The sequence below is a fragment of the Micromonospora sp. NPDC048063 genome (genome assembly GCF_043202855.1).
Lineage (GTDB): Bacteria > Actinomycetota > Actinomycetes > Mycobacteriales > Micromonosporaceae > Micromonospora.
Window position 1 is genome coordinate 1 of sequence record NZ_JBIDBG010000029.1, and the last position, 41087, is coordinate 41087.

42 protein-coding genes, 3 tRNA genes, 2 pseudogenes and 1 riboswitch are annotated in these 41087 nt (G+C 73.9%); of the genes and pseudogenes, 31 read left to right on the plus strand and 16 right to left on the minus strand.

Annotation, left to right across the window (positions count from 1 at the left end):
- Positions 1 to 1131 precede the first annotated feature (1131 nt).
- Positions 1132 to 1485 (minus strand): hypothetical protein, encoded by a 354-nt coding sequence (locus tag ACGFZ2_RS33065; RefSeq protein WP_393460659.1) that lies wholly within the window; start codon positions 1483 to 1485, stop codon positions 1132 to 1134.
- 387 nt (positions 1486 to 1872) lie between these two features.
- Here ACGFZ2_RS33065 and ACGFZ2_RS33070 point away from each other — a divergent pair, with 387 nt between their 5' ends.
- Positions 1873 to 2283: a hypothetical protein gene (locus ACGFZ2_RS33070; protein ID WP_393460662.1), complete on the plus strand. Its 411-nt coding sequence runs from the start codon at positions 1873 to 1875 to the stop codon at positions 2281 to 2283.
- Positions 2284 to 2546: 263 nt separating this feature from the next.
- Here the strand turns inward: ACGFZ2_RS33070 and ACGFZ2_RS33075 are convergent.
- The 6 genes and pseudogenes from ACGFZ2_RS33075 to ACGFZ2_RS33100 all read right to left on the minus strand — a co-directional run.
- Positions 2547 to 2621, minus strand: a pseudogene (locus tag ACGFZ2_RS33075) (GntR family transcriptional regulator); the annotation flags it as partial.
- 406 nt (positions 2622 to 3027) lie between these two features.
- Positions 3028 to 4221, minus strand: a complete 1194-nt coding sequence (locus tag ACGFZ2_RS33080) for an NAD(P)/FAD-dependent oxidoreductase (protein ID WP_393460665.1) — start codon at positions 4219 to 4221, stop codon at positions 3028 to 3030.
- Positions 4222 to 4314: 93 nt separating this feature from the next.
- Positions 4315 to 5259: an RNA polymerase sigma factor SigJ gene (gene sigJ / locus ACGFZ2_RS33085; protein ID WP_393460668.1), complete on the minus strand. Its 945-nt coding sequence runs from the start codon at positions 5257 to 5259 to the stop codon at positions 4315 to 4317.
- A 164-nt stretch (positions 5260 to 5423) separates the two neighbouring features.
- Complete coding sequence (locus ACGFZ2_RS33090) at positions 5424 to 5924, minus strand: VOC family protein (RefSeq protein ID WP_393460671.1); 501 nt, start codon at positions 5922 to 5924, stop codon at positions 5424 to 5426.
- Positions 5925 to 6017: 93 nt separating this feature from the next.
- A complete protein-coding gene (locus ACGFZ2_RS33095) occupies positions 6018 to 6362 on the minus strand; it encodes a VOC family protein (protein ID WP_393460674.1) in 345 nt (114 codons plus the stop codon).
- 266 nt (positions 6363 to 6628) lie between these two features.
- Positions 6629 to 7567, minus strand: a complete 939-nt coding sequence (locus ACGFZ2_RS33100; protein ID WP_393460677.1) for an aminoglycoside phosphotransferase family protein — start codon at positions 7565 to 7567, stop codon at positions 6629 to 6631.
- Positions 7568 to 7907: 340 nt separating this feature from the next.
- Here ACGFZ2_RS33100 and ACGFZ2_RS33105 point away from each other — a divergent pair, with 340 nt between their 5' ends.
- Positions 7908 to 8450, plus strand: coding sequence for an RNA polymerase sigma factor (locus ACGFZ2_RS33105; RefSeq protein WP_393260573.1), 543 nt, complete (start codon positions 7908 to 7910; stop codon positions 8448 to 8450).
- The gene (locus tag ACGFZ2_RS33110) at positions 8443 to 8706 is read left to right on the plus strand and encodes a hypothetical protein (RefSeq protein WP_393460680.1); all 264 of its coding nucleotides are present in this window, start codon (positions 8443 to 8445) and stop codon (positions 8704 to 8706) included. Before ACGFZ2_RS33105 ends, ACGFZ2_RS33110 begins: the two co-directional genes overlap by 8 nt.
- Positions 8707 to 8798: 92 nt before the next feature.
- Here the strand turns inward: ACGFZ2_RS33110 and ACGFZ2_RS33115 are convergent, their stop codons facing one another.
- Positions 8799 to 9497 carry a permease-like cell division protein FtsX gene (locus tag ACGFZ2_RS33115; protein WP_393460683.1) on the minus strand — a complete coding sequence of 233 codons (699 nt, stop codon included), beginning with the start codon at positions 9495 to 9497 and terminating at the stop codon, positions 8799 to 8801.
- A 200-nt stretch (positions 9498 to 9697) separates the two neighbouring features.
- The gene (locus ACGFZ2_RS33120; RefSeq protein WP_393460686.1) at positions 9698 to 10237 is read right to left on the minus strand and encodes an HXXEE domain-containing protein; all 540 of its coding nucleotides are present in this window, start codon (positions 10235 to 10237) and stop codon (positions 9698 to 9700) included.
- A 47-nt stretch (positions 10238 to 10284) separates the two neighbouring features.
- Between ACGFZ2_RS33120 and ACGFZ2_RS33125 the strand changes: the two genes are divergently transcribed.
- The 4 genes from ACGFZ2_RS33125 (at position 10285) to ACGFZ2_RS33140 (ending at position 12986) form a co-directional block, all read left to right on the plus strand.
- Positions 10285 to 10875, plus strand: coding sequence for a TetR/AcrR family transcriptional regulator (locus tag ACGFZ2_RS33125; protein WP_393460689.1), 591 nt, complete (start codon positions 10285 to 10287; stop codon positions 10873 to 10875).
- A 74-nt stretch (positions 10876 to 10949) separates the two neighbouring features.
- Positions 10950 to 11474, plus strand: coding sequence for a hypothetical protein (locus tag ACGFZ2_RS33130; RefSeq protein WP_393460692.1), 525 nt, complete (start codon positions 10950 to 10952; stop codon positions 11472 to 11474).
- Between the two features lie 271 nt (positions 11475 to 11745).
- Positions 11746 to 12357 carry a hypothetical protein gene (locus tag ACGFZ2_RS33135; RefSeq protein ID WP_393460695.1) on the plus strand — a complete coding sequence of 204 codons (612 nt, stop codon included), beginning with the start codon at positions 11746 to 11748 and terminating at the stop codon, positions 12355 to 12357.
- Between the two features lie 122 nt (positions 12358 to 12479).
- On the plus strand, positions 12480 to 12986 hold the full coding sequence (locus ACGFZ2_RS33140) for a hypothetical protein (RefSeq protein WP_393460698.1): 507 nt from the start codon (positions 12480 to 12482) through the stop codon (positions 12984 to 12986).
- Here the strand turns inward: ACGFZ2_RS33140 and ACGFZ2_RS33145 are convergent.
- Positions 12930 to 13421, minus strand: coding sequence for a GNAT family N-acetyltransferase (locus tag ACGFZ2_RS33145; RefSeq protein WP_393460701.1), 492 nt, complete (start codon positions 13419 to 13421; stop codon positions 12930 to 12932). The two genes, ACGFZ2_RS33140 and ACGFZ2_RS33145, sit on opposite strands and share 57 nt — an antisense overlap.
- Before the next feature lie 76 nt (positions 13422 to 13497).
- Positions 13498 to 15903: a glycoside hydrolase family 65 protein gene (locus ACGFZ2_RS33150; RefSeq protein ID WP_393460704.1), complete on the minus strand. Its 2406-nt coding sequence runs from the start codon at positions 15901 to 15903 to the stop codon at positions 13498 to 13500.
- Positions 15904 to 16074: 171 nt separating this feature from the next.
- Between ACGFZ2_RS33150 and ACGFZ2_RS33155 the strand changes: the two genes are divergently transcribed.
- Complete coding sequence (locus tag ACGFZ2_RS33155) at positions 16075 to 16710, plus strand: phosphatase PAP2 family protein (protein WP_393460707.1); 636 nt, start codon at positions 16075 to 16077, stop codon at positions 16708 to 16710.
- A gap of 116 nt (positions 16711 to 16826) precedes the next feature.
- On the opposite strand, the gene ACGFZ2_RS33160 is transcribed toward ACGFZ2_RS33155, so the two are convergent.
- Positions 16827 to 17600 carry a prepilin peptidase gene (locus ACGFZ2_RS33160; RefSeq protein ID WP_393460745.1) on the minus strand — a complete coding sequence of 258 codons (774 nt, stop codon included), beginning with the start codon at positions 17598 to 17600 and terminating at the stop codon, positions 16827 to 16829.
- A gap of 596 nt (positions 17601 to 18196) precedes the next feature.
- On the opposite strand from ACGFZ2_RS33160, the gene ACGFZ2_RS33165 reads away from it, so the two are divergent.
- The 12 genes and pseudogenes from ACGFZ2_RS33165 to ACGFZ2_RS33220 all read left to right on the plus strand — a co-directional run.
- The gene (locus tag ACGFZ2_RS33165) at positions 18197 to 18763 is read left to right on the plus strand and encodes a hypothetical protein (protein ID WP_393260545.1); all 567 of its coding nucleotides are present in this window, start codon (positions 18197 to 18199) and stop codon (positions 18761 to 18763) included.
- A 98-nt stretch (positions 18764 to 18861) separates the two neighbouring features.
- Positions 18862 to 19764, plus strand: a complete 903-nt coding sequence (locus ACGFZ2_RS33170; protein WP_393260672.1) for a hypothetical protein — start codon at positions 18862 to 18864, stop codon at positions 19762 to 19764.
- On the plus strand, positions 19761 to 20420 hold the full coding sequence (locus ACGFZ2_RS33175; RefSeq protein ID WP_393260543.1) for an SAF domain-containing protein: 660 nt from the start codon (positions 19761 to 19763) through the stop codon (positions 20418 to 20420). Before ACGFZ2_RS33170 ends, ACGFZ2_RS33175 begins: the two co-directional genes overlap by 4 nt.
- 2 nt (positions 20421 to 20422) lie before the next feature.
- Positions 20423 to 21223, plus strand: a complete 801-nt coding sequence (locus ACGFZ2_RS33180) for a ParA family protein (protein ID WP_393460710.1) — start codon at positions 20423 to 20425, stop codon at positions 21221 to 21223.
- Complete coding sequence (locus tag ACGFZ2_RS33185) at positions 21213 to 22790, plus strand: CpaF family protein (RefSeq protein ID WP_393460713.1); 1578 nt, start codon at positions 21213 to 21215, stop codon at positions 22788 to 22790. Before ACGFZ2_RS33180 ends, ACGFZ2_RS33185 begins: the two co-directional genes overlap by 11 nt.
- Positions 22791 to 22796: 6 nt before the next feature.
- Positions 22797 to 23696: a type II secretion system F family protein gene (locus ACGFZ2_RS33190; protein WP_393460716.1), complete on the plus strand. Its 900-nt coding sequence runs from the start codon at positions 22797 to 22799 to the stop codon at positions 23694 to 23696.
- A 5-nt stretch (positions 23697 to 23701) separates the two neighbouring features.
- Entirely contained in the window at positions 23702 to 24574 is an 873-nt protein-coding gene (locus ACGFZ2_RS33195; protein ID WP_393260669.1) for a type II secretion system F family protein, read from the plus strand.
- 26 nt (positions 24575 to 24600) lie between these two features.
- Complete coding sequence (locus ACGFZ2_RS33200) at positions 24601 to 24804, plus strand: hypothetical protein (protein WP_350702076.1); 204 nt, start codon at positions 24601 to 24603, stop codon at positions 24802 to 24804.
- A gap of 69 nt (positions 24805 to 24873) precedes the next feature.
- Entirely contained in the window at positions 24874 to 25350 is a 477-nt protein-coding gene (locus tag ACGFZ2_RS33205; protein WP_393460748.1) for a TadE family protein, read from the plus strand.
- A complete protein-coding gene (locus ACGFZ2_RS33210) occupies positions 25335 to 25814 on the plus strand; it encodes a TadE/TadG family type IV pilus assembly protein (RefSeq protein WP_393260534.1) in 480 nt (159 codons plus the stop codon). The genes ACGFZ2_RS33205 and ACGFZ2_RS33210 overlap by 16 nt, the downstream gene beginning before the upstream one ends.
- Entirely contained in the window at positions 25811 to 26260 is a 450-nt protein-coding gene (locus ACGFZ2_RS33215) for a pilus assembly protein TadG-related protein (protein WP_393460719.1), read from the plus strand. Before ACGFZ2_RS33210 ends, ACGFZ2_RS33215 begins: the two co-directional genes overlap by 4 nt.
- Positions 26261 to 26274: 14 nt before the next feature.
- Positions 26275 to 27321 (plus strand): annotated as a pseudogene (locus ACGFZ2_RS33220) (LysM peptidoglycan-binding domain-containing protein); the annotation flags it as partial.
- Positions 27322 to 27765: 444 nt separating this feature from the next.
- Here the strand turns inward: ACGFZ2_RS33220 and ACGFZ2_RS33225 are convergent.
- Together ACGFZ2_RS33225 and bluB are read right to left on the minus strand one after the other, a co-directional pair.
- Complete coding sequence (locus tag ACGFZ2_RS33225) at positions 27766 to 28605, minus strand: Rieske 2Fe-2S domain-containing protein (RefSeq protein ID WP_393260531.1); 840 nt, start codon at positions 28603 to 28605, stop codon at positions 27766 to 27768.
- Positions 28606 to 28754: 149 nt separating this feature from the next.
- Positions 28755 to 29384, minus strand: coding sequence for a 5,6-dimethylbenzimidazole synthase (gene bluB / locus ACGFZ2_RS33230; RefSeq protein WP_393260528.1), 630 nt, complete (start codon positions 29382 to 29384; stop codon positions 28755 to 28757).
- Between the two features lie 36 nt (positions 29385 to 29420).
- A riboswitch (cobalamin riboswitch) is annotated at positions 29421 to 29621 on the minus strand.
- A 283-nt stretch (positions 29622 to 29904) separates the two neighbouring features.
- Between bluB and ACGFZ2_RS33235 the strand changes: the two genes are divergently transcribed.
- Positions 29905 to 30822: a DMT family transporter gene (locus ACGFZ2_RS33235; RefSeq protein WP_393460721.1), complete on the plus strand. Its 918-nt coding sequence runs from the start codon at positions 29905 to 29907 to the stop codon at positions 30820 to 30822.
- Between the two features lie 42 nt (positions 30823 to 30864).
- Positions 30865 to 31626: a crotonase/enoyl-CoA hydratase family protein gene (locus ACGFZ2_RS33240; protein ID WP_393460724.1), complete on the plus strand. Its 762-nt coding sequence runs from the start codon at positions 30865 to 30867 to the stop codon at positions 31624 to 31626.
- A 23-nt stretch (positions 31627 to 31649) separates the two neighbouring features.
- Here ACGFZ2_RS33240 and ACGFZ2_RS33245 read toward each other — a convergent pair whose 3' ends face one another.
- On the minus strand, positions 31650 to 33125 hold the full coding sequence (locus ACGFZ2_RS33245; RefSeq protein ID WP_393460727.1) for a dihydrolipoyl dehydrogenase family protein: 1476 nt from the start codon (positions 33123 to 33125) through the stop codon (positions 31650 to 31652).
- 91 nt (positions 33126 to 33216) lie between these two features.
- On the opposite strand from ACGFZ2_RS33245, the gene ACGFZ2_RS33250 reads away from it, so the two are divergent.
- Positions 33217 to 34281, plus strand: a complete 1065-nt coding sequence (locus ACGFZ2_RS33250; RefSeq protein ID WP_393460730.1) for a serine hydrolase domain-containing protein — start codon at positions 33217 to 33219, stop codon at positions 34279 to 34281.
- Positions 34282 to 34394: 113 nt separating this feature from the next.
- Here ACGFZ2_RS33250 and ACGFZ2_RS33255 read toward each other — a convergent pair whose 3' ends face one another.
- Positions 34395 to 35333 carry a phytoene/squalene synthase family protein gene (locus ACGFZ2_RS33255; RefSeq protein WP_393460733.1) on the minus strand — a complete coding sequence of 313 codons (939 nt, stop codon included), beginning with the start codon at positions 35331 to 35333 and terminating at the stop codon, positions 34395 to 34397.
- Positions 35334 to 35398: 65 nt separating this feature from the next.
- On the opposite strand from ACGFZ2_RS33255, the gene ACGFZ2_RS33260 reads away from it, so the two are divergent.
- From ACGFZ2_RS33260 to ACGFZ2_RS33295, 8 genes are all read left to right on the plus strand, one after another.
- Complete coding sequence (locus ACGFZ2_RS33260; protein WP_393260518.1) at positions 35399 to 36550, plus strand: polyprenyl synthetase family protein; 1152 nt, start codon at positions 35399 to 35401, stop codon at positions 36548 to 36550.
- Positions 36550 to 38058 (plus strand): phytoene desaturase family protein, encoded by a 1509-nt coding sequence (crtI, locus tag ACGFZ2_RS33265; protein WP_393460736.1) that lies wholly within the window; start codon positions 36550 to 36552, stop codon positions 38056 to 38058. Before ACGFZ2_RS33260 ends, crtI begins: the two co-directional genes overlap by 1 nt.
- Positions 38059 to 38092: 34 nt before the next feature.
- Positions 38093 to 38704, plus strand: a complete 612-nt coding sequence (gene idi, locus ACGFZ2_RS33270; RefSeq protein WP_393260514.1) for an isopentenyl-diphosphate Delta-isomerase — start codon at positions 38093 to 38095, stop codon at positions 38702 to 38704.
- On the plus strand, positions 38694 to 39647 hold the full coding sequence (locus ACGFZ2_RS33275) for a MerR family transcriptional regulator (RefSeq protein WP_393460739.1): 954 nt from the start codon (positions 38694 to 38696) through the stop codon (positions 39645 to 39647). Before idi ends, ACGFZ2_RS33275 begins: the two co-directional genes overlap by 11 nt.
- Positions 39648 to 39722: 75 nt before the next feature.
- The gene (locus ACGFZ2_RS33280; protein ID WP_393460742.1) at positions 39723 to 40523 is read left to right on the plus strand and encodes a polysaccharide deacetylase family protein; all 801 of its coding nucleotides are present in this window, start codon (positions 39723 to 39725) and stop codon (positions 40521 to 40523) included.
- Positions 40524 to 40677: 154 nt separating this feature from the next.
- Positions 40678 to 40750, plus strand: a tRNA-Glu gene (locus ACGFZ2_RS33285).
- A 32-nt stretch (positions 40751 to 40782) separates the two neighbouring features.
- Positions 40783 to 40859 (plus strand) — tRNA-Asp (locus tag ACGFZ2_RS33290).
- 101 nt (positions 40860 to 40960) lie between these two features.
- Positions 40961 to 41034 (plus strand) — tRNA-Phe (locus tag ACGFZ2_RS33295).
- The last annotated feature ends 53 nt before the right edge of the window (positions 41035 to 41087 follow it).

Here is a 41087-nt window from a genome sequence, read left to right on the forward strand (position 1 = left end):
CCGGCATCGCCAACCTCCACAACATCATCCTCGCCGGCTGACCGCCGACCCCGTCCCAGGCAACGCCTTCACCCGGTTACGAGACGTCCCTTAGGTGCCATTGAAGACGACCTGAATGAGTTGTGGTCCCGTCGCCGAGAGAACGATCTTGACGACGCTGCTTTTGAGGCAAGCCTCCAACGAATAGTTACGCGCATGGAAGCCTGGCCCCGATCCTGGTCGCGCGAGCCCGACTGAGCAATGTGATCGCCTGTTATTGGCCCAACGCCTGGCCGAGCCGCTTGAGCGCGTCGCGGATGACCGCCGACACCAACGTGTAGATCTCCATGGTGATGGCGAACTGCGCATGCCGGGGAGTCCGCATCGTTCGATGCAACCCGCCAAAACTTCCAACCGTTGGTGCTGCTTGCACGGCATGCAGGACATTAAAATAGACTACGCGGACTATCGCATCGCGGGTCAGAATAATGTGCCCACCTGGCTTCATTGGAATGAGTACCTAGGCGCTTATCTCAGGGTCAACGATCACGTGGGCGACTTCATGACAATTGAGGTATCCGAGGACGACCCGCACAGACTGATCATTGGTGCCGAGCCGTCGGGCCCCTTCGTGAATGCTCAGGATGAAGAGCACGGGCTCTCTGCTCAGTAGGCGGTAGAAGGCATTACGAATGTTCGTTGTGGGCGCGGCTTCGCTGGCAGGAACTGACTGCGGCGGACCGGTCGGTGGCCACGGAGGAGGCAGAATGTATGGGGTTCCACGGCGGCCTCCCGGATCGGCAGGGCGCATTGTGGTGGCCTCTGCCGGCAGCAACGCTGACAGTCAGCCGCGCTGAACAGGGACGGGCTGAGGAGGGGCCAGCGGTGCGCTGTTCTTTGACCTGACGACCGCTCCAGACGAGGACGGCTGCGCGACGCAGCTCTGTAAGCGAGACGTCGGGCAGCAAGAAGGCAGTAGAACCCTCGATCATCCTCGTTCCCGCTTGCCAGCGGACGAGCCGGGCAACTGCGTATCCGCGCAGCGCGGCATGCTCCGGCACCCGTCGATAGATTGCGTCCGCATCCTCCCGGCGGGGGTCATGAACGACGGGGTCGGAGGCGCCCGAGCCGACGAGATGCCCTTGCGGCGTGTCACCACTGCTCATCGAGGGCTGCGATCTGCTTGCGGAGGGTCCGGGCATCCTTCGGCGGCAGGACCGCAATGGCGACGTCCAGGATCCAGCGCAGCTCGGGCGGATCCGGACAGCACTCCATCACCCCACAGCCGGCGGTCGGGTCCCACAAGCGATGCCAGGGGTGGCGCACGAACCATGACCAGGTCCGCACTGCATCAGACACGGCGTGGTTCCAGAGGCGGGTGCGTTCGAGGTAGGCGATGGCTTTGAAGCCCTGGGCCGAAAGCCCGGGGATGACAGAGGTTGACCCGTCAAGCGGTCGCCGGTAGATGGAGTCGGCACGCAGTTGTGCGGGGCGCCTACGCGGCATTGCCCTTTCGTGGAGTCGACATGCCGATGATCGTTGCACACCCGCGTTCGGCTCACCTGTGCGACGACCTGCGTGCGTGGGGACCGGACCACGACGACTCCCACAGCGGCGGCCGGCCTGGGTCGCCGGTGGAACGGCTGTCGACAGCAACGCTGACAGCAACGCCGCGGGACGGCGGCACGTTGACAGGTGCCAGCACGGCCGAAGCTCCGAGCGTGTAGCCGTTGCCGGACGGGTGCGGACGCGACGCACAGAGCTTGTAAGCGAGGCGTCCAGCCCACGGTCAGCCGAACGGGCAGGCAGGTCAAGAGACCGCCCACTCAAGGGTTGACAACCCTGGTTGTCGCGCTGATTCTGGGTAAGAGGCCATTGACGAAGGAGCCCATGATGCGGGAACTGACGTCGAACGAGCGGCAGGAGCTACGGCGGGAACTGAGCGCTGTCGCCACCAATTGGGCGCAGCGGCTGAACACGTCTGACATGGATGCCCAGCGCGGAGCAGACGACGAGCGGAGCCACCTGGACGGGATGCGGGCCCACCTGGCGCGCATGGCGGCAGGGGAGCAGATGCGCCGGCTTCTCGCCGACCTCGTATCCGCCAGCGCAGAGGAAGCGGCGATGTGTGGGGCCGGCTATCCCGAGCTTGGGGCAGCGGTAGGCGCCAGCCGGCAAGCGGCGCGCAAGCGTTGGCCCAACCTGTCGATCTCGAAGGGGCGCGCCAACGAGTGGAAGCCACCGCCCGGGAGCATCGGCTGGGCCGGCAGCCATCTGGGGTACCCGGGACCACCCGGGACCTGAGCGGTAGGCGACTGACCCGTGCCGCAACTCGAGACGGGAAGTGATCCTCGGAAGGACTTTGCTCCTGCCCGCTCCGTGCCCGATGCACGCGCCCAGGGGTGGCTCCGACAGCAATGGTGGCAGACAGCAACGGGCCCGTATCGGGAGAGCCGGCGGGCCTATAGACGGACGACAGCCCGAGGTAAGCGACACAGCCGGGCGCTGCCACACGCCGTGCACAGAGCTTGTGAGCGAGGCGTCGCGCCTCTGGGGGTGGCCCTGGTTTACCGGGGAAGCGGGTTGGCGACGTAGACGCCCTTGCCCTGCCGGCCGCCGATCAGCCCTTCGGCCTTGAGCAGCGGCCCTGACCGGGCTTTCCCACGCCGCGATCAGGGCCGCTACAGCAGTAGGCCGTTCATCGGTCGGGCGCCTTGCCGAGCCGCTTGAGCGCGTCACGGGTGGCCACCCACGGGGCCACGTGTAGATCGCCATGGTGATGGCGAACTGCGCGTGCCGGAGGATCTGCACTGCCACCCGGGGATGCACGTCGAGGTCGGCGGAGGCGGTGTCGGTCAATGTTCGGGCGGCGCGGTCGGGCGTCAAGCTGACATCAACGAAGCCGGCCCTCGGCGATCTCGTCTTCGTTGACCTGTGCGAATGGATGCCGTGTCGCGCTGGTGCCGGCCCGCCCGGCGGAGATCCGTACGGCGGCGCCGCCACAACAGCCAAGCGCACTCCGGAAGCCCGCCCGCACTGCGTCGGGCCCTACCCCAGCGCCTCGACGGCCGGGCCCGCCGCGGCCCGCTCCCGCGGGACGCGGCGCCGGGTCGGCAGCCCGAGCACCGGGTTGGCGACCCCCCAGGCGGCGCCCTTGCAGACCAGTTCCTTGTAGAGGGCGGCGAGTCGTCCGGTCAGGACCGCCTGCACGGCGCGGTCGTCGGCGGTGACGTACTGGATCAAGCCGTCCTTCCGGCCCAGCGAGATGCACTGGTTGAAGTAGCGCAGCGGCGTGTCCGGGAGCTTCCCGCCGGTCAGGCGCGCCGCGATCGCGTCGGCGGCCTGCCACGCCATGGGGACGCCCGAGGCGCACGACATCCGCAACGGCTTGTCGCCCGAGCCCATCGCGTAGGCCGCGTCGCCGACGGCGTACACGTCGGGGTGCGAGACCGAGCGCATGGTTCCGTCGACCACGATCTGGCCGGTGCCGGTGACTTCCAGGGCGGTCGCCTTCGCGATCGGATGCACCACGAAGCCGGTGGTCCAGACGGTGACTGCGGCCGGGATGGTCTTGCCGTCGGCCGTGGCGACGTGGTCGGCTTCGACACCGGTGACGGCGGCGTGCTCGTACACGGTGATCCCGAGCTTGCCGAAGACCTTTCGCAGGTGCGCGCGGCCCTTTGGCGAGAGCCAGTCGCCGAGACCGCCGCGGACGGCGAGGGCGACGTCGAGGTCCGGGCGGGCCTCGGCGATCTCGGTCGCGGCCTCCAGGCCGGTGAGGCCGCCGCCGACGACGACCACGGTCTGCCCGGCGTCGAGGCGGGCCAGGCGCTCGCGCAGTCGGAGTGCTCCGGGCCGGCTGGCGATCTCATAGGTGTGCTCGGCAGCCCCGGGGACGCCCTGGGCGTTCCAGCCGCTTCCGAGGGCGTAGACGAGCGTGTCATAGGGGAGTTCTTCGGAGCCGTTCGCGTCGGTGACGGCGACGGTCTTGCGGTCGACGTCGACGCCGGTGACCCTCGCGAGCCTCAGTTCGACGCCGGTGCCCGCGAACATCTCGCTGAATGGCCGGGGCTTGAGGTCCTGGCCCACCGCCAACTGGTGCATCCGGACGCGTTCGACGAAGTCGGGCTCGGCATTGACAAGGGTGATGGCGACGTCCTCGTGGCGAAGCCGCTTGGCGAGCCGGCCGGCGGCGATGGCTCCGGTGTACCCGGCTCCGAGAACGGTGATGCGATGCTGCATTTCCCTGCTCCTGTCTTTCGCGGGTTCGCCACTTGAACCGGACGGCCCGCCGTTTCCTGACAGGAGCGCGATGTGAAGCACCTCACACGACGGTCAGAAGGCGTGGAACAGGGGCTCCCCGTGGTTGGCGGCCGCCCAGTGCGCGGTCGCGCGGTCGAGCTTGTCGGGGTTGACCTGGGTGCGGAACGCGGCGATGCCCTCGGCGGTGACCTCCAGGCAGATGACGCCGATGACCCGGCCGGCCACGACCGCCACGACGGCGGGGTCACCGTTGGCGGTCCAGGCGTAGACCTCGGGCGCGCCGCCGACCAGGGCACGCTTGACCTCGCCGGGTCTGAACAGGCCCCGCAGGAACTTCGCGACCGCGACGGCGCCCTCGAACGCCCTGGCGCGGGCCGGGACCTTCCCGCCGCCGTCGCCGATCGCGATGGCGTCCTCGGTGAGCAGGCGCACGAGCGGCTCGGTCTGGCCGCTGGTGGCGGCGGCCAGGAACTGCTCGACGATCCGCCGGGCGGCGGCCTCGTCGATCTCGGTGCGCGCCTTGCCGTCCGCGACGTGCTTCTTGGCGCGGTGGAAGATCTGCTGGCTGGTGGCCTCGGTGATGTCGAGGATCTCCGCGATCTCTCGGTGCGGGTAGTCGAAGGCTTCCCGCAGCACGTACACCGCCCGCTCCTTCGGCAAGAGGCGCTCCAGAAGAGTGAGGACCGCGTACGAGACCGATTCGCGCTGCTCGGCGGTGTCGGCCGGGCCGAGCATGGGGTCCCCGGCGAGCAGGGGCTCGGGGAGCCACTGGCCCACATAGGTCTCGCGGCGCGCCCGTGCGGAGGTGAGCTGGTTGAGGCACAGGTTGGTGAGGACCTTCGTCAGCCACGCCTCGGGCACCTCGATGCGGTCGACGTCGGCGGCCTGCCAGCGCAGGAACGCCTCCTGCACGGCGTCCTCGGCCTCCCCCGCAGATCCGAGGAGGCGGTAGGCGATGGCCTCCAGGCGCGGCCTGAAAGCCACGAACCGGTCGACGTCGTCCGCGGTAAGGGGCATGGTCCGAGCCTAACCAGCTACCTCGACTCCGCACCGCCGGCAAGCCACCGGGTCGTGGCCCTACCGGCCCCTGCCGTCCTCGCCACACGGCACGTCAACGGCACGCCGGTCACACGACCTCGACCGACTCCGGAGGTCGGTGAACAGGCGTCGCTCACGGGTCGTCAGCTCCGGTGGGTGAGGACGTTGATGACCCTGCCGTTGGGGTCGCGCATGAAGAAGCGTCGGACTCCCCATGGTTCGTCGGTGAGTGGGTGCACGATCTCAGCGCCGACGTTTCGGGCGGCCTGATACGCGGCATCGACATCATCGACCTCCACGGACACGTCGGGGACGACCGGTGCGGTGGCGTCGTGGGTCATGAGACTCAGCTGGGCTTTCGGGTTGGCACGATCGCTCAGGGTCACGATCCAGCCCATGTCCATCACGACCTCGAAGCCAAGTACCTCGACGTAGAAGGCGGTGGCCGTCGCGATGTCTTTGGTTGCGAGGTCGGGCATTACGCGCTTTATGGCCATGATGGTCATGATGCCTCGCGGCAGCCTCGCCGACCAGGCCTGCCCCGTCTTGTACGGCTGGCACGCCCAGGTGCCCACCCTCGCCGAGGCGATGGAACGCACCGGTCGGCTGGCGTACGCAATCCTCGATGGCGCGCTGATCCGCACCGGCCGACTCTCCGGCGACCAGGACCGACGCCGCGATGTCCCTATGGCCTGTGCCGCGTCTCAGGTGATCCTGAGGCGTGTCTGGCTGATGGTCTACCGCTGCCAGAAGCCGTGGTCGTTGCCGCCTTGGACGTAGATGGCGAAGGTGCCGTGCCCGGGGATCTCCAGCGGCTCCACGGCTATCTCGCCGCCGGCCTCCACTACCGCTGCGACGGCCGCTTCGATGTCTTCTACCAGCCAGTAGGGCCGCACCACCGGCTCTTCGGTCTCGCGCAACGGCGCCCGCACCCCCACCAGCCCGCCTCCCGGCATTTCGGCCGTCCGTGCGTTGCCAAGCCCGGAGTCCGGCTCGCCAAACTGCACCCCGTTCGCTGCCGCGTAGGTGGCACACACCACGTCGACCTCCTTGGTCACGATCTCGAGGTAGTAGATCTGCATGGCTGTCTGACCTCCGGTAAGTCAACGACGTACTAGATGGGGTCTGGTCTTCTGCATCACCGCCACTGTGTGGCCATCTCCCTTATCTCACGCAGGGGCGACATTCCGAGATTCTCCAAGGGCACGATCGCAGGGCCTCAAGTCAGTCGTGCCCGTAGCGTGCCTGAGGCAGCGGTCAGTGCAGAGGTGCTGCCGACATACGCCTCGTACTCCAGCCGGAGATTGCGGCCATGGCTCGGTGAGGGCTTGCCGGGCGTGGTGGCTGTTCATGGCTTGGGCTTGGTGACGGCGCCGGCCGTGTATTCAGAGAAGATCTCGGCGAGGACACGCAGTGCGCTCGCGGCCGACTCGTCGGCATCGCCCAAGGCATTGGCGCAAGTGACGAGCGTCTTCCAGAGGGCCCAGCCGCGCCCGCGCGCCCATGTCGCCTCACCGACGGACAGTCGCTCCCGGAACGCCTGCCGGCCGTCGGCGGTCAGCAATGTCCATGCGATTGCCAGGTCGCAGGCCGGATCGCCGACGCCGCATGTCCCGAAGTCGATGACGGCTGCCAACCTCCCGTCGTTGAGCAGGAGATTTCCCGAAGCGATGTCACCGTGGAACCAGCTGTCGACACCGTCCCAGCGTGCGTTCAGTGCGCTCTTCCAGATCTCGCGAGCCAGGTCGGTGTCGACGTGGCCGTCCAGTGCCGTGAGCGCGCGCTGGGCTTCCCCGTCGTAGGTGCGCAGCGTGCCGCCCCTGAACCAGTTGTGCTGTCCCGGGCGGGGGCCGTCTGTGGTATCGATGCTCTGTAAGACCGCCAGGAACTCGGCCAGGTCGACCGCGAATCGGACGGGGTCGGCGATGCGGTCCGCGCTCACCGGTTCGCCGTCGAGCCATTGGTATATCGACCACGAGTAGGGATAGCCCGCGCCGGGTTTGCCTTTCGCCAGCGGGGCGGGGATGGGCAGCGGGAGTCGGGGAGCGAGCGCCGGAAGCCACCTGTGTTCCTTGTCGACGGCCAATGCGTACTCGGATGCGCTGGGCAGACGCACCAACCTCCGGGAACCGAGGTGGAAGGTCCAGTTGTCCCAGCCACCGTCGGCTACGGGCTGGACCGGGAGGTCGGCCCACTGAGGGAACTGGTCGGCGATGAGCCGACGCACCTGTTCCGCGTCGACGGCAATGCGCTGGGGCACTGGACCGAGATGTGGTGTGTTACTCACTGAGACATCCTTGTCCGACAGGGGAAATTGAAGCGCGGGACCTGACGTGGTGCGGTAACGAAGGCAGCCACCGTCAATCATGGACGCCTGTGTGGACCGACGAGGGACCGGGCGGGCACCGCACCGGGCCGGGTTCTCGTCGAGTGCGGGCGCCGTTGCAACTGGTCGGTCAGGACCCGAATCCTCTGGCGGGCTCGTCGCCTCTTACCTGTGCCGGCGAGACGCGCCGGCGGAGAAGTGGAGGATGACATGGAGCTCGTATGGTGGGTTGCCATCGCCGTCGGAGCCCTCGTGGTCTGCATGTGCACCGTATTCCTGCTGCGGCGGAAGGGACGTTCCCGTGGCTGAGACGGCATGGCCGAGCGAGCAGTTGGTGCTCGCCGCCCAGCGCGGGGACATCGCATCGCTCACCGCGCTGGTCTCCGGCTCGTACCCGGGCGTACGGCGGTTCGCGCACACGCTGTGCGCCACACCCGAAGATGCCGAGGATGCGGCGCAGGAGGCGTTGATCGTCCTCTACCGCAAGATCGGCACGCTGCGTGCCTCCGCCGCGCTGGCCTCGTGGATGTTTCGGATCGTACGCAACGAATGCCTGCGTCAGCTGCGGCTCGTCGGCCATCGCCCTGCGCCAGTGGCCGACATCGCCACGGCGTCGGCCGAGGACGAGGTGCTGCAACGTCTCGAAGCCGGCCGCGTCGCCGAGGCGATCGCCGCGTTGCCCGCCGACCAGCGTCATGTGCTGATCATGCGGGACATCCAAGGCTTCCCGGGCCGCGCCGTCGCCGACGCGCTCGGCCTCAGCACGGCCGCGATGAAGTCCCGGCTGCACCGCGCCCGCGCCTCGGTGCACCGCACCCTGCAGGAAGGGTTGGTCGATGGTTGACGGTCCCTCGTTTGCCAGCCAATCGCTGGCGCGGCACCTCGCCCGTGGCGTGGTCGGGTTCGGCGGGCTGATCGGCTCGATCGCACTTCTGCCGGTCGTCGGCCCGGTGAGCCTGCTGCTGTTCCCCGTTGGCCTGCTCGCGCTCCGCGGATGTCCGATGTGCTGGGCGGTCGGCCTCGCGCAGACGCTGTCGTTGGGGCGCCTGAAGCGCTCCTGCACCGACGGTCGCTGCGAGCTGCGGAGGAGGACGACGTAGGGGCGACGGCGAACCGACTCGCTCACCCGCCGGAATGCGCCGCGGACCGGGCGGCGCCGCTCCTCCGTGGGCCGCCGCTCCGGCGGCGCCACTCAGAGCATCGCCACCGGCACCAGTCGAATCGCCTCGACACCATCAAGGCGTTCGATCTCGGGCAGCCCGGTTCCACCCTTCCCGTTCAAGGGAAGCTGGAGCCGCAGCGAAGCGCGCGCCACCTGCGAGTCGAGTTGCGTGGCAAGGTCGCCCTTGCCTTGGCACTGCTTGCGTAGCCGCTCGTAGGCGGCGTCGCGCTCCTCGAACTCGACCGACTCCGCGTGGGGCAGCGCCCGGACGGCCTCCGCTACGACGGCTCGCTGCCTTTCCGTAGCCGTCGGTTCCAGCCGGACGATCGCCCCGATCCGCGACGGCACGGGATCAACATCGGCGATCTTGAGCCCAACCCACTCGACGCCGTCGACCGTACCCATCACCAGATCGACTGCCTCGGCGACCGAGGCGTCCGTGACAGTCGCGTGAAGGGACTCCGGCAGGTTCTCCGGATCCAGGTCCGCCACCAGGTCGGGCGAGTCTTTCCGCAGTTTCTCGTAGGCCTGCTCGCGGGTCTCGAAGGCGACGCCCGTTACGCTCGGCATCGCGCGTAGCCGCTGCTCCACCACACTCTTCTGCGCTGCCGTCACATCGCGGTCCAGCAGGACGGTCAATGTCGTGTGCCCGGCTTCCTTCGGCTCGGAGGTGCAAGCGGACAAAGCGGCCAGGAGCAAGAGGGCCAATACCGGCGCGACGCGACGCATGGGTCAGATCGTAGGTGGGCGCGAGGCGTCGAATGATCCCGAGGTCCTGGCCGGAAGCGGCTGGCCGAGCGCGTTCCCGCCGGTCACCCGCACTACCGGTTCCTCGGTTCCTCCACTGCGGAGCACCCGCGCCGTGGCCGCCCCGACGAAGACCGGTGGTGGCGGCTTCGCGGGGTCCTCACCTTCGTTCGGCACGCCCGTCAGCGTGGCCGCTCCGGTGCCAGGATGCGGGCCACGGCGTGACAGGCGCCGGCGACGAGCGGCAGCAGCAGGGCCGCGCTCGCCGCGGCACCGCCGCCGACCTGGGGTACGCCGGCCGCCCGCAGGCGCCGCCAGGCCCACAGCGAGAACGGGGCGACGACCAGCGGCGCGGTCACCACGCCGGGGGTGTATCCGCGGGTGACCACGGCCTGGGCGACGTGCCCGCCCGCGTGCAGGCCGAAGCCGACCAGGGCGGACTGGTAGAAGCCGCTGCGCCCGCCGGTGCGAGCGCCCCGGGCCGCCGCGGCGGCCATCACGACGCCCATCACGCCGATGGCGACGCGTGCCTGCGCCGGGGTAACCCGGAGCTGGTCCCACACCCGCTCGGGCACCTGCGGGAAGCGGGCCCGCAGCCGTGGCCGGGCGCGGTCGAGCCAGCCGCCCATCGTGGCGAGTTCCTCGGCGTCGTGGATCGCCCAGGCCGCCAGCAGCCCCCAGGTGGCCGCCGCGGGGAGGGCTCCGTCCCTCTGCGAAGTCATGAGCCCTATAATTTACGAGCCGTATCGTAAATTATAGAGGATGTGACGTGGCCAACGAGCGAGGCCGGCCCCGGCGGCCGGAGACCGACACGGCGATCCTGCACGCGACCCTGGACCTGCTCCGCGACGGCGGCTACCGCGCCCTCTCCATCGAGAAGGTGGCCACCCGGGCGGGCGTGACCAGGCCGACCGTCTACCGCCGCTGGCCCGACAAGGCCAGTCTGGTCGTCGACGCCCTGGCCGAGGCGGTGCCCGTCGCGCCCGCCCCGGACACCGGCGACACCCGCACCGACCTGCACCACCTGGCACGCGGCCTCGTGGACCGGCTCGCCGGCCTGGCGCCGGTCGTCCTCGGCGTACTCGCCGACAGCATCGGGCGCGACGACCTCGCCGCACCGCTGCGGGATCGGTACCTGCGCCCCCGCCTCGACACCATCACCGACGTCGTCGAGCGCGGCATCGCCCGTGGCGACCTCCCGTCCGACACCTCGCCGGCCACCGCGCGCGATCTCCTCGCCGGCCCGCTCGTCTACCGATGGCTGGTCGACGGCACCCTGACGGACACCGACGTCCGCGAACTCGTCGACACCGCCTGGAAGGCTCTGACCGGCCGGGCCGGCACCGCCTCTGACACCTGAGCCGACGTGAGCCCCGACGAGCGGCCGGCGGCGGCCCGGTCAGGGGTGAGCGGCGACCGTCTACTGTCCTCGCCATGAGGACGGGGACGCTGACACGAGCCGCCACCATCGTCACGGCGATCGGGCTGGTCGCCGGCTGCGGTGGCACGGCGGCACGTGAGGCGCAGGGGTGCGAGGAGTCGATACGCGAGGCGGAGGCCAAGGTCCGGGTGGACCGCTGGGACCCGCCGGAGGAACTGCCGGGCCTCGGCGACTATCCCGAGATCCACTGGCAGGCTCGCGCGTTGGGCGACCCGTGTTCCCGGGCCCCGGGCCCGACGGACTGGGCGTACCAGGCTGTCGTCAGGCTCCATCCGCAGAACGCGCGAGAGCTGGCGGAGCAGTACGACTTCGCGCCGATCGCGGCCGACGACCCGGCCCAGCACGACCAGGGCAAGACGCCCGCCGACGTGTGGCCCGACCTGCGATCGCACGTCCCGGCCGCTCCCCGCTGGCTGCACAGCCGGTCGTACGACGAGGCGCCGCCCACCACGCGTTGGCGGGTGGCGTACCTCGACGTCGAGCAGGAGACGGTGCTGCTCATGCTGAACGACCACTAGCGGCGGGGCCGCCCGGGGACGCGGACCGTGGGCCCCGCCCCGCCCCCGCCTCGGCCATCCTCCACCCGCTCCCCGGTCGACGCGCCGGTCGTCGCCGCGTCACCGTGGCAACGACGCCGACCACCCGCGCGGCACGACCGACACGGCCGGCGGCGGGGCGTCCCCCGTGGGGAGGAGGGGGCTCACGCCGTCGCGGGAGGTGTGGCGGGCGGCCGGCCGGAAGCCTGGAACGCGAGGGCGACGAGGGTCGCCACCGTTTTCAGGAGGACCGATGAGGACGACACTCCGTGGGCTGGGCGCAGCGGCCATCGTGGTCGGCGTGGCCCTGGCCGGCGCTTCGGGCGCCACCGCCTCGGCGACGGCAGACCGGGAGCCCGCCGGGACCGCGCGCGTGACCGGCAGCGGCGAGGTCCGGCTGACGTTCGCGCCGGACCAGGACGTGCGCAGCTTCAGCTTCGACGCGCGCGCCACGCCGTACGCCCGACCCCTGCCGGGAGCACCCCAGGGCCTGCCCACCGACGCGACCGGGACCGTCCACGTCGCCCACCGGGTCGCGGCGGACGGCTCCACCGTCCGCTTCGCGGCCCGGGTCGACTGCCTGGTCGCGGCCGCGCGGACCGCGACCCTCACCGCCGTGGTCACCGAGGCCGACGCGCCGGTGGCGGACCTCGTCGGGCGGCGGCTGGGCTTCAGTGTGTACGACGGGCCGGGCCGCGACCGCGTCGGCTTCTCCTGGGCTGTGGTCAACGCCGACCAGGGCCCGGACGGGCAGTGGCGGGAGGGCAGCGTGGGCACCTGCATGGCGCCCGCTCCCTTCGCCCCGGTGACCGAAGGCGGCTACCAGGTGCGGCACGCCGAACTGCCGCCGCCGCCGGAGAGCTGAGCCGGCCGGCGGATGTCGTCGGGCTGCGACGGCGATCCGGCGGCCCGCCGTGTCGTTGATCCGGTTGAGCCTGCCCCCACCTGCGACGACGGTGGGGGCACCAACCGTGAGGAGGCACGCCGATGACCCGTCAGCGCGAGACCGTGGAGGTCGACCCGGTCCTGTTCCGTGCCGTCTACGACTCGCCCGCGTCGCTGCCCGGCGCGCACCGGTGGACGACCCCGGAGTCGGACGTGCGGCGCATCGAGAAGCTGCTCGGCATGCCGCTGCGCAGCATCGGCGCCCCGCTGTGGGTCAGCGGCGACGAACCGGACTGCCCCAAGTGCCAGCGGCGGGTCACCTGGTACGACATCGTCTCCTCCGCCCTCTCCGGCGTGCACGACCGGATGATGATCGCGACGGTCATCCTCGGCGACCGCAGGTACGTCAACACCGAGGTCCCGGACGCGATCGCCGGGGTGCGCTGCGCCGACTGCCGCACCCCGATCGAGGGGCTGCGCAGCTTCAAGTGCCACAACTGGGCGTACGCCTTCGAGGCGCTGGAGGCCGTCCGGGAGCGGATGACCGGCGCGTCAGTCGTCGGCCGTCAGCTGGCGGACGAACCGCAGGCCGGGGCGCCCGTCGAGTGACACCTCGCCGACCGGCGTGAAGCTGGTGCGCCGCAGCACCGCGCGCGAACCGGCGTTGTCCAGGGTCGTCCTGGCGGTCAGCCGGCACAGCCCGTACGCCGCACGGGCCAGCGCGGCCACACGGCGGACGCCGTCGGTCGCCACCCCGCGCCCGGCGGCCCGCTCGGCCACCCGGTAGCCCAGCTCGGCCTCGCCGTCGACGACGTCGACCAGGTTGAACCGGCCCAGCACCGCCCCGTCGGCGTCGACCAGGACGTGGAAGTGGCACGCGCCGGCCTCCTGCTCGGCGAGCAGCCCCGCGTGCCGCGCGTCGAAGTCGGCGAAGTACGCGTCGCCCCGGTCCGGCACCGACCGGGCGAACCACTCCCGGTTGTCGCGTTCGAAGCGCAGCAGCGCGGCGGCGTGGTGAGTGGCGAGCCGCTGAAGTTCTGGCACCGCACCACCCTACCCAGATGTAAGGAAGGGACCCTTCCTCTACAAAAAACGATAGGAAGGTGCCCTTCCTTACACATCAGCGGTCGCCGGCGGAGCGGCGGGTGGGCCGGCGGCCGGGCGGGGAGGGCGGCTCGGGGCCGGGGTCGGGGACGACAGGCATCGGCCGGACCACCGGCCCGGCGCCGGTGACCCGGAGCGGCTCACCGTGGTGCCACACCTCGATGCCGGTCGCCGGGTCGGCGTCGGGCAGCTCGTAGCGGGCCTCGTCCCCGGTCAGGGTGACCCGCAGCCGGTGGCCGTGCCAGCGCAGACAGAAGCCGAGCCGGTCGATCCGCGCCGGCAGCCGGGGGTCGAAGGAGAGCACCCCCCGGTCGTCGCGCAGCCCGCCGAAGCCCTGCACCAGCGCCAGCCACGCCCCGGCCAGCGACGCCAGGTGCAGCCCGTCGCCGGTCTTGTCGCCCAGGTCCGCCAGGTCCTGGAGCACCGACTCGGCGAACAGGTCGTACGCCAGGTCGAGGTGCCCGACCTCGGCGGCGAGCACCGCCTGCGGGGACGCCGACAGCGACGAGTCCCGGACGGTCCGCGCCTCGTAGTAGGCGACGTTGCGCGCCTTCTCGTCGGCCGTGAACTCCCCCGGGCACCGCTGCATGGCGAGCACGAGGTCGGCCTGCTTGACCACCTGCCTGCGGTACAGCTCCAGGTACGGGAAGTGCAGCAGCAGCGGGTAGTCGTCGTCGGAGGCGTTCGCGAAGTCCCACTCGGGCTGCGCGGTGAAGCCGGCCGCCTGCTGGTGCACCCCGCGCTCGCCGTCGTACGCGACGAAGACCGCGTCGGCGGCGGCCCGCCAGCCGGCCACCTCGGCCGGGTCGACGCCGAGCCGGGCCGCCGCCTCGGGGTGCCGCTCGGCGGCGTCGGCGGCGCCGCGCAGGTTGCGGCGGGCCATCAGGTTGGTGAAGAGGTTGTCGTCGACCAGGGCGGAGTACTCGTCCGGGCCGGTCACCCCCCGCAGGTGGAAGGTGCCCACGTCGGACCAGTGGCCGAAGCCGTGCCACAGCCGGGCCGTCTCGACCAGCAACTCCAGCCCGGCCCCGGCGAGGAATTCGTCGTCGCCCGTGGCGGCGACGTAGCGCAGCACCGCGTCGGCGATGTCGGCGTTGACGTGCAGCCCGGCGGTGCCGGCCGGCCAGTAGCCGGAGCACTCCCGGCCGCCGATGGTGCGCCACGGAAAGGTCGCCCCGGCCAGCCGCAACTCTGCCGCGCGTTCGCGGGCCTCGGGCAGGTGGGCGTGCCGCCAGCGCAGCGCCGACCGGGCCACCTCCGGGGCGAGGTACGTCAACACCGGCAGCACGTAGCCCTCGGTGTCCCAGAGCACGTGCCCGTCGTAGCCGTTGCCGGTCAGGCCCTTGGCCGGGATGGTCCGGTCGCCGTCCGGCCGGCCCGCCTGAATGAGGTGGAACACGGCGAACCGGATGGCCTGCTGGAGTTCGGCGTCGCCGTCGAGCAGCACGTCGGCCGTCTGCCAGGCGGCGTCCAGGGCCGCGCGCTGGGCGGCGAGCAGCGCGTCGAAGCCCGCCGCGCGGGCCGCCCCGGCCTCCTCGACGACCAGGCGGGCCAGCCCCTGCGGCGGCGTCGCGTCCACCGTGGCGCACTCGTACGCGGCGAACTTCGTCAGCTCCAGCCGCTCGCCGGCGCGCAGCGTCCCGCTCAGGGTGAGGCGCAGCCGGTCCGGCGCGCAGTCGACGCCAGGGGCGAAGCCGTCCGGGGCCCGCACCTCGTGCGCGACGGCGACGGCGACCCGCTGCCCGCTGCGCTCGGTGCGGTGCACGAGGACGCCGTCGTGCCCGTTCGAGTGGCGGTACTCGGCGGTCAGCGGGTCATGGATCACCGAGGCGGCGCGGGGGTCGTCGGAGCGCTCCGGCACCCGCTCGTTGGCGAGCAGGTCGGCGCAGACCCGCACGTCGACCGTCCCGCCCAGCGGCTCGACGCTCCACCGGACGGCGGCCACCGGGCGGCGGGGCAGCGAGACCAGCCGGGTGCTGCGGACGCGTACGCCGTGCCCGGCCGGGGAGACCCACTCGGTGTGCCGCTCGACCACCCCGGCGCGCAGGTCGAGCACCCGCTCGTGGGTGCGCAGGGTGCCGGTGCGCACGTCCAGCGGCTCGCCGTCGACCCAGAGGCGGATCAGGGCGGCGTTCGGCGCGCTGATCACCGTGTCGCTGAGCTGCGGAAAGGCGTACCCGTCCTCGGGGTAGGTCAGCTCGCGCCGCTCGTGGAAACCGTTCAGGTAGCTGCCGGGCATGCCGTACGGGGCGCCCTCGTCCAGGTTGCCGCGCCAGCCGACCCAGCCGTTGCCCAGCGCGAAGATCGACTCCGTCTCGGCGAGCCGGCCGAGGTCCGCCTCCGTACGCCGGATCCGCCAGGCCTCGTCGTCCCCGGTCCCGGGCGCGGTCGGCGGCCGATCGGCGGTCGGGGTGTCGTGCACAGCGCCTCCAGGGAGTCCGACGTACCGGGTCGACCGTGGCAGACCGGGCTGAGAGATCACTGAGACGAAAGTCAGGGTCTCGGCCCGACCAACGCACACTGTGTCCGACTTCCAGATGTTCCAGGGTTGTCCGTGAGGTAAACACGGTATGAACTATTGGTGAGGTGAGTCATGACTGATGCGGGCACGACGGATGTGCCGGAGATCAGCGCCGAGTGGTACCGGGACATCGTCGACTTCGCCGCCGACACCCCGCAACCGGTGCAGTGGTTCGCCGGGCACTTCACCGAGGCCGCGATCCTGCTGCTCGGGGCACTGTGGCTGGTGGCGGCCGTGTCACGCCTCGGGGGTGGCCCGCGCGGCCGCGCATACGCCCTGGTGACGCCGGTGGCGGTGGTGCTCGCGTACGGGTGCAGCGAGGCGTTGAAGGTGGTGGTGGACCAGGAGCGCCCCTGCCGGGCGGTGGCGACCGACCTGGCCATCATCGCGGGGCACTGCCCGCCGACGGGCGACTGGTCCTTCCCCAGCAACCACTCCACGATCGCGGGGGGGCTGGCGGTGGCGACGCTGCTGCTGTCCCGCCGGGTCGGGCTGATCGCGCTGCCGGTGGCGGCACTGGCCGCGTTCTCCCGCACCTTCGTCGGCGTGCACTACCCGCACGACGTGGTCGTCGGCGTCCTGCTCGGCGCCCTCGTCACCGCGCTGCTCACGCCGCTGCTCGCCCGCCCCACCGCCGGCCTGCTCCAACGCCGCGCCCGCCACGCCGAGCGTCCCATCCCGAACCGGGCCACGTCCGCCCGCCGCTAACCCCCACCCTCACCCCTCCCCGCGATCTTGCACTTCCCGCCCGGGCAGAGCACACAAATCCGCCCACATCGCGGGCCACAAGTGCAAGATCGCGGGGCGAGAGCGCGGGGGCGGGGTTAGGGGAGGAGGAGGGCGGCGACCGCGCCGCAGGCCAGGAAGGGGCCGAAGGGGAGGTGGCTGCGCCAGCCGACGCGGCGGGTGGCCAGGAGCGCGACACCGACCAGCCCGGAGAGCAGCAGGGCGAGCACGAGCCCGGCCACCGGGAGGGCCCAGCCGTACCAGCCCAGCAGGGCGCCGACGCCGAGCGCCAGTTTGGCGTCGCCGAGGCCGAACCCGCGCCGGCCGAGCAGCAGCGTGGTGGTGGCGAAGAACAGCGCCAGCCCCGCCCCGGCCACGGTGGCCCGCAGCCAGGGCTCCGGCCCCGCCCCGGCGAGCGCGGCCACGCCGAGCAGCAGCCAGGTGCCGGCCGCGGCGGGCCAGGTGAGCCGGTCCGGCAGCCGGTGCACGGCCGCGTCGACGAAGACGAGGGGAATCGCCCAGCCCAGCCACCAGGCGGTGGCGGCCAGCACCGCAGCGGGCGGACCGACCAGCAGCAGCACCCCGAGCGCCCCCGCCACGGCGAGCTCGACCGCGCCGGGCGGCGGGCCGACGCGCGCCCGGCACCGCCCGCACCGGGCCGCCGGACCCAGCGCCGGCCACGGCCGGGCCAGCCCGATCGGAGCGCCGCAGGCGTCGCACCCGGTCCTGGTGGCCACCCCCGGCGGTACGGCGTACCGGATCGCGGCGAGGCGGAGCACCGGGCCGAGGGCGAGGACGGCCAGCGCCCGCGCGACACGGGAGGCGACCGGCGGCGGCCCGGCGGGCTCCGCCAGCACCGACGGTTCGGTCAGCGCCATGAGGGGTCCTCCCGCCGGACGCCGGGGCACGACACGGAGGGTAGTGACGGCCCGGCCGGCCGGTAACGGGCGCGACGGCCTGCGCCCCTCCCGCCGGAATCGCGGAAATGCACGCGGAAATGGCGCGACCACATGAGCGGGAATCCCATACGAATGGAATGTCGATACGTCGGGACGGGGGACGGATCGGACCAGTCGCCGCGTCCGGGACAGCCCCCGACGACCACGACGCCCACTCGCCCACTGGACGGACTCCCACCGCGTCGACTTTCCCAACCGCACCGCGGAAGACCGCGACCCGACTCGACCGCACCGCCCGCAGCCACCCGGCGCCACCACCTGTCATCACTCACGGTATCCATCTGAATTGCCTCTGTTGCATCGGCGGACGTCAGCCTATGCTCGCCCCTTGGGTGCGGTGCAACCCCGCGACGAAACGACAGGGACAAACCAGGGCCTGCATTTGTAGATATCCGTAATGGCGAATGCGGCGACGCTTTCCGACAGGTCCGGATGGCCCCATTCGGCCGCGCCACCGCATGCCCGGAGCCGGTGCGCCGGCCTCCGGACGGCCACCGAGGAGGCACGACGTGCGCGGACGGCAGCTCGGCCGGTTGACGGCCCGCCTGCTCGCCATCGCGGCGGTCGCGGCGGTCACGGCCTGCGGCGCCGCCCCGGCGACGACCACCCGGGCGGCTCCCGCCGGTGGCGCCCCAACCCCGACCCATCGGGACGTCGACGAGCAGGCAGCCAGGAAGGCGGCCCTGGCCGCGTACGCCGGGTACCTCGCCGCGTCCCGCACGGCGAGCGGGCGCAGCGACCCCCACCACCCGGACCTGTCGCGGTTCCTCGCCGACCCGCTGCTGACCCGGGTCCGGCTGTCCATCCGCGAGACGAAGGAGCACGGCGCGATGCGTACCGGCACGTTGGTCTCCGACCCCACCGTGACGTCGGTGAGCCTGGATTCGAGCCCGCCCACCGTGGAGATCCAGGACTGCCTGGACGCGACCGGCTACCGCCTGGTCTACGCCAGGGACAAGCGGGTCGTCCCCGGCACCGGGGGGACCCGGCACCTGGCCACCGCGACCGCCACCCGGTACCCGGACGGCCGCTGGCTGATCAGCGCCGGCGCCGCCCACGAGGACCTGCCGTGCTGACCTGGGAAGGAGGGGGCGCCCCGGCCGTCGCGCCGAGCGGGGCCGGGGCGACCCGCACGCGCACCGCCGGGACCGGGGCCGGAGCGACCCGCCGGGCGCTGGCCGGCGCCGGCCTGGCGCTGCTGCTGGCGCTCGGGGCGGCCGTGTCCGCACCCGCCGCGGGGCGCGCGGACCCCGGCGCGGAGTGCCCGCCCGGGCAGAGCGACTGCAGCGTCTGGGACGACGACCCCGGCACCCCAGGCGGCCCGGGCGGCGGCGGGGACACCGGCGGGGGCGGCGACTCGGGCGGCGGTGGCGGCGGCGGGAAGTGCCAGTGGAACGGCCGCACGGTGAAGTGCTACGACGACGTGCTCGGCTGGTTCAACAACGGCGACGGCTGCTACTACAAGCTCGCCCAGCCCCAGCTCGATGCCCCCGAGGGCAAACAGTGGTACGTGCGCACCTGCAACGGCGGCGACCTCGGCGCCCAGACCACGGTCCTGCGCGACGCCCCGCCGCCCGGCTTCGGCGCGCCGCCCGACCCGGAGGAACTCGCCCGGCGGGCGCTGGCCAAGATCACCATCGCGGCGCCCCGGATCGCGGTCGCCCCCCGCCGCAGCAAGGGCCCCGGCCTGGTCGGGCTGCCGGTCTGGATGTGGGGCAGCAGCCACGACCGGAAGTACTTCGGGCCTACCCAGCAGGCGTCGGAGACCGAGCGGGGCCTGACCGTCAGCATCACGGCGACGTTCGACCGGATCGTCTGGGACATGGGCAACGGCCGCACGGTCACCTGCACCGGCGCCGGCACCCCGTACCGGGCCGACGGCCCGCACGCCGGCCGCCGGTCCCCCGACTGCGGCTACGACAGCGGCTACCCGAAGGCCGGCGACTACCGGGTGCGGGCCACCACGTACTGGACGGTGACCTGGGAAGGCGGCGGTCAGAGCGGCGTCATCCCGGTCAACCGGACCACGGGGACGGTCCCGGTCCGGATCAACGAACTACAGGTGGTGTCGGAATGAGTGTGGCTACCCGGAACGGAACCGGACCGGTGGACGCGCCGATCGCCCCGCCGAAGGTGGTGCGGCAGCGCCGGATGCGACCCGGGCTGCTCGGCCTGGCCGTGCTGCTGATCGCCCTCGGCGGCCTGGGGGCGGCGTTCGCGGTCACCTCCGTACGCGCCACCGGCAGCTACCTCGCCGTGGCCCGACCGGTCGAGGTCGGCCGGCAGATCGGCGCCGACGACCTGATGCCGGTGCAGGTGGCCGGCGGCCAGGGCCTGTCCCCGGTCCCGGCCGGCCGGCTCGACGAGGTGCTCGGCAAGCGGGCCGCCGTGTCGCTGACCCCCGGGACGCTGCTGACCATGGCCCAGCTCACCGACGACCCGCTGCTCGGCCCCGGGCAGCAGCAGCTCGCGCTGGGTCTCGGGCCCGCCGAGGTGCCCGCCCGCGAGCTGCACCCCGGCGACAAGGTCCTGCTGGTCAGCACGCCGGACGGCAACGACGACCGCCCGGTGGGCGCCGCCACCCGGTTCGAGGCGACGGTCATCGACACCGCGACATCCGACGATGACGACGAGGTGGTGGTCTACCTGGCGCTCGCCGTGCGGGACGTGCCGGCCGTGGTGGCGCTCTCCGCGCAGGAACGGATCGCCGTCGTGCTGACCGAGGCGGCCTGAGCATGGCGATCATCGCGCTGGTCTCGGCGAAGGGCTCCCCGGGCGTCACCACCTCCGCCCTGGCCTGCGCCCTGACCTGGCATCGGCGGCTGGTGCTCGCCGAGTGCGACCCGGCCGGCGGGTCCATCCTCGCCGGCTACCTGGGCGGTGCGCTCGACGGCCCCCGGGGCATCGGCGAGCTGGCGGTCGGCGAGCTGCGCGACGGCAACCTGGAGACCGCGTTCTGGTCGCAACTGGTCGACCTGGACGCGCCGAAGCGGGAACGGCTGCTGATGCCCGGCGTCGTCGACCCCGCACAGGCCGGCAGCGTCACCCCGCTCTGGCAGCGGTTCGCCGACTTCTTCGCCAGCCTGGAACGCGGCGACCCGCCGTACGACCTGCTCGTCGACTGCGGGCGGCTGCACGTCGTCGGTCCGCCCTGGCCGATCCTGCGCGCGGCCTCGGTGGTGCTGCTGGTCAGCCGCGCCCGGCTGCCCGACCTGTCCGGCACCCGCGCGATGGTCAGGGCGATCGAGCGGGACTTCGCCGAGCACCGGGTGCCGCCGGGCAGTCTGCGGCTGCTGCTGGTCGGCGACGGCCACGGCAGCGGCGAGGTGAGCAAGGCGCTGCGGCTGCCGGTGGTCGCCCGGCTGCCGGACGACCCGCGTACGGCCGAGGTGCTCAGCCTGGGCGGCACCGTGCGGGCCGGTCGGCCGCTGATGCGCGCGGCCGGGGCCCTGGAGGTGCCGGTCGGGGCGCTGTTGGAGCGGCGGCGCGCCCGGCTGGCCTGGCCCGTGTCGCAGGGGGTGCCGGATGCGGTTTGAACCGGTCTCCGCCGATCCGCGCCGACAGCCGCCCGGCACCGCCACCCCGCCCGGTGCCACTGCCACCGCACCACCCGGCGTCACCTCCACCACGCCGCCGCTGCCCCCGCCCAACGGGCGGCACCACCAGCCGGCGCCACTTCCGGTGCCGCTGGCCGGGCCACCGCCGGAGCCGCCGCCCCGGGCCCGGACCGACTTCCACGTGGTCCGCGAGCTGCGCCGGGAACTCAGCGAACGGCTCACCCGGTGGCAGCGCGGCCGGGAGTTCACCGTCGACGAGGAGGACACCGAGCGCGCCCGGCTCGCGGTCGCGGTGGTGGCCGAGTACGCCGACGCGGTGCGCCGCGCGGGCACCCCGATGGCGGCCAGCGAGGAGCGGCTCCTGCTCGACCAGGTGACCGCCGAGCTGGCCGGGCTCGGCCGCCTCCAGACGCTGCTGGTCGACGACACCATCGAGGAGGTGCACATCCTCGGCTGCGACCAGGTGCGCGTCACCCGGCACGGCGGCGGGGTGGACTGGGCCGAGCCGATCGCCGACAGCGACGACGAACTGGTGGAGATCCTCCAGGCGGCGGCCCGCCGCGCCGGGGCCACCGAGCGGTCGCTGTCGACCTCCAAGCCCACCCTCGACCTGCAACTGCCCGACGGCAGCCGGCTGGCCGCGGTGTTCCTGGTCAGCCACCGCCCGTACGCGGTGATCCGCAAGCACAACACGCTGGACGTGAGCCTCGACGACCTCGCCGGCGGCCGGGGCGACCTGGACGAGATGATCGACCCGCTGGTGCGCGACTTCCTGCGCGCCTCCATGCGGGCCGGGCTGAACATCATGGTGGCCGGCCTGGCCGGGGCCGGGAAGACCACGGTCATCCGGGCGCTGATGGACGAGATCCCGGCCGACGAGCCGTACGTGCTGCTGGAGGAGAGCCGGGAGCTGCTGCCGGCCCGCCGCCGGCTCAAGCACCGGGCGGTGATGAGCTTCGAGGCCCGGGAGGGGCACGGCGAGCGCGGGCCGGACGGCCGCCCCGCCGGCGAGGTGAGCATCGCCGACCTGATCCCCGTCTCGCTGCGGATGGGCGTGCTGCGGATCATCGTCGGCGAGGTCCGGTCCCGGGAGATCGTCCCGATGCTCCAGGCCATGACGACCAGCCGCGGCTCGATGTGCACCATCCACGCGCGTACGCCCGCCGGGGTGAGCGAGCGGATCATCGAGCTGGCGCTGGCGCACGGCCGGGAGATGACCGTCGACCAGGCCCGCCGGATGGCCGGCAACGCGCTCGACCTGATCGTCTACGTCACCGTCGAGGACGAGACCGCGATCGGCGGGCGCAAGCACCGCTTCGTCTCGCACGTCGAGGAGGTCATCGGCGTGGGCGACGGCAACCGGATCACCACCACACAGGTGTTCGGTCCCGGGCCGGACGGGCGGGCGGTGCCCCGGCACCTGCCCGAGCGGATCCGCGCCCAGCTCCTCCGGGTCGGCTACGACGCCCGGCTGCTCGGCCGGTGGATCGAGGCCGGCACGGGCGCCTGGCGGCGGCCCCGGCAGACCCGGCTCGGGCGGCGGTGACCCGCGGTGCTGGACAACGTCGAACTCGTCGCGGTGGTCTCCGGGGCCGCCTGCGTCGCCGGGCTGCTGCTGGCGGTCGTCGCGCTCGTCGGCACCCGCCGGCCGCCCGGCGGGCCCGGCGCGGGCCGGGGGCTGGAGCGCCTGTGGAAGGGCTCCGGCGCCACCCCGCGCGAGCAGCGGGCGCACCAGGCCCTACTGGTCGGCGCGCTGGTCGCCGGCGCGCTGGCCTTCCTGGTCACCGGCCTGCCGGTGGTCGGCCTGCTGGTCGTGGTGGCGGTCCCCGGCATCCCGTGGCTGTTCTCGGTCGGCAAGGCCGAGCAGCGGGCCATCGCCCGGATCGAGGCGGTCGGTGAGTGGACCCGCCGGCTCAAGGACGTCTCGGCCACCGGCCAGGGACTCCAGCAGACGATCATCGGCACGGTCGCCACCGCGCCCGAGGAGATCCAGGAGGAGGTACGGCTGCTCGCCGCCCGCCTCCAGGCCGGCTGGCTGGCCCGCTCCGCGCTGCTCGCCTTCGCCGACGAGATCGGCGACCCGGTCTGCGACCAGGTGGTGGCGGCGCTGATCCTGCACGTGACCGACCGGGGCGAACGCCTCGGCGACGTGCTCGGCTCGATCGCGCACGCGGCGGCGGCCGAGGTGGCCACCCGCCGGGAGATCGAGGCGAAGCGCACCCAGCCCCGGTTCGCGGTCCGCTTCCTCACCGGGATGACCCTCGCCACCGTCGCGTACGGGCTGCTCAACACCGAGTACGTCAGCCCGTACGGCACGCCCTTCGGGCAGCTCGTGATGGCGGCCCTCGGCGCGGCCTTCGTCGGCCTGCTGGCCTGGGTGCGATCGATGAGCCAGCCGCGCCGGCCGGCGCGCTTCCTGCCCGCCCCCGACCCGCAGGAGGTGCTCGCTTGAGCCTGGTGGTCCTCAACTGGCAGCTCGCGCTCGCCGTGTGCGGCGGGGCAGCCGTCGGGCTGGGCGCCTTCCTGGTGGTCCGCGAACTGGTGCCGGCCACCCCGGCGCTCGGGCCCGCGCTGCGCCGGCTGCACCAGCCGCCCGGCGGCGGGCAGCTCACCGCCCCCGCCGACCGGCGGCTGGAGTGGCTGACCGGGCTGAGCCGCTGGCTACGGCCACCGCACCGGCAGCTCGCCCTGATCGACCGGACCCCCGAGCAGTACGCCCTGTCGATGCTGCTCTCCGCGCTGATCGGGCTCGCCGCCCCGACGCTGCTCGGGGGCACCCTCCTCGCCGTCGGCGTACGGCTGCCGGTGGTCGTGCCCGTGCTCGGCAGCCTCGGGCTGGCGCTGCTCTGCGCCTTGGTCGCGCACCGGGCGGTGCTGGACCGGGCGGACAGGGCCCGCGACGAGTTCCGCCAGGCTGTCTGCACCTACCTGGACCTGGTCGCGTTGCAGCTCGCCGCCGCCCACGGGCCGGTGCAGTCGCTGGAACGGGCGGCGGCGGTCTGCGACGGCTGGGTCTTCGACCGCATCTCCGAGGCGCTGCGGATCGCCCAGATGCAGATGCACTCGCCCTGGGACGAACTGCGCGACCTCGCCGAGCGCATCGGCATCCCGGAGCTGGGCGACGTTGGGGCGATCATGCGCTCCTCCGGCAGCGAGGGCGCGCAGGTGCACGAGACCCTGCGCAGCCGCGCGGACTCACTACGCGACCAGATCCGCACCGACAACCTGGCCCGGGCCGAGGGGGTGACCAGCCGCCTCGACATCCCCGGGGCGCTGCTCGTCTTCGTCCTGCTCGGCTTCGCCGTCTACCCGTTCATCGCCCGCCTCTGATCCGACCCCGAGAGAAGGAGCTCGTCATGTCCGTCATCACCTACCTGCACGTCGCGCTGGCGGCGCGGCTGGCCGAGCTGCGCCGCGACGGCGAACGGGGGGACAGCCCCGTACCCACCGCCGTGATCATCTTCGGCCTGGTCGCCGTCGCGATGGCGGTCACCGCCGCCGCCCTCGGCGCGGCCAACGACTGGATGGACAACATCCCGAAGCACCAGGACCCGAAGTAGCCCTGATCCGTGAGCCGCGCAGACTCCTCGCCGGGGCGCCGGGCGGTCACCGCCGCCCGGTGCCCTGCCCTGGCCGCCGCCCGGCCGCCCGCACCAGCCGCCGCCCGCCGCCCCGGTCCAGCCGCCGCTCGGCGCCCCGGCCTGGCCGTCGCCCGGCGTTTGGCAGCCGGCGGGACCGACCGGGGGGCCAACCCGGTCGAGCTGGCGGTGGCGATGCCGGCGATCCTGCTGCTGCTCTTCGCCTCGATCCAGACCGCCGCCTGGTTCGTCGCCCGGTCCACCGCGCTGAACGCCGCGCAGAGCGCCGTCAACGCGCAACGGCTGCACCAGGCGCCGCCCGGGGCCGGCGAGGCCCGGGCCACCCGGTTCCTGCGGGCCGCCGGCGGCTGGCTCGTCGACTGGGACAAGCCCGCCCCGAGCTGCGAGAGCACCAGGACCGAGGTGACCTGCACGGTGCGCGGTCGCTCCCTGTCGGTCGTCCCCGGGGTCGACTTCCCGGTGCGGCAGACCGCCCACGGGACGGTGGAACGGTGGACCACGCCGTGAGCCGTACCGCCGAGCGTGGCTCGGTCTCGATCGAGGTGGCGGTGCTCGCCCCGGCCTTCATCGCGCTGATCGTGCTGGCCGGGGTCACGGGGCGTACCGCCGTGGCGGCCGAGGCGATCGAGGCCGCCGCCCACGACGCCGCCCGCGCCGCGTCGATCTCCCGGGACGCCCGCACCGCCCGTGCGGAGGCGCGGGACGCGGCCCGCCGGCAGCTCGACTGGCGGGGCCTGGACTGCGCGGGCAGCCCGGAGGTGACCTTCAGCGGCGCGGTACGCGGCAGGCCCACCACCCTCGACGCGGCGTTCCGCAGCCCCGCCGGGCAGGACGCCTCGGTCACCGTGCGGATCGCCTGCACCGTCTCCTACCGGGACCTGCACCTGTCCGTCCTGCCGGGGATGCCCGCCGGCACGCGGGTGTCGGCGAGCTTCACCTCGCCGCTGGACCGCTACCGGAGCCGGCGATGACCGCCGGTCGGGTCTGGCCGGCTCCCGCCACCCCCGGCGACGAGGGGCGGGTGAGCGTCTTCCTCGCGGTGGCGATGGTCGGGATCCTCGCCGTCATCGGCATGGCCTTCGACGGCGCCGGCCAACTGCGCACGTTGCAGCGGGCCGACAACCTCGCGGCCGAGGCCGCCCGGGCCGGCGGTCAGGCCATCGACCGGGCCACCGCCATCGAGGGCGGGCCCACCCGGATCAACCGGCCGCAGGCCCGCCGGGCCGTCGCCGACTACCTCGCCGCCGCCGGCGCCGCCGACCACACCGTCAGCTTCCCGGTCGTCGACGGGGAGACCCGGGTCCGCGTACGCGTCACCGTCACCCACCACAGAGCCATGCTCGGCCTGTTCGGCTTCGACGAGACCGTCACCGTCTCCGGCGAGGCGAGCGCGCGGCCGCTCACCGGAGCACCGTAGGAAGGAAGGCAGCCATGGCCGCTTCGGGTCGTTCCGTCGTACGGCGGACCGGACGGATCCTGACCGGGTTCGGCGCGCTCGTCGTGCTCTGCGCGGTGCTGGTCGGCGCGCCGGTGGCGCTGCTCGCTCTCGCCGGCAACCCGCTGCCCGACCACCTGCCCACCGTCGGGGAGATCGGCGCGACGCTGACCAGCCGCGACGACGGGCGCCTCTTCCTGCGCGCGCTGGCGCTGGCCGGGTGGTTCGGGTGGGCGACGTTCGCCTTCTCCGTGCTGGTGGAACTCTGCGCGCAGGCGCTGCGCCGGCCGGCACCCCGGCTGCCGGGCATGAGCCGCCAGCAGCGGGCCGCCGCCGCCCTGGTCGGGTCGGTCGCGCTGATCATCGCGGCCAGCCCGGCGGCGAGCGCGGCGACGGCGATCGCCGGCCCGTACGCCCTGCCGGCAGCGCCGATCGCAAACGCGCCGATGGCTGTTCCGCCACAGGCCACCTGGCCGGCCTCGGCGGCGCAGCCTGCTCCGGCGGCCTCGGCCGACGGGGCGGTGGTCTACCGGGTGGCCCGGGGCGACCACCTGGGCAGGGTCGCCGAGCGCTACCTCGACGACTTCGACGACTACCGTGAACTGGCCGCGCTGAACCGTATCGACGACCCGGACCGGATCCACCCGGGCCAGTTGCTGAAGCTCCCGCAGGAGGCCGAGGACCGGGGTGCCCGCCGGCACGCCACCGGCCGCCTCGTCGCCCGGCCCACCGCACCCCTGCCGGCCCGGCCGGCCCCGCAGCCCACCCCTGAACAGGTCACCCCGGAGCGGGCGACACCCCCGCCCCCGGCGCAGGCCCCGGCGCCGCCGCCGGCCGACGCGACCGGCGACGAGGCCCCGACACTGACGGTCGGAGCGGCCCGGGCCGGCGAGCCCGACCGCGTGAACCGACCACTCGCGGTCTCCGCCGTCCTCGCGGTGGCGAGCATCGTCGGCGCGCAATTCGGCGCGGTCCTTGGCCTGCGCGGCCGCCCCGCCCGCGTACCGGCAGGCGCGGCCCGCACCGCCACCACATGCCGTCGAGGCACCGGGGGTGCCGGGCGGGACGGAGGCAGCCGCAGCGGAAGCGGACGCGCGACCGGACGCAAGGCAACCGGACGGGGCCGGACGGCACACGACGGAACCGGACGGGACGCGGCGCCCCGGGGCGCCGGCGCAGCCACCCACACCGGGACGACCGCGATCCCCCGCGACAGCACCACCCCGGGCGGCCACAGCGACGCGCCCACCACCCCCCGCCCGCTGGCCGGCGCCCACGCGGACACCACCCGCGACCCCCTAATCGGCCGCCACCGCCGCCCCTAACCCACCCCCGGACGCCCTCGTTGATCATGAAGTTGTTGCAGCGAAACGCCGATCAGGACGGCAACAACTTCATGATCAACCGGCGTGAGAGATCAACCGGCGTGAGAGATCAACCGGCGTGAGGGGTGGGGCGGTGTGAGGGAGGGGGTGGGGTGGGGTGGGTCAGGGGAGGCGGGTCTCCAGCATGCCGTTGACGATGCGGGTGGGCAGGACCTGCTGGTCGTTGCCGGACGGCCCGTGCACGACCTCGCCGCCGTTGAGCCGGAACGTGCTGCCGTGCCACGGGCAGACCACGCACGCGTGCCCGTCGATTTCCTGCACCTCGCCCTTGCCGAGCGGGCCGCTCTGGTGCGGGCAGCGCTCCAGCATCACGGTGACCTCGTCGCCGTGCCGGTAGAGGATCACCGAGACGTCGTCGATCTCCCGGGTGATCAGCTTTCGCTGCGGCAGGGCGGACATGTCCGCGATCGAGTGCCAGCCGTCGCTCATCCGGTGCAGCTCGGAGATGCTCTGGTTGACCTGCGCGCCCTGCTTGTACGCCAGGTGCCCGCCGATGTACGCCCCCGTGCTCGCGGCACTGAGCCCGAGGAAGCCGAGCGTACGGCCGAGGTTGTGCCGGCCGGTCATCCGGGCGGCCACGGAGCCGGCGTAGAACGCCAGGCCGATGCTGTTGGAGGCGGCGTGCACCAGGCCGATCCGGCGCTGGTCTCGGGCGAGGGCTGCCCAGTCGTTGAGCCCGGCGACCGCAGCCGGCAGGGCGCTGATGGTGCCCACCGCGCACAGCGTGGTGGCGGCGCGGCGCTGCCCCTGCATAAGGTCCAGCACGGCCGTGCTGAGCCACGCGCCGACCGGCACCTGCACCATCGCCGGGTGCAGCGGGTGCCCCAGCCAGACACCGTGCAGCAGGTCGCGAACGCGCCTTGGGCGGAGGGTGGCCTGGACGGCCCGCTGCAACCGGTCGCCGATCCGGTCCAGCGCGGAGGCCTGCTCGATCTTCGTCATGAGTGCTCGCACCCGTACCGACTTCCCGGCAGGAGCGACCGCAAACCGGTATCCGGTGACGGATCCGCAGCGGTGCGTGACGAGGTTTCTGCCGGCCCGGAACCAGGCGCGCCCGGCCGGATGGGCCCAGCCCTTCCGCGGTGGTGAGGTCAGCGGTCCGGCGACGTCCAGCGGTCGTGGTGGATCGCCTCGGCCAGCGGGCGCTTCTGCCGCCAGCCGTGCCGGGCCAGGTCGGGCACGGCCTCGAAGTGGGTGACCGGCCCGAGGCAGAGCCACGCCACCGGCCGTACGCCGTCGGGGATGCCGAGCAGCTCAGCCAGCCAGGGCTCCCGGTAGAACGACACCCACCCGACGCCGAGCCCCTCGGCGGTGGCGGCCAGCCAGAGGTTCTGGATGGCGAGGCAGGCCGAGTAGAGCCCGGTGTCGGCGATGGCGTGCCGCCCGAGCACGGCGGCGCCACCGCGGGCCGGGTCGTAGGTGACCACCACGGACAGGGTGGACTCCAGCACCCCGTCGATCTTGATGCGGGCGAACCGCTCGGCCGCCTCCCCGTCCAGGGTGGCGGCGAAGGTGTCCCGCTCGGCCTGGACGTGCTCGTGGAACCGGCGCCGCAACTCGGGGTCGCGGACGAGTACGAAGTCCCAGGGCTGGGAGTAGCCAACGCTCGGCGCGGCGTGCGCCGCGGTCAGGACGCGGTGCAGCGTCTCGTCGGGCACCGGTGCCCCGGTGAACTGGCCGCGGACGTCCCGGCGGCGATGAATGACGTCGTAGAGATCCAAGGCAGGCTCCCGCTGCGCTCGGCCCACGCTCGGGGCGTGGGCACCTGACCGCGAGGCCGGTCTTCGGACTCCCGGATCGACGCCTGGCCGTCCGCCTTCCCGGCCCGTGCGGGCCAGTGGCTGCGCTCTCGCGCGTGGACGGTGGCTCCCCGGTCACCGCGGCGGGCCCGTGCCGGATTCGCACCGGCTTCCCGATTCTCCCCGCTCGCGCGGGGCACCTCACATGATCGTGCCGCCCGGCATGCTAGCGCCGCGCCAACCGGACCGGCGCTGCTGGGCCAGTCGGACGCCTGCGTCCGCCGCCCCGCCGCCGCCCGACCGGACCCGTGAGGGCCGGACCCGTGAGGGACCGGACCCGCCAGGGACCGGACCGCCACCCGGATCCGCCACCCGGCCGGACCCGCCAGGGCCGAACCCGCCAGGGGCCGGACCCGCCGGGGATCGGACCGCCGCCCGGATCCGCCGGCCGGGCGGGGAAATCCGGTCGCGGGCCGCGCCGTCCGCGACCAGTGTGGTCCGGGTGTACGCACTCGCCTCCCGCCCGCTGCCGGCCGGCCACCCGGCGGCCCGACTGACCGTCGCCCTCGGCCGACCCCGGGCCGTGCCGCCACCGCTGCTGATGCTGCTGGGCATGCTCTCCACCCAGGTCGGTGCGGCCGTCGCCAAGCAACTCTTCGGCAGCACCAGCGCCGGCGGTACGACCACGCTGCGGCTCGGCTTCGCCGCGCTGATCCTGCTGCTCGTGGCCCGGCCCGGGCTGCGGCTGGGCTGGCGCGCCGCCGGCCTGGTCGGGGCGTTCGGGCTCACCCTGGCGCTGATGAACCTCGCCTTCTACGCGGCGCTGCACCGGGTGCCGCTCGGCGTGGCGGTCACCATCGGGTTCGCGGGGCCGCTGCTGGTGTCGCTCGCCGGCAGCCGCCGGCCCGCCGACGTGGCGTGGGCGGTCCTGGCGGGCGGCGGGGTGCTGCTGATCAGCGGGCTCGGCGGGACCGGGGTGGACCGGGTGGGGCTGCTGTTGTGCGTCGCCATCGCGGTCGGCTGGGCCGGGTACGTGCTGCTCGGCAAGGCGGTCAGCGCCCGCGTGCCGGGCAGCCGGGGCCTAGCGCTGGGAATGGCCGTCGCCGCGCTCGCCGTACTGCCGTTCGGGGTCGCCGGCAGCGGCACGGCGCTGCTCGACCCGTGGACCCTCGCGCTGGGCGTCGTGGTGGCACTGCTGTCGTCGGTGCTGCCGTACTCGGCCGAACTGGCCGCGCTGCGCCGGATGCCGGCCCGGGTCTTCGCGATCCTGCTCAGCCTGGAGCCGGCGATCGGCGCGCTGGTCGGGCTGGTCCTGCTGGGCGAGCTGCTGGCCTGGCCGCAGGCGGCCGGGGTGGCGTGCGTGGTCGGCGCCGCGCTGGGCGCGACCCTGGTCCGGCCCGGCGCCGCGAAGGCGCGCTGACGCCCCCTGGCGCCGTCGGCACCACCGGGGCATGCTGTGCCGATGGGCGTACGCGTCGAGCACGACGGGCCGGTGACCACGGTGATCCTGGACCGCCCGGCGGCCCGCAACGCGGTCGACGGGCCGACGGCCCGGGCCCTGGCCGACGCGTTCCGCGCCTTCGAGGCCGACCCCGACGCGGCGGTGGCCGTGCTCTGGGGCGCCGGCGGCACGTTCTGCGCGGGGGCCGACCTGAAGGCGATCGGCACCCCGAGCGGCAACCGGGTCGAGCCGGAGGGGGACGGCCCGATGGGCCCGACCCGGATGACGCTCGGCAAGCCGGTGATCGCCGCGATCTCCGGTCACGCCGTGGCCGGCGGGTTGGAGCTGGCGCTCTGGTGCGACCTGCGGGTCGCCGAGTCCGACGCGGTCCTCGGGGTGTTCTGCCGGCGCTGGGGGGTGCCGCTGATCGACGGGGGGACGGTCCGGCTGCCCCGGCTGATCGGCGAGAGCCGGGCGATGGACCTGATCCTCACCGGCCGGCCGGTGCCGGCCGAGGAGGCGTACGCGATGGGGCTGGTGAACCGGCTGGTCGCCCCGGGTGAGGCGCGGGCGGCGGCCGAGCGGCTGGCGGCCGAGATCGCCCGGCACCCGCAGACCTGCCTGCGCAACGACCGGGCCGCCGTGCTGGCCGGCACCGGCCAGCCGGAGCCGGCGGCGCTGGCGACCGAGCTGGCGTACGGGATGGGCTCGCTCGCCGCCGACGCGGCGGCCGGGGCGGCCCGGTTCGCCGCCGGCGCCGGGCGGCACGGCGCGGCCGTCTAGCGCGGGCGCGGCGGCGCGACCGTCTAGCGCAGGTGCCGCAGCGCGTCCTCGATGGCCCGGTGGAACGTCGGGTAGGCGTAGATCATGTGCCGGAGCCGGGCCAGCGGCACAGCCGCGTGCACCGCCACCACCAGCCCGGAGAGCACCTCGCCGCCGGCCGGCCCGACCGACGTCGCGCCGATCAGCACGCCCTGGTCGGCGTCGGCGACCAGCTTGACGAAGCCCTCGTTGCCGCTCCGGTGGATCCAGCCGCGCGCCGACGACGGCAGCTCGGCGAGGCCGACCTGCACGTTGATCCCGCGCTCGCGGGCCTGCCGTTCGGTGAGGCCGACCGCGCCGATCTCGGGGTCGGTGAAGGTGACCCGGGGCAGCGCGCGGTAGTCGGCGCGCGGCACCGCGCCGGCGGAGGCGCCCGACCCGGTGGTGCCGGACGCGCTGACCGCGCCGGCCGCGCCGCCCGTCACGCGGGCGGTGCCGCTGGCGTCCGGCCCGCCGTCGGCGCGCCGGGCGTGGTCGAGCACGTCGGCGACGACGATCCCCGCCTGGTACATGGCGACGTGGGTGAACGCGCCCTCCCCGGTGACGTCGCCGACCGCCCATATCCCGTCGGTGACGCGCAGCCGGTCGTCGACGGCCAGGTACCGCTGGCCGGCGTCCACCCCGACGGTGTCCAGGCCCAACTCGTCGAGGTGGGCGCGGCGGCCGGTCACCACCAGCAGCCGCTGCCCGGTGAACTCCGCCCCGTCGGCCCCGTGCAGCGTGAAGCCGCGCCCGTCGTGGCGGACCCGCTCCGCCCGTACGCCGGTGTGGATCTCCACCCCGTCGGCGCGCAGCGCGGCGGCGGCCACCTCGGACGCCTCCGGCTCCTCGACCGCGAGCACCCGGTCCGCCGCCTCGACGACGGTGACCCGGACGCCGAACCTGGCGAACACCTGGGCCAGCTCCAGGCCGATCGCGCCGCCGCCCAGCACCAGCAGCGACTCCGGCAACTCCTCGACCTCGATCGCCTGGCGGTTGGTCCAGTACGGCGTGTCGGCCAGCCCGTCGACGGGCGGCACGGACGGCTTGGTGCCGGTGCCGAGCACGATCCCGTGCCGGGCCTGGAAGACCCGCTCGCCGACCCGGACCCGGCCGGGGCCGTCGAGGCGGGCGCTGCCCCGGACGAACCGGCCGCCCTTGCCGGTGAAGCGTTCCACGGCGACCGTGTCGTCCCAGGTGTCGGTGGCCTCCTCGCGGATCCGCTTCGCCACGGGCGCCCAGTCGGGCCGGACCTGGGCGGTGCCGGCGAGCCCGTCGACCCGGCGCGCCTCGGCGATCGCGTTGGCAGCCCTGATCATCATCTTGCTCGGGATGCACCCCCAGTACGGGCACTCCCCGCCGACCAGGTCACGCTCGACGCCGACGACGGTCAGCCCGGCCTCGGCGAGCCGCCCGGCCACCTCCTCGCCGCCGACCCCGAGCCCGACCACGACCACGTCCACCAGTTCCGGCTCCGCCATCCCGCCAGCATTCCGCACCACCCGGTCTCCGACCACCCGGCCGGCGCGATATTCGCTGCCCGGGTGGTCGTCGGCCGCCTACGGTGGCCGGATGCGCGCCCGCTTCTCCGCCGTCCACGACTGCTTCGCCGACCTGCTCGCCACCGGCCGGGAGACCGGGGCCGGCCTGGCGGTCTGGTACGACGGGGAGCCGGTCGTCGACATCGTCGGCGGGGAACGGTCGCCGGGGCGGCCGTGGCTGCCGGAGACGCTGGTGAACGTCTACTCGGTCGGCAAGCCGGTCGCCGCGCTCTGCCTGCTGATGCTGGTCGACCGGGGCCGGCTCGACCTGGACGACCCGGTCTCCGCGCACTGGCCCGGCTTCCGCACCCCGGCCACCGTCCGGCAGGTGCTCACGCACACCGCCGGGCTGCCGGCCTTCCCGGTGGCCCGGCCCGCCGCCGCGATCGCCGACTGGGATCTGCTCTGCGCCGACCTCGCCGCCGCCGGGCCGGAGTGGCCGCCGGGTTCCGTCGCGGGCGAGCACGCCTGGACGTACGGGCATCTGGTGGGCGAGCTGGTGCGGCAGGTCGACGGGCGGTCGGTGGGCCGCTTCCTGGCCGAGGAGATCGCCGGGCCGTGGCGGCTGGACCTCGGCTTCGGCCTCGGCGAGGCGGACCGGCGGCGCTGCGCCGAGCTGCGGTACGGCGACCCGGGGTGGCCGGACCGGGTGGCCGGTGCGCCGGGCTCCCTCCGGGCGCGGGCGCTGGACAACCCGCCCGGCGGACGGGACCTGGCGGTGGTGAACGGCCCGCTCTGGCGGGGCGCGGAGGTGCCGGCGGTCAACCTGCACTCGACGGCGGGTGCCCTGGCCCGGCTCTACGCGGGCCTGCTCGCCGGCGGCGTCCTCGACGGCGTACGCCTGTTCGGCCCGGAGTTGGTGGCCGAGGCGACGCGGGTCCAGTACGACGGCGACGACCTGCTGCTGGGCCGGCGCACCCGGTGGACGCTGGGCATGCAGTGGGAGGAGGACGGGAGCTGGGGCATGGGCGGGATCGGCGGCAGTTCCGCCTGGGCCGACCCCGCGCGCGGCTACACCTTCGCCTACGCCACGTCCCACCTGGCCGACCACGACCGGGTCGACGCTCTGGTGGACGCCCTGCACTCCTGCCTCTGACCCGCTCCGACCGCCTCGGGCGGGTGCGGCCAGCGGGCGTCCGGCGCCACGGGCACCCGGGTCGGGCGCGCCGCCGGCCCGGGGTGCGACCGCCGGAGCCGGACGGCAAACGGTCACGGGCTCGGCACGGGGACCGGGGCGGGCGCCCGGGCGGGCCCGGGGATCACCACGGGCGTGCCGGTCGGGGTGAGCAGGGCGCGGGCGGCCACCGCCAGCCGGCGGCGTCGCGACACCAGTGCCCGGCCGGCGAAGACGTCGTAGCCCTGCGCGGCCACCTCGTCGAGGATGCCGCCGTAGAGCGCGTACGCGGTGCGCATGCACGCCTGCGAGGCGGGCGCGAGCAGCGTGATACCGGGTGCCGCGGCGGCGTAGTGCGCCTGGGCGCGGCCCACCTCGTACGCGATCAGCTCCCGGATCCGGGGCGTGGCGCGCCCCCGGGCGCGGGCCTCGGTCAGCTCCTCTCGGGTGACGCCGAACAGGGCGAGGTCGTCGTCGGGCAGGTACGTCCGCCCGCGCTCGAGATCCTCGCCGATGTCCCGGATGAAGTTGGTGAGCTGGAAGGCGAAGCCGAGCTGGCGCGCCGGCTCGCGGGCCGCGGCCGGGTCGGAGCTGCCCAGGATCGGCAGCATCATCGTGCCGATGACGGCCGCCGAGCCCTCCATGTAGTCGAGCAGGTGGTCGTAGGTGCGGTACGAGGTGACCGTCAGGTCCATCGCCATGCTCTTGAGGAACGACACGAAGTCGTCCCGGTCGAGATCGAAGACGGCGATGGTGTGCAGCACGGCCGGGAGCAGCGGGTCGTCGATCGGCTGGCCGTGCAGCCCGGCGACGAAGCGGCCGGCCCAGTCGTCGAGCCGCGCCGCGCGCTCGGTCGGGGACAACTCCTCGGTCCGGTCGACGATCTCGTCCGTGTAGCGGGTGAACCCGTAGAGGGCGTGCACGTGCCGCCGTTTCCAGGCGGGCAGCAGCCGGGTCGCGAGATAGTAGGTGCGGCCGTGGCGTCTGTGCACCTCACGACAACGGTCATAGGCAGCGGTGAGATCCGTGTCCACCGGCCCTCCTCAAGTATCGACGCACCAATCGACGCAAGACGTAACCCTAGGGTACGCTCGGCCGCATGGCCAACGACGCAGTTGCCGGCAACACCCTCCGTGTCACGCCGGCAGGCCCGGGAGACGGGGACGACCCCGTCGGCGCGGTCCTGGCCGCGTACACGAGGGATCTGGTCGCGGCGGTGGACCGCACCCTGGCCGCCTTCCTGGCCGCCGAGGTCGCCTCGCTGGCCGAGATCGACGCGGCGATGGGCCGCTTCGCCGCGACGGCGCGCGACAGCGTGCTGGCCGGCGGCAAGCGGGTCCGGCCGACGTTCGCCTACTGGGGCTGGCGCGGCGCGGGGAGCGCGGAGCCCCTGCCGGCCGTGCTGCCGGCGTTCGCCGCCCTGGAGTTGCTGCACACCTTCGCCCTCGTGCACGACGACGTGATGGACGCCTCCGCCACTCGACGCGGCCGGCCGACCGTGCAGGTGGCGCAGGCCGCCCGGCACGCCGCCGCCGGGCACCGGGGCGACCCGCGCCGGTTCGGCGAGGCGGTCGCGGTGCTGGTCGGCGACCTCTGCGTGGTGTGGGCCGACCGGCTCCTCGCGCACGCCGCCCTGCCGCCGGCCCGGCTGCTCCACGTCCGCCGCTGCTACGACCAGATGCGGGTGGAGACGATCGCCGGGCAGTACCTCGACGTGCTCGGCGAGAGCGACGCGGCGAACTGGTCCGTCGACCGCGCGCTGCGGGTCGCCCGCTACAAGACCGCGAGCTACACGGTGCGGCGGCCGCTGCTCTTCGGCGCCTGCCTGGCCGGCGTCGACACCGACGCCCCGCTGATCGCCGCGTACACCCGCTACGGGCTCGCGGTCGGCGAGGCGTTCCAGCTCTGCGACGACCTGCTCGGCGTCTACGGCGACCCGTCGGCCACCGGCAAGCCGGCCGGCGACGACCTGCGCACCGGCAAGCCGACCGCGCTGCTCATGCTCGCCCGGCAGCTCGCCACGCCGGCCCAGCGGCGCGCGCTGGACCGGGTCGGCGACGGGGTGACGGACGCGGAGATCGCCCGGCTCGCCGGCGTCGTCGCCGACACCGGCGCGGTGGACCGGGTCGAGCGCATGATCTCCGACCGGGTCGCCGAGGCGCTCGCCGCGCTCGACGCCGCGTCGATCGACGAGACGGCCCGCACCGCGCTGACCGGTCTCGCGACCGCCGCCACCAACCGGCGGGCTTGATGGGCAACTTCGCACAGGGGGGTGGTCGCGTGCGCACCGTGCACGGGCGTACGGACCGGGTGGTGGTGGTCGGCGCCGGCCTGGGTGGGCTGGCCTGCGCGCTGCACCTGGCGGGCAGTGGCCGACAGGTGACCGTGCTGGAGCGCGAGCCGGTGCCGGGCGGCCGGGCCGGCCGGCTCGGCGTCGACGGCTACGAGTTCGACACCGGCCCCACCGTGCTCACCATGCCGGACCTGATCGCCGAGGCGCTCGGCGCGGTGGGCGAGGAACTGGACGACTGGCTCGACCTGACCCCGCTCGACCCGGCCTACCGGGCCCACTACCCCGACGGGTCGACGCTGGGCGTCATCACCGACACCACCCGGATGGCCGCCGAGATCGCCCGGGTCTGCGGCCCCCGCGAGGCCGACGGCTACCTGCGCTTCGTCGACTACGCCCGGAAGCTCTGGCAGTGGGAGCGCGCCGACTTCATCGAGCGCAACCTGGACGCGCCCACCGACCTGCTCACCGGCAACCTCCTGCGGCTGCTGGCGGGCGGCGCCTTCCGCCGGCTCCAGACGAAGATCAACCAGTTCTTCCGCGACCCGCGCACCCAGCGGATCTTCTCCTTCCAGGCGATGTACGCCGGCCTCGCCCCGCACGACGCCCTGGCCATCTACGCGGTCATCGCGTATCTCGACTCGGTGGCCGGGGTCTACTTCCCGCGCGGCGGGATCCACGCGGTCTCCCGGGGCATGGCCGGCGCCGCCGAGAAACACGGCGTGCAGATCCGGTACGACACCACGGTGACCCGGGTGGAGACCGCGAACGGCCGGGCCACGGGCGTGCTGACCGCCGACGGGGAGCTGATCCCGGCCGACGTGGTGGTGCTCAACCCCGACCTGCCGGTCGCCTACCGCGACCTGCTGCCGCCGACCCGCCCCCGCAGGCTCACCTACTCGCCGTCCTGCGTGGTCCTGCACGTGGGATCCCGGCAGGGATATGGGAGGATCGCCCACCACAACATCCACTTCGGACGGTCCTGGAAGGGCACCTTCGATGAGGTCATCCGGCGCGGCGAGCTGATGAGCGACCCGTCCCTGCTGGTGACCAACCCGAGCCGGACGGACCCGTCGGTCGCGCCCGCCGGCCGGCACACCTACTACGTGCTCGCGCCGGTGCCCAACCTCCACCGGGCGCCGTTCGACTGGCGGGGCGACCTCACCGACCGCTACGCCGACCAGCTCGTCGGGACCCTGGAGGAGCGCGGCTACGTCGGCTTCGGCGCGGGCGTCGAGGTGCTGCGGGCCGTCACCCCGGCCGAGTGGGCCGAGCAGGGGATGGCCGCCGGCACCCCGTTCGCCGCCGCGCACACCTTCTTCCAGACCGGCCCGTTCCGCCCGTCGAACCTGCACCGGACGCTGCCGAACGTGGTCTTCGTCGGCTCGGGCACCCAGCCCGGCGTCGGCGTGCCGATGGTGCTCATCTCCGGCAAGCTCGCCGCCGGCCGCATCACCGGGGAATCCTGATGACCCTCGCCCGCACACCCGAAAGGCACCTGCCGTGACCACCCGCGAGAAGCACCTCGTCGAGCTCGTCGACGACGCCGGGCGCGCACAGGGCGAGACCACCGTGTCCGCCGCGCACCAGCCCCCGGGCCAGCTGCACCGCGCCTTCTCGGTGCTGCTCGTCGACCCCGACGGCCGGGTGCTGCTCCAGCGCCGGGCCGGGGTGAAGACCCGCTTCCCGCTGCGCTGGGCCAACTCGTGCTGCGGCCACCCCGTGCCCGGCGAGTCGCTGGTCGAGGCCGCCAACCGCCGGCTGCGCGAGGAGCTCGGCGCCGACCCGGTCGAGCTGACCGAGGTCGGGGTGTACGTCTACTACGCCGAGGACCCGGCCACCGGCCGGGTCGAGTTCGAGTACGACCACGTCCTGCGAGGCGGGTTCCGGCCGGGCACGCCGCTGCTGCCCGACCCCGACGAGGTGGCCGAACTGCGCTGGGTCGACCCCGTCGAGCTGGCCGCCGACCTCGACGCCGATCCCCGCGCGTACGCGCCCTGGCTGGGCGGGGTGGTGAACCGGCTGCTGCGGCCGACCGTCGGCCCGCCGAACGCGGCCACGAACCCCTCCGCGCTGCCGGCGGACGACGCGTCGGAGCGGTCGGGTGGCCGATGAGGCGCTGAGCGCGGGGGCGGTGGCCAGGCAGCTGGGGGTCGCCGTCACCACCCTGCGCACCTGGCACCAGCGCTACGGGCTCGGCCCGAGCGAGCACGTACCGGGACACCACCGGCGCTACACGCCGGCCGACCTCGCGCGCCTGGAGATCATGCGGCGGCTCACCGCCCAGGGGGTCACCCCCGCCGAAGCGGCCCGCTGGGCCCGTCGGACGCCGGAGACCGCACCCGCCGCCGGCGCCGGTGCCCGCCCGCCCGCGCGTACCCCCGGCGCGCGGGACGGCGGCGGCCCGACGATCCCGGTCGGCCGGGCCGGGCCGGCCGCCCGGGGGCTGGCCCGTGCCGCCATGCGGCTGGACTCGGTGGCCATCAGCGAGGCGATCGCGCACGCCGTCGAGGCGGACGGGGTGGTCGCCACCTGGGACGGGCTGCTGCGCCCGGTGCTCGTCGGCATCGGGGAGCGGCACGCGGCCACCGCCGGCCTGATCGAGGTCGAACACCTGGTGTCCCGGTGCGTGTCGGAGGCGTTCGCGGCGGTCGCCCGGGCCGGCGCGCCCACCGGGCCGCCGCGCGTCCTGCTCTCCTGCGCCGACGAGGAGCAGCACAGCCTGCCGCTGGAGGCGCTCGCCGCCGCGCTCGCCGAGGCCGGGGTGGGCTACCGGATGCTCGGTGCCCGGGTGCCGGCGGCGGCGCTGGTCGAGGCGGTCAACCGGACCGGGCCGGCCGCCGTGGTCGTCTGGTCGCACGCCCCGGCCACCGCCGACCCCGCCCAGCTCACCGCCCTGCTCGCCGCGCCCCGCCGGCCGCTGCTGGTGCTCGCCGCCGGGCCCGGCTGGCCGGCGGACTCGCTGCCCGCCGGGGTGGTGCGGCCGCTCGACCTCACCGAGGCGGTCTCGCTCGCGCTGGCCGTACACGACTCGCTGGGCCAGTCCACCACCGGCTGACCGGGGTGCCGGGACGGAAAGCCGTCCACTAGCGTCGGGGGGTCCGCCGACCCCGACCCCCTTCGGGAGCGAACGATGCGCCCACGCGCCGTACTGGCATCCGGTCTGGCCCTTGCCCTCCTCCTCGGCGGCTGCGGTGACACCTCCGCGTCCCCGCCGGAGGCGGCCGGCCCCAGCCCCGTCGCCTCCGCGCCGCTGCCGCCGGGGCCGACCCCGACGGCCAGCCCGCGCCCGACCCGCAGCACCCCGCCGCCCAAACGCCCGGTCCGGCCGCTGCCCAGCAAACTGCCGCCGGGCCTGCAGCGCAGCACCGGCGTACGGGCCGTGGCGCTGACCTTCGACGACGGACCCAACCCGGTCTGGACACCGAAGATCCTCGACCACCTCCGCGCGGCGCGGGTCACCGCCACGTTCTGCGTGGTGGGCACCCAGGCCCGCCGCCACCCCGACCTGGTGCGGCGGATCGTGCGGGAGGGGCACCAGCTCTGCAACCACAGCTGGCGCCACGACCTGGACCTCGCCCGGCGACCGGTCGCCGAGATCCGCAGCGACCTGGCCCGCACCAACGCGGCGATCCGGGCCGCGGTGCCCGGCGCCAAGGTGCCGTTCTACCGGCAGCCGGGCGGCCGGTGGACGCCCGAGGTGGTGTCGGTCGCCAAGCAGCTGGGCATGCGGTCGCTGCACTGGAACGTCGACCCGCAGGACTGGGGCAAGCCCACCGCCGCGACGATCACCAAGCGGGTACGCGCGGCGGCCCGGCCCGGATCGGTCGTGCTGCTGCACGACGGGGGCGGCGATCGGGCCGCGACACTGGCCGCCTGCCCGCACCTGATCACCGACCTGAAGCGGCGCTTCGGCATCGCCCGGCTCCGCTAGACCGGCCCTGACCTGCGGTTTTGTGGCTCGTTGTGGCCAGGGCCATACCGGTTTGGTCGAGCGGCCGACCATCACGTAAGCTATCCAAGCCTCCGGCGGGGCCGGATGGGAGCAAGTCCGCTTGAAGTTGCGAGTGTGCAATGATGGCGGGGCCGCCCTCATCGTCTAGCGGCCCAGGACGCCGCCCTTTCAAGGCGGTAGCACGGGTTCGAATCCCGTTGGGGGCACGGTCCGGCTTCGGTCGGAGGCAACAAAGCTAGGTCCTGTGGAGCAGTTGGAGTGCTCGCCGCCCTGTCAAGGCGGAGGTCGCGGGTTCAAGTCCCGTCAGGACCGCCAGCGCTGACGCCGCGCCCACCACGCGCGGCGTTCTGCGTATCGGAGCGTGTGACCCTCCCGGCGGACAGCCCGCCGTGCGGGTAGCATGAACCGAGCAACACGGCCAGGTAGCTCAGTTGGTACGAGCGTCCGACTGAAAATCGGAAGGTCGGCGGTTCGACCCCGCCCCTGGCCACATAGCCTTTCGCCGGGCTACTGAAGCGCCGACCAGCGGAAACGCCGGTCGGC

What these genes read in the sequence shown, in the direction of transcription:
- ACGFZ2_RS33070 (WP_393460662.1), top strand. Translation starts at nt 1,873, where the DNA reads ATGCGGGAACTGACGTCGAACGAGCGGCAGGAGCTACGGCGGGAACTG.
- ACGFZ2_RS33115 (WP_393460683.1), bottom strand. Translation starts at nt 9,497, where the DNA reads ATGCGTCGCGTCGCGCCGGTATTGGCCCTCTTGCTCCTGGCCGCTTTG.
- ACGFZ2_RS33225 (WP_393260531.1), bottom strand. Translation starts at nt 28,605, where the DNA reads ATGACGAAGATCGAGCAGGCCTCCGCGCTGGACCGGATCGGCGACCGG.
- ACGFZ2_RS33250 (WP_393460730.1), top strand. Translation starts at nt 33,217, where the DNA reads ATGCGCGCCCGCTTCTCCGCCGTCCACGACTGCTTCGCCGACCTGCTC.
- ACGFZ2_RS33135 (WP_393460695.1), top strand. Translation starts at nt 11,746, where the DNA reads ATGAGGACGACACTCCGTGGGCTGGGCGCAGCGGCCATCGTGGTCGGC.
- ACGFZ2_RS33185 (WP_393460713.1), top strand. Translation starts at nt 21,213, where the DNA reads ATGCGGTTTGAACCGGTCTCCGCCGATCCGCGCCGACAGCCGCCCGGC.
- ACGFZ2_RS33260 (WP_393260518.1), top strand. Translation starts at nt 35,399, where the DNA reads ATGGCCAACGACGCAGTTGCCGGCAACACCCTCCGTGTCACGCCGGCA.
- ACGFZ2_RS33155 (WP_393460707.1), top strand. Translation starts at nt 16,075, where the DNA reads ATGACTGATGCGGGCACGACGGATGTGCCGGAGATCAGCGCCGAGTGG.
- crtI (WP_393460736.1), top strand. Translation starts at nt 36,550, where the DNA reads ATGGGCAACTTCGCACAGGGGGGTGGTCGCGTGCGCACCGTGCACGGG.
- ACGFZ2_RS33065 (WP_393460659.1), bottom strand. Translation starts at nt 1,485, where the DNA reads ATGCCGCGTAGGCGCCCCGCACAACTGCGTGCCGACTCCATCTACCGG.
- ACGFZ2_RS33245 (WP_393460727.1), bottom strand. Translation starts at nt 33,125, where the DNA reads ATGGCGGAGCCGGAACTGGTGGACGTGGTCGTGGTCGGGCTCGGGGTC.
- ACGFZ2_RS33120 (WP_393460686.1), bottom strand. Translation starts at nt 10,237, where the DNA reads ATGACTTCGCAGAGGGACGGAGCCCTCCCCGCGGCGGCCACCTGGGGG.
- ACGFZ2_RS33140 (WP_393460698.1), top strand. Translation starts at nt 12,480, where the DNA reads ATGACCCGTCAGCGCGAGACCGTGGAGGTCGACCCGGTCCTGTTCCGT.
- ACGFZ2_RS33200 (WP_350702076.1), top strand. Translation starts at nt 24,601, where the DNA reads ATGTCCGTCATCACCTACCTGCACGTCGCGCTGGCGGCGCGGCTGGCC.
- ACGFZ2_RS33175 (WP_393260543.1), top strand. Translation starts at nt 19,761, where the DNA reads ATGAGTGTGGCTACCCGGAACGGAACCGGACCGGTGGACGCGCCGATC.
- ACGFZ2_RS33180 (WP_393460710.1), top strand. Translation starts at nt 20,423, where the DNA reads ATGGCGATCATCGCGCTGGTCTCGGCGAAGGGCTCCCCGGGCGTCACC.
- ACGFZ2_RS33240 (WP_393460724.1), top strand. Translation starts at nt 30,865, where the DNA reads ATGGGCGTACGCGTCGAGCACGACGGGCCGGTGACCACGGTGATCCTG.
- sigJ (WP_393460668.1), bottom strand. Translation starts at nt 5,259, where the DNA reads ATGCCCCTTACCGCGGACGACGTCGACCGGTTCGTGGCTTTCAGGCCG.
- ACGFZ2_RS33130 (WP_393460692.1), top strand. Translation starts at nt 10,950, where the DNA reads ATGAGGACGGGGACGCTGACACGAGCCGCCACCATCGTCACGGCGATC.
- ACGFZ2_RS33095 (WP_393460674.1), bottom strand. Translation starts at nt 6,362, where the DNA reads ATGCAGATCTACTACCTCGAGATCGTGACCAAGGAGGTCGACGTGGTG.
- ACGFZ2_RS33080 (WP_393460665.1), bottom strand. Translation starts at nt 4,221, where the DNA reads ATGCAGCATCGCATCACCGTTCTCGGAGCCGGGTACACCGGAGCCATC.
- ACGFZ2_RS33110 (WP_393460680.1), top strand. Translation starts at nt 8,443, where the DNA reads ATGGTTGACGGTCCCTCGTTTGCCAGCCAATCGCTGGCGCGGCACCTC.
- ACGFZ2_RS33280 (WP_393460742.1), top strand. Translation starts at nt 39,723, where the DNA reads ATGCGCCCACGCGCCGTACTGGCATCCGGTCTGGCCCTTGCCCTCCTC.
- ACGFZ2_RS33215 (WP_393460719.1), top strand. Translation starts at nt 25,811, where the DNA reads ATGACCGCCGGTCGGGTCTGGCCGGCTCCCGCCACCCCCGGCGACGAG.